Annotated in this window: 59 protein-coding genes, 1 pseudogene and 3 riboswitches (1 of these 63 cut by a window edge); of the genes and pseudogenes, 1 reads left to right on the top strand and 59 read right to left on the bottom strand. The window is 39.0% G+C overall.

Annotation, left to right across the window (positions count from 1 at the left end; genetic code table 11):
• From K0R93_RS02930 to K0R93_RS02825, 25 genes are all read right to left on the bottom strand, one after another.
• Nucleotides 1–359, bottom strand: the beginning of a protein-coding gene (locus K0R93_RS02930) for an NAD-dependent 4,6-dehydratase LegB (protein WP_300297316.1). The gene continues 622 nt to the left of window position 1, outside the view; the window shows 359 of its 981 coding nt (coding positions 1–359); its start codon is at nucleotides 357–359; its stop codon lies beyond the left edge, outside the window.
• A 44-nt stretch (nucleotides 360–403) separates the two neighbouring features.
• Nucleotides 404–1,690, bottom strand: coding sequence for a flippase (locus tag K0R93_RS02925; protein WP_300297313.1), 1,287 nt, complete (start codon nucleotides 1,688–1,690; stop codon nucleotides 404–406).
• Nucleotides 1,687–3,138: a hypothetical protein gene (locus K0R93_RS02920; protein WP_300297310.1), complete on the bottom strand. Its 1,452-nt coding sequence runs from the start codon at nucleotides 3,136–3,138 to the stop codon at nucleotides 1,687–1,689. Before K0R93_RS02920 ends, K0R93_RS02925 begins: the two co-directional genes overlap by 4 nt.
• Before the next feature lie 34 nt (nucleotides 3,139–3,172).
• A complete protein-coding gene (locus tag K0R93_RS02915) occupies nucleotides 3,173–4,342 on the bottom strand; it encodes an O-antigen ligase family protein (protein WP_300297307.1) in 1,170 nt (389 codons plus the stop codon).
• A 79-nt stretch (nucleotides 4,343–4,421) separates the two neighbouring features.
• On the bottom strand, nucleotides 4,422–4,589 hold the full coding sequence (locus K0R93_RS19275; protein WP_442870168.1) for a hypothetical protein: 168 nt from the start codon (nucleotides 4,587–4,589) through the stop codon (nucleotides 4,422–4,424).
• Nucleotides 4,590–4,693: 104 nt separating this feature from the next.
• Nucleotides 4,694–4,867 (bottom strand): hypothetical protein, encoded by a 174-nt coding sequence (locus K0R93_RS19270; protein WP_442870172.1) that lies wholly within the window; start codon nucleotides 4,865–4,867, stop codon nucleotides 4,694–4,696.
• A gap of 54 nt (nucleotides 4,868–4,921) precedes the next feature.
• A complete protein-coding gene (locus K0R93_RS19265; protein WP_442870167.1) occupies nucleotides 4,922–5,236 on the bottom strand; it encodes a hypothetical protein in 315 nt (104 codons plus the stop codon).
• 14 nt (nucleotides 5,237–5,250) lie between these two features.
• Nucleotides 5,251–5,463, bottom strand: coding sequence for a hypothetical protein (locus K0R93_RS19260; protein WP_442870166.1), 213 nt, complete (start codon nucleotides 5,461–5,463; stop codon nucleotides 5,251–5,253).
• A 144-nt stretch (nucleotides 5,464–5,607) separates the two neighbouring features.
• A complete protein-coding gene (locus K0R93_RS02905) occupies nucleotides 5,608–6,756 on the bottom strand; it encodes a glycosyltransferase family 4 protein (protein WP_300297304.1) in 1,149 nt (382 codons plus the stop codon).
• A gap of 1 nt (nucleotide 6,757) precedes the next feature.
• A complete protein-coding gene (gene wecB, locus K0R93_RS02900; protein WP_300297301.1) occupies nucleotides 6,758–7,882 on the bottom strand; it encodes a non-hydrolyzing UDP-N-acetylglucosamine 2-epimerase in 1,125 nt (374 codons plus the stop codon).
• 3 nt (nucleotides 7,883–7,885) lie between these two features.
• Nucleotides 7,886–8,995: a capsular polysaccharide biosynthesis protein CapF gene (locus tag K0R93_RS02895; RefSeq protein WP_300297298.1), complete on the bottom strand. Its 1,110-nt coding sequence runs from the start codon at nucleotides 8,993–8,995 to the stop codon at nucleotides 7,886–7,888.
• A gap of 21 nt (nucleotides 8,996–9,016) precedes the next feature.
• The gene (locus K0R93_RS02890) at nucleotides 9,017–10,072 is read right to left on the bottom strand and encodes a polysaccharide biosynthesis protein (protein WP_300297295.1); all 1,056 of its coding nucleotides are present in this window, start codon (nucleotides 10,070–10,072) and stop codon (nucleotides 9,017–9,019) included.
• A gap of 15 nt (nucleotides 10,073–10,087) precedes the next feature.
• On the bottom strand, nucleotides 10,088–11,302 hold the full coding sequence (locus tag K0R93_RS02885; RefSeq protein ID WP_300297292.1) for a glycosyltransferase family 4 protein: 1,215 nt from the start codon (nucleotides 11,300–11,302) through the stop codon (nucleotides 10,088–10,090).
• Nucleotides 11,299–11,931 (bottom strand): acetyltransferase, encoded by a 633-nt coding sequence (locus K0R93_RS02880; RefSeq protein ID WP_300297289.1) that lies wholly within the window; start codon nucleotides 11,929–11,931, stop codon nucleotides 11,299–11,301. The genes K0R93_RS02885 and K0R93_RS02880 overlap by 4 nt, the downstream gene beginning before the upstream one ends.
• A 39-nt stretch (nucleotides 11,932–11,970) precedes the next feature.
• Nucleotides 11,971–12,627 carry a sugar transferase gene (locus K0R93_RS02875; RefSeq protein ID WP_300297286.1) on the bottom strand — a complete coding sequence of 219 codons (657 nt, stop codon included), beginning with the start codon at nucleotides 12,625–12,627 and terminating at the stop codon, nucleotides 11,971–11,973.
• A gap of 20 nt (nucleotides 12,628–12,647) precedes the next feature.
• The gene (locus tag K0R93_RS02870; RefSeq protein ID WP_300297283.1) at nucleotides 12,648–13,763 is read right to left on the bottom strand and encodes a DegT/DnrJ/EryC1/StrS family aminotransferase; all 1,116 of its coding nucleotides are present in this window, start codon (nucleotides 13,761–13,763) and stop codon (nucleotides 12,648–12,650) included.
• Between the two features lie 359 nt (nucleotides 13,764–14,122).
• Nucleotides 14,123–17,059: an O-antigen ligase family protein gene (locus tag K0R93_RS02865; protein WP_300297280.1), complete on the bottom strand. Its 2,937-nt coding sequence runs from the start codon at nucleotides 17,057–17,059 to the stop codon at nucleotides 14,123–14,125.
• 56 nt (nucleotides 17,060–17,115) lie between these two features.
• Nucleotides 17,116–18,402, bottom strand: a complete 1,287-nt coding sequence (locus K0R93_RS02860; protein ID WP_300297277.1) for a GumC family protein — start codon at nucleotides 18,400–18,402, stop codon at nucleotides 17,116–17,118.
• Nucleotides 18,403–18,617: 215 nt separating this feature from the next.
• Complete coding sequence (gene fabZ / locus K0R93_RS02855; protein ID WP_300297274.1) at nucleotides 18,618–19,049, bottom strand: 3-hydroxyacyl-ACP dehydratase FabZ; 432 nt, start codon at nucleotides 19,047–19,049, stop codon at nucleotides 18,618–18,620.
• Between the two features lie 428 nt (nucleotides 19,050–19,477).
• On the bottom strand, nucleotides 19,478–19,843 hold the full coding sequence (locus K0R93_RS02850) for a rod-binding protein (RefSeq protein WP_300297272.1): 366 nt from the start codon (nucleotides 19,841–19,843) through the stop codon (nucleotides 19,478–19,480).
• 55 nt (nucleotides 19,844–19,898) lie between these two features.
• Nucleotides 19,899–20,261, bottom strand: coding sequence for a four helix bundle protein (locus tag K0R93_RS02845; RefSeq protein WP_300297269.1), 363 nt, complete (start codon nucleotides 20,259–20,261; stop codon nucleotides 19,899–19,901).
• 60 nt (nucleotides 20,262–20,321) lie between these two features.
• On the bottom strand, nucleotides 20,322–21,113 hold the full coding sequence (gene flgG / locus K0R93_RS02840; protein ID WP_300297267.1) for a flagellar basal-body rod protein FlgG: 792 nt from the start codon (nucleotides 21,111–21,113) through the stop codon (nucleotides 20,322–20,324).
• 111 nt (nucleotides 21,114–21,224) lie between these two features.
• On the bottom strand, nucleotides 21,225–21,590 hold the full coding sequence (locus K0R93_RS02835; protein WP_300297265.1) for a four helix bundle protein: 366 nt from the start codon (nucleotides 21,588–21,590) through the stop codon (nucleotides 21,225–21,227).
• A 61-nt stretch (nucleotides 21,591–21,651) separates the two neighbouring features.
• The gene (locus tag K0R93_RS02830; RefSeq protein WP_300297262.1) at nucleotides 21,652–22,725 is read right to left on the bottom strand and encodes a flagellar hook-basal body protein; all 1,074 of its coding nucleotides are present in this window, start codon (nucleotides 22,723–22,725) and stop codon (nucleotides 21,652–21,654) included.
• Between the two features lie 443 nt (nucleotides 22,726–23,168).
• Complete coding sequence (locus K0R93_RS02825; RefSeq protein WP_300297260.1) at nucleotides 23,169–24,200, bottom strand: rod shape-determining protein; 1,032 nt, start codon at nucleotides 24,198–24,200, stop codon at nucleotides 23,169–23,171.
• A 368-nt stretch (nucleotides 24,201–24,568) separates the two neighbouring features.
• Between K0R93_RS02825 and spoIIID the strand changes: the two genes are divergently transcribed.
• Nucleotides 24,569–24,817, top strand: coding sequence for a sporulation transcriptional regulator SpoIIID (gene spoIIID, locus K0R93_RS02820; RefSeq protein WP_184310895.1), 249 nt, complete (start codon nucleotides 24,569–24,571; stop codon nucleotides 24,815–24,817).
• A gap of 235 nt (nucleotides 24,818–25,052) precedes the next feature.
• On the opposite strand, the gene K0R93_RS02815 is transcribed toward spoIIID, so the two are convergent.
• From K0R93_RS02815 to prfA, 34 genes and pseudogenes are all read right to left on the bottom strand, one after another.
• A complete protein-coding gene (locus K0R93_RS02815; protein WP_300297257.1) occupies nucleotides 25,053–25,895 on the bottom strand; it encodes a M23 family metallopeptidase in 843 nt (280 codons plus the stop codon).
• Between the two features lie 255 nt (nucleotides 25,896–26,150).
• Entirely contained in the window at nucleotides 26,151–27,134 is a 984-nt protein-coding gene (gene spoIID / locus K0R93_RS02810; RefSeq protein ID WP_300297254.1) for a stage II sporulation protein D, read from the bottom strand.
• Nucleotides 27,135–27,427: 293 nt separating this feature from the next.
• Complete coding sequence (gene murA, locus K0R93_RS02805; protein WP_300297251.1) at nucleotides 27,428–28,681, bottom strand: UDP-N-acetylglucosamine 1-carboxyvinyltransferase; 1,254 nt, start codon at nucleotides 28,679–28,681, stop codon at nucleotides 27,428–27,430.
• Nucleotides 28,682–28,791: 110 nt separating this feature from the next.
• A complete protein-coding gene (locus K0R93_RS02800) occupies nucleotides 28,792–29,544 on the bottom strand; it encodes a YwmB family TATA-box binding protein (RefSeq protein ID WP_300297399.1) in 753 nt (250 codons plus the stop codon).
• A 523-nt stretch (nucleotides 29,545–30,067) separates the two neighbouring features.
• Nucleotides 30,068–30,628 carry a YueI family protein gene (locus K0R93_RS02795; RefSeq protein WP_300297248.1) on the bottom strand — a complete coding sequence of 187 codons (561 nt, stop codon included), beginning with the start codon at nucleotides 30,626–30,628 and terminating at the stop codon, nucleotides 30,068–30,070.
• 116 nt (nucleotides 30,629–30,744) lie between these two features.
• A complete protein-coding gene (locus K0R93_RS02790) occupies nucleotides 30,745–31,542 on the bottom strand; it encodes a transglutaminase-like domain-containing protein (protein ID WP_300297246.1) in 798 nt (265 codons plus the stop codon).
• A gap of 15 nt (nucleotides 31,543–31,557) precedes the next feature.
• A riboswitch (cyclic di-GMP riboswitch) is annotated at nucleotides 31,558–31,642 on the bottom strand.
• Between the two features lie 144 nt (nucleotides 31,643–31,786).
• Nucleotides 31,787–32,479, bottom strand: coding sequence for a class D sortase (locus K0R93_RS02785; protein ID WP_300297244.1), 693 nt, complete (start codon nucleotides 32,477–32,479; stop codon nucleotides 31,787–31,789).
• Nucleotides 32,480–32,554: 75 nt separating this feature from the next.
• On the bottom strand, nucleotides 32,555–33,574 hold the full coding sequence (locus K0R93_RS02780) for a hypothetical protein (RefSeq protein WP_300297242.1): 1,020 nt from the start codon (nucleotides 33,572–33,574) through the stop codon (nucleotides 32,555–32,557).
• A gap of 90 nt (nucleotides 33,575–33,664) precedes the next feature.
• Nucleotides 33,665–33,755: riboswitch (cyclic di-GMP riboswitch) on the bottom strand.
• Nucleotides 33,756–33,898: 143 nt separating this feature from the next.
• Nucleotides 33,899–35,065 (bottom strand): LPXTG cell wall anchor domain-containing protein, encoded by a 1,167-nt coding sequence (locus tag K0R93_RS02775; RefSeq protein ID WP_300297239.1) that lies wholly within the window; start codon nucleotides 35,063–35,065, stop codon nucleotides 33,899–33,901.
• Between the two features lie 68 nt (nucleotides 35,066–35,133).
• A riboswitch (cyclic di-GMP riboswitch) is annotated at nucleotides 35,134–35,225 on the bottom strand.
• A gap of 183 nt (nucleotides 35,226–35,408) precedes the next feature.
• Nucleotides 35,409–35,813: a F0F1 ATP synthase subunit epsilon gene (locus tag K0R93_RS02770; RefSeq protein WP_300297236.1), complete on the bottom strand. Its 405-nt coding sequence runs from the start codon at nucleotides 35,811–35,813 to the stop codon at nucleotides 35,409–35,411.
• A gap of 13 nt (nucleotides 35,814–35,826) precedes the next feature.
• Entirely contained in the window at nucleotides 35,827–37,221 is a 1,395-nt protein-coding gene (gene atpD / locus K0R93_RS02765) for a F0F1 ATP synthase subunit beta (protein ID WP_300297234.1), read from the bottom strand.
• 36 nt (nucleotides 37,222–37,257) lie between these two features.
• Nucleotides 37,258–38,106, bottom strand: coding sequence for an ATP synthase F1 subunit gamma (gene atpG / locus K0R93_RS02760; RefSeq protein ID WP_300297231.1), 849 nt, complete (start codon nucleotides 38,104–38,106; stop codon nucleotides 37,258–37,260).
• Nucleotides 38,107–38,353: 247 nt separating this feature from the next.
• Nucleotides 38,354–39,868: a F0F1 ATP synthase subunit alpha gene (gene atpA, locus K0R93_RS02755; protein ID WP_300297229.1), complete on the bottom strand. Its 1,515-nt coding sequence runs from the start codon at nucleotides 39,866–39,868 to the stop codon at nucleotides 38,354–38,356.
• A gap of 19 nt (nucleotides 39,869–39,887) precedes the next feature.
• Nucleotides 39,888–40,430 carry a F0F1 ATP synthase subunit delta gene (locus tag K0R93_RS02750; RefSeq protein WP_300297226.1) on the bottom strand — a complete coding sequence of 181 codons (543 nt, stop codon included), beginning with the start codon at nucleotides 40,428–40,430 and terminating at the stop codon, nucleotides 39,888–39,890.
• Nucleotides 40,418–40,930, bottom strand: coding sequence for a F0F1 ATP synthase subunit B (gene atpF, locus K0R93_RS02745; RefSeq protein ID WP_300297223.1), 513 nt, complete (start codon nucleotides 40,928–40,930; stop codon nucleotides 40,418–40,420). The genes K0R93_RS02750 and atpF overlap by 13 nt, the downstream gene beginning before the upstream one ends.
• Before the next feature lie 76 nt (nucleotides 40,931–41,006).
• Nucleotides 41,007–41,273 carry an ATP synthase F0 subunit C gene (gene atpE, locus K0R93_RS02740; RefSeq protein WP_184310881.1) on the bottom strand — a complete coding sequence of 89 codons (267 nt, stop codon included), beginning with the start codon at nucleotides 41,271–41,273 and terminating at the stop codon, nucleotides 41,007–41,009.
• 152 nt (nucleotides 41,274–41,425) lie between these two features.
• Nucleotides 41,426–41,635, bottom strand: a complete 210-nt coding sequence (gene atpE, locus K0R93_RS19255; RefSeq protein ID WP_442870171.1) for an ATP synthase F0 subunit C — start codon at nucleotides 41,633–41,635, stop codon at nucleotides 41,426–41,428.
• 51 nt (nucleotides 41,636–41,686) lie between these two features.
• Nucleotides 41,687–41,938 (bottom strand): annotated as a pseudogene (locus K0R93_RS19250) (ATP synthase Fo subunit C); the annotation flags it as partial.
• Nucleotides 41,939–42,030: 92 nt separating this feature from the next.
• Nucleotides 42,031–42,729 (bottom strand): F0F1 ATP synthase subunit A, encoded by a 699-nt coding sequence (gene atpB / locus K0R93_RS02730; protein ID WP_300297215.1) that lies wholly within the window; start codon nucleotides 42,727–42,729, stop codon nucleotides 42,031–42,033.
• Complete coding sequence (locus tag K0R93_RS02725) at nucleotides 42,729–43,136, bottom strand: ATP synthase subunit I (RefSeq protein WP_300297213.1); 408 nt, start codon at nucleotides 43,134–43,136, stop codon at nucleotides 42,729–42,731. Before K0R93_RS02725 ends, atpB begins: the two co-directional genes overlap by 1 nt.
• A gap of 41 nt (nucleotides 43,137–43,177) precedes the next feature.
• On the bottom strand, nucleotides 43,178–43,399 hold the full coding sequence (locus K0R93_RS02720) for an AtpZ/AtpI family protein (protein WP_300297211.1): 222 nt from the start codon (nucleotides 43,397–43,399) through the stop codon (nucleotides 43,178–43,180).
• 344 nt (nucleotides 43,400–43,743) lie between these two features.
• Nucleotides 43,744–44,559, bottom strand: coding sequence for a 3-keto-5-aminohexanoate cleavage protein (locus K0R93_RS02715; protein WP_300297208.1), 816 nt, complete (start codon nucleotides 44,557–44,559; stop codon nucleotides 43,744–43,746).
• 189 nt (nucleotides 44,560–44,748) lie between these two features.
• A complete protein-coding gene (locus tag K0R93_RS02710; protein WP_300297205.1) occupies nucleotides 44,749–46,107 on the bottom strand; it encodes an aspartate aminotransferase family protein in 1,359 nt (452 codons plus the stop codon).
• Between the two features lie 276 nt (nucleotides 46,108–46,383).
• Nucleotides 46,384–46,722 carry a DUF3870 domain-containing protein gene (locus K0R93_RS02705; protein WP_300297202.1) on the bottom strand — a complete coding sequence of 113 codons (339 nt, stop codon included), beginning with the start codon at nucleotides 46,720–46,722 and terminating at the stop codon, nucleotides 46,384–46,386.
• 251 nt (nucleotides 46,723–46,973) lie between these two features.
• Nucleotides 46,974–48,101, bottom strand: a complete 1,128-nt coding sequence (gene wecB / locus K0R93_RS02700; protein ID WP_300297200.1) for a non-hydrolyzing UDP-N-acetylglucosamine 2-epimerase — start codon at nucleotides 48,099–48,101, stop codon at nucleotides 46,974–46,976.
• Nucleotides 48,102–48,331: 230 nt separating this feature from the next.
• A complete protein-coding gene (locus tag K0R93_RS02695) occupies nucleotides 48,332–49,387 on the bottom strand; it encodes a glycosyltransferase family 4 protein (RefSeq protein WP_442870170.1) in 1,056 nt (351 codons plus the stop codon).
• 91 nt (nucleotides 49,388–49,478) lie between these two features.
• The gene (locus K0R93_RS02690) at nucleotides 49,479–49,925 is read right to left on the bottom strand and encodes a deoxycytidylate deaminase (protein WP_300297194.1); all 447 of its coding nucleotides are present in this window, start codon (nucleotides 49,923–49,925) and stop codon (nucleotides 49,479–49,481) included.
• Between the two features lie 446 nt (nucleotides 49,926–50,371).
• Nucleotides 50,372–51,001 carry a uracil phosphoribosyltransferase gene (gene upp, locus K0R93_RS02685; protein WP_300297191.1) on the bottom strand — a complete coding sequence of 210 codons (630 nt, stop codon included), beginning with the start codon at nucleotides 50,999–51,001 and terminating at the stop codon, nucleotides 50,372–50,374.
• Nucleotides 51,002–51,091: 90 nt separating this feature from the next.
• Nucleotides 51,092–51,541, bottom strand: a complete 450-nt coding sequence (gene rpiB, locus K0R93_RS02680) for a ribose 5-phosphate isomerase B (protein ID WP_300297188.1) — start codon at nucleotides 51,539–51,541, stop codon at nucleotides 51,092–51,094.
• Between the two features lie 167 nt (nucleotides 51,542–51,708).
• Complete coding sequence (locus K0R93_RS02675) at nucleotides 51,709–52,407, bottom strand: low molecular weight protein arginine phosphatase (RefSeq protein ID WP_300297185.1); 699 nt, start codon at nucleotides 52,405–52,407, stop codon at nucleotides 51,709–51,711.
• 249 nt (nucleotides 52,408–52,656) lie between these two features.
• Complete coding sequence (locus K0R93_RS02670; protein WP_330684986.1) at nucleotides 52,657–53,745, bottom strand: L-threonylcarbamoyladenylate synthase; 1,089 nt, start codon at nucleotides 53,743–53,745, stop codon at nucleotides 52,657–52,659.
• 224 nt (nucleotides 53,746–53,969) lie between these two features.
• The gene (locus K0R93_RS02665; RefSeq protein WP_300297182.1) at nucleotides 53,970–54,710 is read right to left on the bottom strand and encodes a ZIP family metal transporter; all 741 of its coding nucleotides are present in this window, start codon (nucleotides 54,708–54,710) and stop codon (nucleotides 53,970–53,972) included.
• A 225-nt stretch (nucleotides 54,711–54,935) separates the two neighbouring features.
• Nucleotides 54,936–56,102 carry a cation:proton antiporter gene (locus tag K0R93_RS02660; RefSeq protein ID WP_300297179.1) on the bottom strand — a complete coding sequence of 389 codons (1,167 nt, stop codon included), beginning with the start codon at nucleotides 56,100–56,102 and terminating at the stop codon, nucleotides 54,936–54,938.
• Nucleotides 56,103–56,535: 433 nt separating this feature from the next.
• A complete protein-coding gene (gene prfA / locus K0R93_RS02655; protein ID WP_300297177.1) occupies nucleotides 56,536–57,603 on the bottom strand; it encodes a peptide chain release factor 1 in 1,068 nt (355 codons plus the stop codon).
• Nucleotides 57,604–57,671: the final 68 nt, after the last annotated feature.

Raw genomic sequence — 57,671 nt, 5'->3', positions numbered from 1 at the left:
AAAAGTCTTGAAGTATCCAATTCTCTGGCTGCTTGAAGGACATTAAGAGTACCTTTTATATTTGTGTCTACATAAGTGTCTGGAGAATGATAACTAAATGGTATAGCAATCAATGCCGCAAGGTGGTAGACTTCATCCATGCTTTTCATCGCTTCTCTCACACCATTCGGATCTCTAACATCTCCAGTAAAAACTTCTACTTCTTTCATTATATTTTTAGGAAGTGTATCTAGCCATCCCCATGTATTAAATGAGTTGTAATATGCAAAAGCTTTAACTTTATGACCCTGTTCAACTAATTCTTCTGTTAAATGGCTTCCGATGAAACCATCTGCCCCAGTGACCAAAATTTTACTCATGTTATCCTCCCTTGATCCATTTTATTTAGTATCTATTTAGTCAATCAATCATTTGAATGCTTTAAATTCCAAGGCATTTTATAAATTTTTGCCGAAAGTATCCACGTAAAAATAAACTTAATGAAATAAATAATTGTAGTAGCTTGTGCTGCTCCAATTGCACCATACTTGCTAATCAACACATAATTTAACACAATGTTAAGAAGCGCAGATATAAATGTTACTCCTGCAAGATATGATGTCTTTTGAGCATAAAACATATAATTTGTTACCATTAAATACATTCCATTGAAAGCATAACCTATAGCTATCCAAGTGGCATATATGCTAGATTGACTAAATTTCTTTCCAACGAAATAGTTTAAAAACGTAGGTGCAATTATGGATAGCGAAATTGCCATTAAAATTATAATAATGTAATAGGTATATGTTAATTTAACAATTTTTCTTTTAGACGACATGATATTTTCTTTTAACTTAGCATATAACCATGGAATATACGCTTGATTAAAAGATGTTGCTAGAAGATTAATGATCATTCCAATTTGATATCCAACTGTATAAACTCCTGTAGTCTCAATCCCTACCATATTTGTTATAAACACACGATCTGTCATGGTCATTATTACCCCCCCTAATGCATGGGGAATTAAAGGAATGCCAAAACTCAAAGCGTGTTTTATATATGAGCGATTATAACTAAATTCCAACCACTTGTTCTTTGATAATGTAATCAATCCTACTATTGTGAAAATTAAAAACGTCATTAGGTTCGCATAGATTCTTCCTTTCCATGTCAATCCAATAAAAACTACTAGTATTATACTTAATAACATATCCAAAGCTGTTTGTGATATCTGGTATATCCCATATTGAACAGGCTTAACTTGAACCTGCCATAACGTTAATACAATTCTAGTTATAAATTGAGCAAAAGAAATTACAATTACCATCCACAGCATTTTAACCGGAACAGAAGCAATCTTTGCAATTAATTCTGAAAAAAAATAGAAAACAATTGATACCAATGCAGTGCTAAACATTAAAATATATAAACAATTCGCAATATATTCTTTAATATCTACTGTGTCTTTCTCATAGTATATTCTTCCAATTGCACCGTGTATACTTAATCCAGTAAAAGGTGCAATGATACTTACTAACACACCAAACATTGAAACGACACCATAGTCTTCAGGTGTCAAATATCGCGTCAAAATAGGTAAAAGAAAAAACGGCATTGCACTATTTATCACACTGGTCATGGTATAAATTCCAGCGGATCGTAACAATTTAGGATCTATTACACTCCTTATATTTCTAAGTCTCATTCTTCATCTCTCATTTTTATTATTTTGTCGATTTCATTAATAATATTGTTCATACTGTTTTGTGACCAAAAATATGACACATCATAATCACATTTTTGACCTTTAGAATTCTCACAGATACTTAATATTTCATCTGCGCTATCAACTAAATAAGTTCCTGCTTTTTCATATAATGCCATCATAGTTTCATAACCGTGCAGTCTTACAATAATTGTTATTAGCTCATGTCCTAATCCTTCAAATAATGCAGTAGAACATACGCCAATTTGGATATCAGATTTAGCAAAATAATAGTGCATATCATGATCATTGTTATCAACAATTTGAAAATCATCATTAACAAGCCAAGGATACTCATTTTTCCATCTTGAATATTCTCCCGGATGCAGCTTATATATTATTTTATACTCATCTTTATCCATAATACGAGATAACTCTACTGCTCTTTTGCTCAACTCTTTGCCTATTGTTCCTTGTGATATGAAAAGGATTGTTGTTTTTTTCTCTTTTATAATGTTTTTCTTAAAATCTTTTACTTTCTTCTCGTAATATGGCCATCCTACAACTTTAAACCTATCTTCTCTAATGGGAAATCTTGTATCATCCTTCCAAAGCTGTCCATATGAAAATATATAATCTGGAAAAGTCGATAAATCCATCTTTTTTTCAAAGTTATAGGCTTCATGATATTTACCCATTGTTCCATGTTGAAGTTCAATCGTAGGAATGTTTAATAACTTAGCAACTGAATTTATTGCTTTTCTTCTTCGCTCATATCCATTCACTTCAATAATCAATTTTGGTTTTATCTTTATTAATAATTTGCTATATATCTTACATGAAATATCATGCATCAGAATACTTTTTTCTACAATGTCAATAAATTCTTTCTGATTAATTTCAATATCGAAATATTTATTAATTTTAATTACTAAATGCACAAGATATTCTACATGTGAATCATTTAAATTATGCTTCTTCATTAACAGATTAATATAATACAAAAAATAAAACTTAAGATCTAAAGCATCTGCATACTTTAAGTTTTGAGTCTTAACTGGAACTTTATGCTCACCAGAATCAGCAATTTCTAAAACACAATATGAGTAATTTATTCTCTCAATTATTTTATCTGTATACAAACAATTGTAGTATTTACCGTCATATACTCTTCTTGGATGATTTATAAAAAGGATCTCTTTATTTCCTACTAAATAAGGATTTCTAGTTATTGAGTTTAGTATAAGGCTTATCAAAATAGTAATCTTTTTAGTATTTTGTTTATCTCTGAATTTTGTATGAGCTATGCCTATATTTTCTTTGTTATATAAAATTAAATTATAAACTCTTTCTCTTATGATGGACCAAAACTTAACACCTTTGATTCTAGCATCATAAAGTGCTTCATCTTGTTCAAATCTTAAAAATTGATCGATCAACATGTGCATTTGTTCCCTCATTTCATATGTTTAAGTATCGTTATTAAACATAATTTTTTGAATAATTAATTTGACTCCATATTAATAAATATATAATGTTATAAGGAAGTAAAAAACTAGAATAAGCTATCATTAAAATAACAGCCATGCTAATCATCGAGAAAGCAAAATCATTTTTATTAATCACTGCTACTTTTGCTTTTCGATAGAAATATATTATAAGAAAAAAAACAGAAATTCCAAATTGCGCTAAATACTTCATAATCATAGTTTCTGTCTGACCTATAGTTGAAACCATATCACTATGCACTCCAATTATCGGACTCTCTTTATATAAATCAAAATATTGCTGCCAAATATTTTGTCTATTCAAAGTGCTTTGTAATTCTTCAATATTTTGCAGTGAACTCGTACTTCTAAAAATTAAGCTATTTAATAATTTGTTTTCAAAATTTAGTTTTAACAGAATGTTTGGAAAAATAAAAATCATTAATAATAAAACTACTGGTATTATCGTCATAACTTTTGTAAATACATATCCTTTAATTACAATTGCTTTACGAATAATAAATGTTGCCATAATAATTAATAAAATTAATACACTTGTCCTTGATCCGCTTAAAACAAGAAAATAAAGTGTTATTGCAATAAAAAATAATCTCGACTTCTGATTGCTATTATTATAGTAATTGGCGAATAATACAACCAATGAAAACATCCCCGTCGCAGGTGGAGTTCGATACGGAAATATGGATATTCTCCACCATAGCCCTTGATGTAAATTCCTAAAAGTTTGACCTGGGAGATACCCAAAGTCATTAATTCCAAGATGATAATAAATAACTCCCGCGATAATAGTTAGAATAAATAGTCTATTTAATAAACACAAATCAACAGTATAGTCAGAGTTAAAAATAATAATTAAAGGTAAAGTCCATATTGTAATATCAATAATTGATTCAATATCAATCTTGATAATACTAAATACTATAGCTGTTAATACAAACAGAATCAATAGTAGAGATTCAACCCGAATCTTTTTTTTAATTATACGGTCAAAATTCATAATGATAAACAAGGCTACAGGAACTACAAGTAAATAATACTTGATTCCAGAGTTGGTGTAACTAGCTGGATTATAATCAACAAATACTGATAAAAACCAGTAGTATACAATTAAATACTTGAATAACTTATGTCTTGTCACATTCATATAACATTCACCCTTAACGACGTTAGTATTAAACAATCATTTTGTTTTAAAAAACAGTTATTATTGTTGATTTTTCACACTAATCTTTACTAAATGAACCTCTAGTATATATTTTGTCCACAACATCTTTACTCTCATCAGATAATCTATTTGCTACGATCATATCAGAGATTTTCTTGAATTCGTCAAAATCTTTGATAACCCTTGAATGATAGATCTCATCTTCATGTAGTGCTTGCTCATACACTACGACCTCGCTTTAATGCGCTTCATAGCACCTTGAATTGCGGACTGACGGAAGTTGTCGGAATCCATCTTCATGGTAAGTCTATAAATTCCGATAATCTTTGGTTACCTTTTTATTATCATATCAGCAATATAATCTTTTCTTGTTCTGTTTGCATCTACAAAAGCTGTCACAATATTCTGGGGTATGTCTTGATAATTTGCCAGAAGTTGCTTCGTATCCTTTGGTAAGCAATATCCACCATAACTAAATGAAGGGTTATTGTAGTGATCACCTATACGAGGATCAAGGCCAACACCTCCAATAATCTGCTGCGTATTGAGCCCTCTTACTTAAGCATAAGAATTAAGTTCATTAAAAAAAGCGACTCTCATGGCAAGATAAGTATTAGCAAATAATTTAATCGCTTCTGTAGCATCTGTATAAAGAATTGGAATATCTTTCTTGATCTCCCCTTGAGCTAGGAGTTCACCAAACACTTTTGCTCTTTCAGATTGCTCTCCTACAACAATCCTAGACGGATAAAGACTATCATAAAGCACTTTTCCTTCCCTCAAGAACTCAGGTGAGAAGATGATTTTTTCTGTATCAAATTTTTCTTTTATTGATTCAGTATATCCCACTGGAACAGTTGATTTAATAATCATTCCAGCATCAGGATTTATTGAAAGAACATTTGCGATAACTGCCTCACCAGTTTTTGTATTAAAGTAGTTTTCTCTGGATCGTAATTTGTAGGCGTTGAAATGACAGCATATTCTGTATCTTTGGAAGCTTCGAAATCATCAGTTGTTGCTGTTAGATTTACATCCTTTGTTGCTGGGTACTCCTGCATCTCTGGATCAATTATCGGAGACTTCTTATTGTTAATCATGTCTATTTTTTCTTAGATGATGTCGAGCGCAATTACCTCATTATGCTGAGCTAAGAGTATTGCATTGGCCAGATCAACATAACCTGTCCCTGCTATGGTTATTTTCATTAATCTCACCTCTTGATTTAGTTTTTCAGATACTTCTTATAAGTCAAATAGACTGATATATGCATTAATATTTTCTGAATTTGTTGAATTTAGTTTTCCATATTCAAAAGCTCGGCTTGAGATTTCTTTATACTTATCTCCATTTATATTTACCAAATATTGCAATATTTGTACATATTTTTTTGCATTAGATATTTCTACATCCCAACCCACGCCTATTTTCTCCAAATTTCTCCACGGAGTCTGATCACTAACTATTACTGGACAACCTCCAATCATTGCTTCCGAAATTACATGTCCAAAATTCTCTCCTAAAGTAGGAAATAAAAAGATATGATGTTTCTTGAAAACTTTTATAATCTCTTCATGCTTAACAACACCTTGATATTCCACTCTAATGTTTGATGGAAGAGAAGCAATTGACCTTTTACATTTTTCCCAGTATTCTTTATCCTCAATTGGACCGTAAATATTAAAAATGACTTCTCCTTTTATTTCACGAAAAAAATCTAATGCTTGGTTTAAATTCTTTTTGGGGTGAATCCTGGATACAAAAACTACTTTTAATTCTCCTTCTACCTTTTTCAGATTCTTTTCATAAGTTAATTTTTTGTAGTTAGCAGTTAAATTATTTGCTACAACTATATTAATCTCATTTTTGAATATTGATCGGATATGCTCTTTTTCAAGACCAGCTGTTGAGTGCCAACATAGGTTACTGTACAGACCTATCATTTTTACTGTTTTTATAAAAAGTTTCTTTTTTATGCTTTTTAATCCAAGTGCGCCAGGAGAAAATTGCCCTCTCGGAGCAACGATGATTTTATTAACATTTATTTCATTTATCTTGTTTAATATAAGAGGTATCGTTGTAAATTTATAATCAAAAAAGCTATTTAAATACATGATTTTACACTTTGAGCTGTCAATAATCTTCTTCGCTTTTTGAAAGCCTAATGTTGAAATATCAGTATAATACACATTAGCTTTTCCTACCAGAACCCATTGATCAACAGTAATATTTTCAAATGGCTTGTCATCTCCAAGATCTCTGTCAGCTGCGACAATATAGAAATCAAATTTATCAGACAAATTATCAACAATGTTTTTAATTGACTGTATAGGGCCTCCGCCTTTTATACTTGGTAAATAGTAACCCGCCATTATTAGGACTTTTTTTTTCATCCTATTTCCCCCAAACAACTCTATTTACGTAATCTGTATAAGATAAAATAATCCTCAACACTTTATCCGACACATTATGCATACCATAATCTGCTACCAATCTCAGAGAATTTTTCTCTTGAGTTTCTAATACTTCCAGTCCTTGAAGAATTCTATCCTTCTTAAGCCCCACCATCATTACTGATGTTTCCTCCATTGCTTCTGGCCTTTCATGGGATTGCCTAATATTCAGTGCTCTAAATCCAAGAATTGATGACTCTTCACTAATAGTACCACTATCACTTAATACCACCTTAGCATACTTCTGAAGCTTCACATAGTCATTAAATCCAAGTGGCTTCATTGTAATTACTAGAGGGTTAAACTCAATACCTTTCGCTTCAATCATTCTTCTCGTTCTAGGATGGGTACTCACAATTAATGGCATCTGATATTTTTCTGCAATCGTATTTAAGCTATCTACTAGATCCATAAAGTTTTGCTCAGAACTAATATTCTCTTCTCTATGAGCTGAAATAACAAAGTACTTTTCCTCTTCTAACTCTAGTCTTTCCAATACATCTGATTTCTCAATATCGTCTTTTCTTGAATGAAGAACTTCGAACATCGGACTACCAGTTTTAATGACTCTATCTGCTGGAAGACCTTCTTTTAACAGATACTCTCTAGCAATATCACTATAGGTTAAGTTAATGTCTGCTGTATGGTCTACAATCTTTCTGTTTGTCTCTTCAGGTACTCTCTGGTCAAAGCATCTATTCCCTGCTTCCATATGGAAGATGGGGATATGTCTTCTCTTAGCTGCAATGGCACATAGACAGCTGTTCGTATCTCCTAGTACAAGAAGCGCATCAGGTTTTACTTCTTCTAATATAGGATCAATCTTAATAAGAATATTTCCTATTGTTTCTACTGCTTTACCTGTTGCAGCGTTCAGGAAGTAATCTGGCTTCTTCAAATTGAAGTCTTTAAAAAACACTTCATTGAGCTCATAATCATAGTTCTGGCCTGTGTGGACAAGTATATGCTCAATTGCTTTTGATTTATCTAATTTATTAATAACAGCTGATAGTCTAATAATCTCTGGTCTTGTACCTATGACCGTCATGACTTTTAGCTTCTTCATCAGTTATACCTCCAAAAAGTAAGTATCGGGTTTTTCAGGATCAAATGGCTCATTAGCCCACATAATAGTTACCATATCTGTATTTCCTAAATTTTGAATGTTATGCGTGTAGCCTATTGGAATATCTACTACTTCCATCTTATCTCCACTTACAAAATACTCTATTATTTCATCGCAGTCTATTTTCCTAAAGCGAATGACCCCTTTTCCGCTGACAACTAAAAACTTCTCATTTTTTGTATGATGCCAATGATTACCTTTTGTAATACCTGGCTTTGATATATTTACAGAAACTTGGCCTCTATCTGGAGTTTTTATAAATTCTGTAAATGAGCCTCTTTGATCCACATTCATTTTAAGATCATAGCCAAATTGATCTTCTGGTAAATAACTTAAATATGTGCTGTAGAGTTTTTTTATAAAAGCATTAGACATATCAGGAACCGACTGTTCTTCTCTGCTTTTCTTGAAAGAGTATATTAGGTCTGCTATTTTACCCAAAGTAATAGCATATACGACGGGTACTTCACAGAATGAATTTACTTTATTTTCATTACCTTCTAGAGCATTAATAAGCTCATCAACCACATCATCTATATAAACAAGATTCATCACTACACTTGGATCATTCACTTGAATAGGTAAGTCATGTGCGATATTATGACAGAACGTGGCAACGGCACTATTGTAATTTGGCCTGCACCACTTTCCAAAAACATTAGGAAATCTATATACAAGTACCTCAGTTCCTGTTTCTTTACCATGTGCAAATAGAAGTTCTTCCCCTGCCCTTTTACTTTTGCCATATGGATTGTCCAGTTCTGCTTGAATAGAAGATGCAATCATGACTGGACAAGTGTTATTATGCTTCTTAAATGTATCTAATAGTATTGAAGTAAAGCCAACGTTACCTTCCGTAAACTCCGACTGCTCTTTAGGGCGGTTTACACCCGCTAGGTGAAATACATAGTTAGCTTCCTTACAGTATTTGTCAAGTAAAGCTAGGTCTGTTTCTTTGTCATATTCAAAAATGTTTTTATACCCTCTATTTCTTAATTCAGCTATGAGATTCTTCCCTATGAACCCTCTTGCACCAGTTACTAGAATATTCATCAATCAATCAGCCTTTCTGTTTTACTCAGATACAACAGTTGTCATCGCTGCCTCATTTTTATCTACTGTATATCCTAATTCTTTTCTAACGTAATCAAGTGTTAATAATTTTTCCTTAATCTGTCTAACATTTAACCTTTCTGTATTATCGGAATTGTACTCTTTGTCGCAAGATAGATCGTGATCACCCTTGGTATAATATTTATCATAGTTAAGCTCTCTTTTATCAGCTGGAACTCTAAAAAATCCTCCCATATCATGTGCTACTATATACTCTTCTTTAGTAAGCAGTGTTTCATATCTTTTTTCACCATGCCGCGTACCGATAATTTTTATATCATTATCTACATTAAATAACTCCTTAATTGCTTGAGCCAGGTCCCCTATAGTTGATGCAGGTGATTTTTGAACCATGATATCTCCTGCTTCTGCATTTTGGAATGCAAAAACAACAAGCTCAACAGCCTCTTCGAGACTCATTAAGAATCTTGTCATATTAGGATCTGTAACGGTTAGAGGTTGTCCGTTCTTAATCTGATCTATAAATAATGGAATTACTGATCCTCTAGATGCCATTACATTTCCATATCTCGTACCACAGATAAGCGTTCTTTCAGGATCAACAGTCTTTGCTTTTGCTACGAACACTTTTTCCATCATCGCCTTTGAGATGCCCATCGCATTAATTGGATAAGCAGCCTTATCAGTAGATAGACAGATAACCTTCTTAACTCCCATCTCAATAGCACCAGATAATACATTATCTGTTCCTAACACATTTGTTTTAACTGCTTCAAGTGGAAAGAACTCACAGGAAGGTACTTGTTTAAGGGCTGCTGCATGGAAAATATAATCTACACCATGCATTGCATTCTTAACACTTGCAAGATCTCTAACATCCCCAATATAAAACTTCAATTTATCATTCTTGTAGAGTTTTCTCATATCATCCTGTTTTTTCTCATCACGAGAAAAAATTCTAATTTCTTTAATGTCTATATCTAAGAATCTTTTCATTACTGCATTCCCAAAAGATCCTGTTCCACCTGTGATTAGTAAAGTCTTTCCATTAAACATCTGATTACCTCTCTTCTATTTTTTCAAATGTTTTATAATTATCTCATATGCATTCTTTGCGCTATAATAATTTTCTAGATATTTTCTTGCATTCTTACCTAGCTTTAGTTTTAATTCTACATCACATAATTTATTAACTAGTTGATTAAATTTATCAACATCAACACTTTCACACCAATATCCAAAACTGCCACTCTCTATCACTTTTCCAATGTCTGTATTTATATCAGTCGCAGCTAAAACAGGCATGGATGACTGCATATACGAAAGAAGCCTAGACGGAAAATTTGGTATGGTAAATCTACTATCTAAAAATATTAAGCCTACATCACAAGAATTTGCTAAGAGTTCGTAATCATTTCTTGGTAATTGGCTCCTCAACATAGCATTCTTGGGCTTTTCTCTTTCAAAGAAATACTGCAGCTTTACAAACTCAGTTCCTGAACCAACAATGAAAAAATATGAATTCTCATTATATTCATTAGCTCTTACACAATCAATCAAAAAATTTATCCCTTGTGGCTTCCCTAAGTTGCCTCCATATATAAAAATAGTTTTATCAATCGGCAAATTGTATTTCTCTCTAATTTGCTTTTTTTCGTGTTCAGAAATATCAATATCTATTGGTTCAATGCTATTAGGACATACTTCCACAGTCTCATTAGGTATTGATGGATTATGTTTTAAAAGAAACTCCACATTTGCATTCGACATGCATCCTATATAATCAGAAATTTTATATAATCTCTCTTCTTTATTCCTAAAAAACTTATAGATTAAGCTCTTAACCCCTGAAGTTTTGAACATACCCAAATCCACTGCATTCTGAGGAAATATATCTTTAAGAAGTAAATACGTTTTAGCATTATCTCTTTTTTTAATGAACTCGACTGATTTTTGTAGTGTAATAGGTGGTGTTGAGTATAAAACTAAATCAAATTTCACATCATCAAAGTACTTTTTTATTCCTATCTTAAACTTTGACTCAAGCGTTAATGTCGAGATTCCCTTTTCTATTAGATTTGTTTTTTGTGTATTTCCAATTTGAAGTTTTAATATTTTCACTTTGCCATTATCAATCAATCTTGTTGGCTCATTTTTTCTTTTTTCTGTTGGAGAAATAATATATAAATCGTGATCATCTTTGACAAATTCACGCATTAAATCTGTATATATGCCATTTTCATTAATTGTTGAAAAATCTAATAATGTTAGAAATAATACATTCATCTAACAACTCTCCTCACCGGAACCCCAACATATGTCCCAGATTCAGTAATATCCTTAACCACTACAGCACCTGCACCTACTTTACAACCACTGCAGAGGTTCACGTTATTGCTTACAACACTTCCAATTCCAATCCAGCTTCCCTTGCCTATTTTCACTGTTCCAGCCAAATTAACCCCAGGAGATATATGCACATAATCTTCAATGACATTGTCATGATCCAAGCTAGAACTTGTATTGATTATGCAACCCTTACCGATTTTGCTTGAGCTGTTGATTACAACTCCCGCCATCACAGCAGTGCCAATACCTATTTCAACATCAGTACCAATAACTGCACTAGGATGTATTAAACTAACTACAGACATTCCCTCATCCATCAATTTCTCTTGTACCTTTTCTCTCGTTGCATTATTTCCAATAGCAACAAAGAAATCAGCTTTATCTATATATATATAAGCATCTGTAGTATTACCGATGACTTTTAACCCCATAGATGCCTTAATTGACTCGTCATCATCGAAGAATGCGATACTTTGCCACTTATTCATTTTTATTGCGATGTCAGCGACGACCTTTCCGTGTCCACTTGCACCAATAATGATCAATATATCTTTCACGAACAGCACATTCCTCTCTGAAGTAATAAATGTATGATTCCGTTTCTTTTAACTGTCTACCTTGCTTCCTCTAAACGGCTCCATCGTAACCGATGTATCTGAATTGATGCCTTCCTTAACAAAAACCTTCTTTATAGTAAGAAGGATAATCTTCCAATCGCCAATAAAACTAACATTATCTACATACTCAACATCTAGATTAAACTTATCTTCCCAGCTAATAGAATTACGTCCATTGATCTGTGCATGTCCAGAAAGACCGGGTCTTACTTCGTGTCTTCTCTTTTGATGCTCGTTGTATAGTTCCAAATACTGAATCAATAACGGCCTTGGCCCTACAATACTCATATCACCCTTAAGAATATTGAACAGCTCAGGCAGTTCATCTAATGATGTGGATCTCAGCATCCTACCAAACTTTGTTAATCTATCACTGTCTGGAAGCTGCTCACCATTCTCGTCCTTCTCATCCGTCATAGTCCTAAACTTATACATGGTGAATATCTTCTCATTAAGCCCTGGCCTTTTCTGTTTAAAAAGTACAGGGCTACCCAGCTTCAACCTTACAAGAGCCGCAACGATTATAAGCACCGGACTTAAAACGATAATTGTCATCAAAGACAAAATGAAGTCCATTGGTCGTTTAAGAAATCTTGTGTATATGCTTTTTTTAACTTTAACGTCTTCCTTTACTTCACTCTGCATCTATTAGCACCTACTTCTTATTAAGACCACAGTCCCTTTATAATTCCACAAATTCTCTCAAGATCTTCATCCGTCATCTTGGTATCACTCGGCAAGCACACACCATTCTCAAACAGCTTCTCACTCACATCGCCGCCAACATAATCATACTCAGCAAAGAATGGCTGGATGTGCATTGGCTTCCACACAGGTCTTGATTCGATATTCTCTTTCTCAAGTGCTTCCATAACATCAAGAGGTCTAACCTTACCTTTTAATGTCATTACACTTAACCAGTAATTAGGCTCGTTCCAGTCATTAATAGGCATAAACTCTAAATCCTCTAACTGACCAAGTTCTCTCTTATAAAACTCAAAGATATATTTCTTCTTAGCTACTCTCTGACCTAATACTTTTAATTGCCCTCTACCAATCCCAGCAACGACATTGCTCATACGGTAATTGAACCCTAATTCGCTATGCTGGTAGTGCCTTGCTGCATCTCTAGATTGGGTAGACCAGAATCTAACTTTTTTAATCTTCTCTTCATTATCAGAGACAAGCATGCCTCCACCTGAAGTAGTAATAATCTTGTTCCCATTAAACGAGAACACGCCAAACTCTCCAAAGGTTCCAGTATGTTTTCCTTTATAATAGGCACCTAAAGACTCAGCTGCGTCCTCAATGACTGTCACATCATATTTGCTGCAAATCTCCATGATCCTATCCATATCAGCTGAAAGACCATATAAATGCACAACTAAAACAGCCTTCACCTTATCACCGTACTTCTCGAAGGCCGCCTCTAATGCTTTAGGATCCATATTCCACGTTTTATGATCACTGTCAATAAAGACCGGGGTAGCATTCTGATAGATGATCGGATTGGCTGTAGCAGAAAAAGTAAGGGTAGGGCAGAATACGACATCTCCCTCACCAACACCAGCAGCTTTAAGCGCTAGATGAATGGCTCCTGTTCCAGAAGACATCGCTGCGGCATGTTTTGAACCTACTTTTGCAGCAAGTTCCTTTTCAAACTCATTCACGTTCGGTCCAAGTGGAGCGATCCAGTTAGAATCAAACGCTTCTTGTACATATTGCATTTCATAACCTTCATCACTCATATGAGGTGAAGCAAGCCAAATTTTATTAAACATTTCAGTCGTACCCCCTCATTTTAACAATAGTTAAACAGTTGATGAACCATCGTTCAACTATCGTTAAGCATATATTATCCTTCCATAGTAACCACATCTAATTAACTGAAAAATCCAAACAATTGATATTTATAATGATTCCTTACTATTTTGAATGTCTTTTATAAATTGGACTTCCTACGCTGTCAATGTGTCTCATTAGTTCTTAAATTGAAATGTCTTTATAATATACTATGTCAAAAAGTATGAAACAAGATAATTTTCATTTAAGTCATCACTTAGTCTTGTTACTATTTTTCTATCAATACTTTCTCCTATTATGACTAAGCCAACAAGTTAATAGGCTTTGCCAACTATCTTTATTCCACTACTCTCATCAAGCTCATCAATCTTATATTCACGACTCCATGATCATTTCCACGATGAACGATCCCTATCCTTTGTTTTTCTCCTGCCATTCCATCAGGTGCAATAAACTCAAACTTTTGGGTTGTAAACTCACTGCTTTGTTTCAGATTATCCAACCTAGCAATGAGTTGTTCTTTCCCACTGGAATAGTCATAAACATATAGGTCTAGGTTTTCATCTTTTAACGTACTGGTGTACTCTATTTCTAAGACATGCTTTTCGTTGGATTGAATTGTCACATTATCCACCCAGAGCATTCCATAGTCTGCTCCCCCATTGATGAAAGAAATGTACTCTTTATATTGTTGAATTTCTGCTTTTCCCTTTTCGCTATTTGTGACCCAACTATTATCAGGAATATGGTTGCGGTCTATATCCAGTTGAAATCGATTATACAACTCAACGTCATTAACCCTTCCAAGTTTTTCAGGATTTTTTTGATGTTCTACCACATAGCCTAGTTTTTGAGAGCTCTGTACTAGCTGAGAACTTGCTTTTAGTGGTTGTAATGAGTTTTTTGCTGTAATTTCTAACTGATTTTTTATATTTGGTACTCTTCTTACGATGCTTTCCAATTCTTGATAGTTTTGATCCTCTATCATCCTATTGATGACTTTTAAATAACTTTCAGATTTATATAGATAGTTGTCCACATTCATAGGCTGTACACTGGTCATCTGATCCAGATAATCCAGCCCTTTTAGATAATCTCCAGTATTAAAGCTTAGTTCAGCAGATTTTTCAAGAATCTTAGCACTGTAGGGTTCTAAATGAGATGCTTCTTCTATTAACTCTTGTATCTTTGCAAAGAATGTTTCATTCTTCTCAGTCATCCTATAGATCGTAGCCAAATCTAAAGGATAAGCTGCTGAAAATGGATCAAATTTCTTGGCTTTTTCAAAATAAGATATGGCTGCTGGTCCATCTGATTGATTAACTGCTACTACACCATCTCTTGCAAAGCCTTGCGCCATATTGAGGGAGAAGCTTCCCAATGTAAAGATAACCGTCAATGCCACTGCTACATAGGAATAAAGCTTGGGTTGAAAAGCTTTTTTTCCTTTGAAAGCTTTATCTTGAGGGAGCATAGCCAATAAGCTCCACAACAGAATTGACATAGCTCCCAGGGATAGATCAAAGTCCATCACACTATGGACAAGTATGGCTAAAGAGCCCATGGCAATACTAAGAAAATTTGTCTGTAGTGTACTATCTTCTGTTTTCCTTATGTTCTTAAATAGGTGATAGCCTATAGTTCCTAAAAAAGCTAAAAATATAAGCATCCCAATGGTTCCAATCTCAAGCAACAGCTGCAGGAAAAAGTTGTGGGCTTGGGTAGACCAATACATATAGGATTGATATTTGAAGTATAATGTTGCCCAGGCGCCACCCCCTGCTCCAAATAGGGGATAGTCCTTTAGGATCTTAAAGGCATCCTTATAGAAGGAGAATCTAGCCTCCATGCTATTCTCTCCAGCGGTGATGCTGTTAATTCTTCCAATGATGCTTTCAGGTATGAACTTGTAGCTTAGTTTTAAGTCCTTTACCTTTTCCCCAGTGGTAGCATCATATATTGCAGCCTCATCAAAAACTGCTTCAGTTTCTGTATATCGATTTAAAAATCGAACTCTAATAGATTGCGTTGTATCTAGGGTGGCAAAAGGAAGTATTACTTTTTCACTTTTTATAACATTCTGCGTTGTAAGGGCCTCTGCTTCTCCCTTATCATTGATGCTATAAATATCTATTTTCCCAGCGTAATCCTTGCTCTGAAGATTTTTAATGATTGCATTTACTTCTAATCGATACTCTTTATTCTTTAATACATTCTGTATTTCCCTTGTGAGAATTTTGGAAGTATCTACTTGGCTGTCCATATTGGATAAAACCAGTGGTTGGATAGTATTCAGTACAATGGTCCCTATTGTCGCCAATGCTACAATTAGAACGATACCTGCAGTCATCATCTTTTTATAAGAAATCTTTTCGAAACTAAGATTTAATTTGCCCGATCCATAAATCAAGACCGCTGTGAGCCCCATAGACCCAATTAAGATCAACCACTGGACAAAGCTACTAGAACTTGCTATTCCTCTGATGAAGAGTATCGATAGTAAAAGGGCTGGCAGGGCAGTAATAATGCTATAGTACAACATCTTCAACTTATTGCCTTTTGGAAGAACTATAAGGTATATGAAATAAATGATTGGTGACATAAGCCACATTCCCCGTGAAAAGGTAGGGATATAGGTAAAGAAATATAGGTTGGCTAGGCTTCCATAGAAATATTTTTCTTTATCACTTTTACTGGTTTGCAACAATCCTAATGCAAGGATAAACAATGCAAAGAGATAGGCTGCCAAGGCATTGGGGTATTGGAAGGTAGAGTTGATCCTGCCACCCACAAAGGCACCTTTATAACTAAAGGTGCCGATAGCACTGCCAACCCCGATGATTGCAACCACTGCACCACTTAGTAAAAGCACATTTAATATCCTGATTTTCGTTTGTGGGTATTCCATACTGAATTTCTTCACCATGAAAAATATGGCGATATAGTTTGCATATTTTAGAAACTCTGCTATGGCTAGTCGTGTATTGACCCCATAAAATATGGAGATACCATACATGAATAAAACTCCGAGAGCCAATACATCTGTTATAGAATCTATGAGTTGAAAAGTGCTAGATTTAAATTTTGTAATCATCCAAATGGTAAATAAAGAAAAGGTTAATATATGGGTAATCAAAAGTTCTTTTTGGAAAAAAAGTCCCCTAAAGAAAGGCGGGTAAAAGAGCAGTATGCATAAGGAAATAAATATTAGATATTGTCCAGGAGACAATATGCTATATAAATCTTCTATTTTTTTCTTTGTTTTGGTAGTCATAGGTGGCCTCCATTATGGGGAACAGGCATGCCTGTTCCCTACAAGATATCTTTTTTCTAATTTTCAGCCTTTACAGGTGCTGAACTTTTCCAGTAGTCTTTAAAAAATGCGATGAATACAGCTAGCATAATGCCTAATACCCCTGCAATGGCCATATTTAATGCTTTTCTAGGTCCAACAGGCTGCATTGGTTCTACAGCTGGTGAAACAATAATGATAGTTGCATCTCCAATGGCAGATGACTTAGCGATTCTCGTTTCTTCGTATTTCTCTTGGAAAGAATCATAGGTATTCTGTGCAAATTCAACTTTCTGACTAATGATTCTATCTTCATATTGCTTTTCAGCTAATTCTACTTGAAGGACTTCTAATTCCTTTTGGGTATTCAAGATTTGTTTTTCCAAATTACTCTTCAATGCAGTATTTGTTGCTAGCTCAATCTTCAATAAATCCGCTTGCTTCTTCAGCTCAATATAGGCGTCATTGATTTCTTCTGACTGTACTTTCACGGTGTATAATTCTTTTGTTGTTTTTCCTGTGTTCTCTCCTGCAATCTGAGATAGATAAGGTTCATCAGATAGGGATTTATTCAGAGTGATTTTATCTGATGTGTTCTTTAGAGCTTGCTCAGCTGCTTTAAGGGCTGAGTTATTTTTTTGAATCTCGAGCTCCGTGTTTATGATATCGGTTTTATATTGGGTTACCAATGCTAGCTTCGATTGAAGCTCACTCTCTAATTCTCCCTTTCCTCTTGGCTGGGACAGATAATTCTTATATTCTAATAGGGCTGCTTCTAAATTGTCCTTTTCAACTTCCATCTGCTGCATAATGAAGTTTGATGATTTTGTTGCCTGCTCTTTTGCCATATCGGATACAAAGTTTGTAAATTTCTTTGCAAGGGTATTGGCTATATTTGTGGCAACCTTTTTATCGTGATATTGGACAGTTATTGTTATCAAGTTTGTATCTTTGATTGTACTTAATGAGATCATGTTTTTTAAGCTTCTTCTCGTGATATTTATCTCCCCAAGCTTTAGCTCATCGATGGTTTGTTGTAGGATTTGTGGGTTACTCAATTGTTCCTTATAGGTTTCGATGGTCATTTCTGGGTATTGGGACATGGTATCTAGTAGAGCTTGTATGCCTTCATTCTGTCCTGTTACTTGTGGTGTATTTCTATTAATCCCAGAAGCCATCAAGATAGCTTTTGATTCATACACTGGATCTAGCACGAAGAAACTCACTATATAGGCTGTAACCAGAGCGATTAGTGTGATTCCGATAATTAGTTTTTTCTGTCTTAATAATATTTCTATGAGTTCTCGTAAAGAGATTTCTTCCATTTTGATTCCTACCCTTCTGTTATCTTGTGTTTTGTTGCGGAACAGGCATGTCTGTCCCCTACATTTATGGCTATACTCTAATATCTATGCTATATAAATTAATCTTTTCGTCTGTCATGCTAAGGGAAGCCCCACTCCTTTAGATTCTTCACTGCGTTCAGAATGACAGAAAGAATATCAGAAGCATATTTTAATGAAATATCATATTATTATTGCTATTTCTGGTCAACTAATGCAAAGGTAAGGATGCCTTTACAGGCAATTTCTTCGCCCACATATGCCACAGCTTGTGCTTTTCCGATGTTTCTTTTGAGGGCAATCATTTCTACTTCCATTCTTAAGGTATCTCCAGGTACTACTTGTCTTTTGAAGCGTAATTCATCGATTCCAGCGAAAACACCCAGTTTACCTTTATTTTCTTCTAAAGACATCATGGCTACAGCTCCTACCTGTGCCATGGCTTCAACAATGAGTACTCCAGGCATAATCGGGTTTCCTGGGAAGTGTCCTTGGAAGAAGGGTTCATTGATAGTTACATTCTTTATTCCTACAGCTCTTTTACCAGCTTCTACTTCTTCGATTCTATCAACTAACAGAAATGGATATCTATGGGGGATGATCTTTTGGATTTCAACATTATTTAACATATTTATCTCTCCTTATTTTTCAGCTCATAGCACATTGCCTATAGCTAATGACTAATAGCACATATTTTAAAATATATGTAATACAAAATTCTTAGTATCTTGAATATCGTTAACCGGCACATTTTTACAAAAATAGTTTTGATAAAATATTCTCTTTAATTTTACCCCTATTATACACAATTTTCAACAAAATATGGTTTTTTGTTAAATCATACACTTTATAGAACATTTTACAAAATAAAAGAGCTAGATTTCTCCAACTCTTGTCTATTCAACATATTTCTCTATGATTCCTTTTTATTTTCCAAAATTTATTTAAAATGTAACAATTCATTTTGGCGCTGCTCGCTTCTCGCTACTGGCCCGTCTTATTGGCTACTCGCTTCTCGCTGCTCGCCATTCGCTAAAGATTATAGTTCATCTTAGAACTAATCCTCTATTTTGATATTTCTCGAGAGTTGTTTGTACATTTGTTGGGCGAGGCCGACACCTTGACCTTTTCCGATGGTTTTTGCTATTTCCTCGTCCAGCATGCCTTCAAATGTCTCTCGTCCAAAGCTCTTCTCAATGAATCCGTCACTTAGAACTGTGGCACGCATGTTTTTAAACATCATGTTTACGAAGACGGATTCAAGGTCTTTGCAGGCTTGCATCAGTTTTTGGGCATCTTGTTTTTTGTCTTTGGTATCATCTTGTGCCTTTGCCAACATGCTCTTGAACGGCTCTGTCTGGGATTCAGCTTTCTTCATATTAATTTGATTTAAATCGATGGGTGTTGTTGGTGTTATTCGCATGGGGAACACTCCTTGTAGTTTCTAGTTACTAGTTTCTAGTTGCTAGTAAAAAAACCTATTTATTGCTTTCAAGCATGCTTTTAATTAAACCAGTAAGCATTCTAGCTACTTCTCTCAAAGCCACGTTCAGTTCAGTATATTCTGCTTCATCAATATATCCTATATCTCTACATAATAATAGCTGATACTCTACTTCACACGTAGATCTCCTAGCAATATCTAAAAACCTAATAAACTCTTTTCCATACAGACTTCCGCTTCCCTCTGCAATATTCATCGGTACAGAGGAAGAAGCTCTTCTAATCTGCGAAGTTAGTCCATAACGTTCTTCACTTGGAAAGTTATTTGTTATCTTATATATCTCCAAAGTTAAGCTATGAGCCTTTTTCCACACCTCTAGGTTTCTATAATCACTCATCATATTCTCCTTAATAAGGTTATAGACTAGTAACTTGTAACCAGCAACTAGTAACTCAACTTACCTTCTCAAGTTATTCGCTTGCTCTAGCATTTGGTCTGCAGTTTGAATTGACTTCGAGTTAATTTCGTATGCTCTTTGAGCGGTGATGAGTTTGATCATTTCTTCGACGATTTGTACGTTGGAGGTTTCTAGGAAACCTTGGATGATACTTCCTGCTTCGCCTTCGAAGGCTTCGATGGCTTCACCAGATGCTGCTGTTGGTGCATATAGGTTTTTCCCTAGGGATTCTAGACCTGCTGGGTTTACGAAACGTGCCAAAGTTAATTGACCAAATTCTTCGATATCTTCTTCGCCTTTTCTTTTTATCGTAATCATGCCTAGATCGGATACATTGATCTCTTCGATATCGGAACCAAGTTCCACATCGGCACCATCAGCTTGAACATAATAACCTTCTGAGGTTACTAGTCTTGCCTCATCATCCTCTACACTTAACTTAAAACTGCCGTCTTTTGTATAGAATAGGTTGTCGTTTTCATCTCGCACCACAAAGAACCCATCTCCATCGATGGCAAAGTCTAGGTTGTTATTTGTTTGCTCTAAGTTCCCTCTTGTAAAGGATCTTGTGGTCGCCATAGGCATTACCCCGTGACCGATCTCTAGGTTTACAGGCTTACCTTGTCCTTGATCTAAGTTAGTTTTGCTTAATGTCTCATATAGAAGATCCTTAAATTCAATTCTTTGTTTTTTAAACCCTGTTGTATTTACATTGGCTAGGTTATTCGCAATGGTATCTACATTTAATTGCTGTGCCTTCATTCCCGATGCAGCTGTCCATAGAGCGCGCATTTGTGTTCCTCCTCTGATTGAGTTTTTATGTGACAATGTATTTAATGTTCTCACTGAGATTTTTCTTTTCCCTTGTTAGCCGTTAGCGGTTAGCAGTTAGCTAAAAGATATTTATTTCTTAGGGAAATTGCTTAGTGAAGTTATCAAGTTATTAAGCATAGCTAATATCTTGTGATTCTGTTTCAACAAATCTGTGTACTCATTTATATCTAGATACTGTAATTCATGTGATAATAGCAACCAATATTCCAGCTCTGTAGCTGAACCTTTGGCTATTCTAAGAAAGTTAATAAACTCTTTATTATTAGATCTGCCTTGTCCTTCTGCAATATTTGCAGGTATTGAGGATGCGGCTTTTCGAATCTGACTAGTTAATCCATATTTTTCTTCGGATGGGAAACGCATAGTGAGTTTATAAATATGTAGAGTAAGGTTATGTGATTTTTCCCATACACCTAATTCTTTAAATTTACTCATATCTATCAACCACCTTTTGGTTTTAAGCTGCTAACCGCTAACGGCTAACTGCTAACCACAATTATACTTTACCTATATCATTCACTGTTCTTTGTAAAGTATCGTCGTAGGCTTTGATCATTCTTTGGTTGGATTCGTAGTTTCGGAATAGGGTGATCATTTCTACCATTTCTTTTACGGAGTCGACGTTGGAGCTCTCTAGGAAGCCTTGCAGTACTTGTCCGGTGAAAGGTTGAGTTTCTAGTTCCATACCTTCTTCTAGACGGTAAAGGTTGTTTCCGTCTTTTCTTAGGTCTTTCACGTTGGTAATCTCAATCATATCCAACCAATCGATGGTTTCTCCGTCTACCAGGATGTCTCCTCTTTCTGATACAGCCAGTTCTGCGCCTTCGATCAGAATAGTTCCCTGTGATCCCAGTACGGGATAACCTTCATTGGTTACTAGTTCACCTGCAGTATTTAACTTAAAAGAACCGTCTCTGGTGTAGCGGACACCTTCTGGTGTTTCCACTTGGAAGAAGCCTCTTCCTTTGATGGCCAGATCCATCTTATTGTCTGTTTCGTATAGCTGTCCTTGGTGATGGTTTGTTTCTATCTTATCTAGTCTTACCCCTGAGTTTAATGTACCAATAATCCCTGGTGGTGCTATCATAACAAGGTTATCTACAATATTCCCATTTACCTGTACTTGGCCTCTATCGTTTACTTCTAGTTGTCCATCCCCTACAAAGATAGGGCCCCTATTGCCTAGCACTTGGTAGCCTGCAGAGGTATCTACGTTTCCGTCCTGATCTCGATAATATGTACTCAGATAGCCTTCTTCGTTAACTGCAAAGTTGAGGGCCTTTTCGTAGCTTATACCCAATGGCGTCTTGGTTCGAAAGAATCCACCTTCGGTTTTCATCTCATAAGTGTTGCCGTTTTGTGCAACCTCAACGCCTTTGAAGAAGTCTGTATCCATCATGTCTCTAGATCCTGCTATTTTTTTAATCAGTACTTCGGGAAAGGTTTCAGATACTACAAGGTCCTTCTTATAGCCTGTAGTATTGATATTGGCAATGTTGTTGGTTACAACATCTAGTTTTTTATTGTTTGTTGTCATGGCAGAAGTAGCTGTATAGAGCCCTCTTAACATGAAGCTTCAACCCCTTTACGGTTAGTCCATAGTCTATTTATATTTTTCGGCATATTTTGACGAAATGTTTAGGATGTTTTTTGTGGAATATATAGGTTTTTAGTCCTATAGTTTACGGGCGATCGCGTATGTCCCGTACATTGATATTCCGATGTGTGTCTTTTTCGGAACGACAGAGGCGTCGTTCCCTACATGTTCACCGCCGAGTCCTGGGTCACCGGGCGATTCGTGAATCGCCCCTACAAGTGCTGGGAAGGGTCTTGGGTCTGCTGGCGAACATTGTTCGCCCCTACATATAATAATAAGGGAGACGAAAGTCTCCCCTAAAAATATTTTTTATAGATATTAAAATATCTGAACGACGAGGCGTCGTTCCCTACAGCAACATTTGCATAATTTCCTTTATACTACTAACTACTAACCACTAACGACTAACACCAAAGCTATCTCAATCTACTAAAAGTCTTACTACTGGTCATGCTCTTTTCTAGTATTTGAAGAGATTCTAGAGACATACCTGTACCCTTGGCTACGCAAGAGACTGCATCTTCTGCGATGTAGGTAGGTATTCCTGTTCTCTTTTCAATCAACATATTTAATCCGTGAAGTAATGCTCCGCCCCCAGTCATGACGATGCCTCGATCACTAATATCTGCTGCAAGCTCTGGTGGTGTTTTTTCAAGCACAGAATGGACCGCGTCGGCGATGGCCGTTACTGGCTCTTCTAATGCCTCTTGCATTTCTTCAGAGGTGACACTGATTGTCTTCGGAAGACCTGATACCAAGTCTCTTCCTCTACAATCCATCTTCTGATTTTGACTTCTTGGATAAGCTGTTCCGATGTTTACCTTTAAGTCTTCTGCAGTTCTTTCTCCAATCAATAGATTGTGTCGTTTCCTCATATAGCGGACGATAGCCTCATCAAACTTATCTCCAGCTACTTTAATGGATTCACTGACAACGATACCGCCTAAAGAGATTACCGCAATATCCGCAGTACCTCCGCCGATATCTACGATCATATTACCATCTGGTTTGGAAATATCAATCCCTGCACCTATGGCAGCTGCAATGGGTTCTTCAATCAAATAGGTTGTTCCACCACCAGCTTCCGTAGTGGCATCGATTACTGCTCTTTTTTCTACTTCTGTTACGCCACTTGGAACGCATACGATAATTTTCGGTTTGAAAAATCGTCTTCTTCCACAGGTCTTGCTAATAAAGTATCTCAACATTCTTTCTGTTACTTCATAATCTGAGATCACACCATCTTTCAACGGTCTGATTGCGACGATATTCCCAGGTGTTCTTCCAAGCATTTTCCTTGCTTCTACCCCTACAGCCAATAGTTGATTTGTATTCTTATCAATAGCAACTACCGAAGGCTCCTGCAGTACAATGCCTTTCCCTTTAATGTACACAAGTACACTGGCCGTACCAAGGTCAATTCCAATTTCAGCTCCAAAACCAAACATTTGCTATCACCTTCCATTTAGCCCACGTTTTCACTGGCTATTTTTTGTTCTTCTCTATTTTTTCCAATCATGTATACTAACAGGTTTCTTCTAGACTCATTCTAATTCCCTCGTTCTTCGATACACGGTACAAAAAGGTCCATAGAGGTCTTCACATGAAAACTGAATTATTCGGTTTCTATGACACAAATCTTATGGAAAAACAAATTTATATCTAACCAGTATTTGTATTCGCGATAAATTACATAATTCCTTTTTCTTTTTATAACTTTTTTAAAGTATATTCTGGAAGTTGACATTTTCTGTTCTACAGAGAATAGCTCGTGCATATTATTTAACAAAGGAATCATCAAGGAGGGGGTTAACCTGTGAAAGATTACATAGAAGAAAGGGCACTAGAGATCGCTGAATATATAATAAACAAGAAAGCAACCGTACGACAAACAGCTAAAGTTTTCGGAGTAAGCAAAAGTACAGTCCATAAAGATGTTACGGAACGACTTCCCAAGATAAACCCTCTAGTAGCAAATCAAGTGAAAGGGATACTTGATAACAACAAGGCGGAAAGACACATCAGAGGCGGAAAAGCCACAAAATTGAAGTACAGAAGCGTATAAAGGAACGGTACACGGTGCTCGGTACGCGGTGTCACCCGTGATAACGCTATCGAGAGTTCCGTTTAACATAGTAAACACAAGAGTACATAATGACAAAACAGGGCTTAGGCCCTGTTTTCTATTTGCTGTATATAATCTACATATAATTCTAACTCCGTTCTTACGGAACAGACATGTCTGTTCCCTACAAGAAATATTTTTCAACCACTAACTACTAACCACTATCCACTAACCCCTACTTCTTCGGCAAATATTTGCTTGGATCTACAGGCATACCATCTACCAAGACTTCAAAGTGTAAATGGGGTTCTTCCATGCTTTCAAATAGTGCTGTTTTTCCTACGCCCCCAATAGCTTGTCCCTTTTCTATCTGATCTCCGATCTTTACCATTTCACTGGTACTTAGGTTTGCATATCTAGTGATCATATCTCCCTCGTGGGCGATGGCAACTACTATCCCTAATCTAGAGTCAGTAACTACTTCAATTATTTCTCCTGATAGGGCTGCTACAACGGGGGTATTCTCTGGTGCAACGATATCTAGTCCATGATGGGTAGTATATTGATCAAGCGTTTTTGAGTATACCAATGTATCTGTTGCATAATTCATCCCTACCGTTCCCATGACAGGCATTTTCATAGAACTGGCCTTGCTGCTCTGGGCTGGCTTAGCTGTACTCTCAACCTTTGGCTTTGCCTCGGCCTTTTTCACTTCTACAGGCTTTTCAGCGGATGGCTTTTCTATTTTGCGCGCTTCTGCTGCCATGGCAGGAGCCGTATCCTCAGGATCTTCTTCTAACGTGATGACAGGTGGCTGGGAATTCTCCGCTGCCTCCTGATTTAATGGTGGATCAGACATATCTTTTTTCTCTGGCAGCCATGGCTTGTTCAAATTATCCACCGCTAAACGATCAATGTTACTCTTCGCTACCCAAACTGCTGAAGTGGCTACAATGCAAATACAGAGAAACAGTATTACATAAAACCCTTCCTTATCTAGAAATTTATAAATGCCGTTTTCTTTTTTGTTAAATATACTTTTATTTGTTTTTTGTGTAAACCATTTTTTCATACCCATATATGACACCTCCATTTCCTATTGTTACCACCTGGAAGGAATTCATACATGGGCGGATGGGAAAATTTTAAGGTGGAAGGTATTGGGTAGTGGGTGACGGGTATTGGCTGCTCACATTTTGGCTACTCGCTACTCACATTTTGTCCACTCGCCTCTCGCTACTGGCTACTCGCTAAAACCATCTATTGTGTTTCTTTATGGATTTTAAGGCCTTTAAGCGAGAAGCGAAGGGCGAGCAGCGAGTAGCCCAACGCTCTATCTCATCTTCATCACTTCAGTTCCTACATAGTAATGCTTCAAAATCTCTTCAAAGTTATAGCCATTCAAAGCCATGCCATTGGCGCCATATTGACTCATACCTACGCCGTGTCCATTGCCGAATGTAGTGATTTCTATATTCTTGTTGTCTATGGTCATTTTGAAATTGGCGGATTTGAGGCCCAATAGATCTCTAACTTCTCTACCTGTTACAGCTTTGTTTCCCACTTGCATTTTCAGTATTCTACCACCTGCACTTCGTTCTAGGATTTTTAGTGCAGTTTTTAGATTAGATGTGTTGATGTCACTGTCATTATATTTTGATTTAAATTTCGATATAAAGCTTTGAACTGTTACAACCTGTACATCGGAATAATGTGGTGTGTTTTCCTCATAGGGACTCTCTACACTCCTTAGATAAGGCACTGCTGATGCAAATACATCTTCTGAATTTTCTGTTCTTCCACCGCTGGACGAATGGAACAACGGCTCTCCGATGGGCTCACCTTTATATGTTAGTATAAGTCCTTGGGTCTCTTCTACGGCTTCCTCTATTTTAGGCCAGTAATCCCGCATCCAATACTTGGGTTTTACCTCCCTTAGCTTATCCTTCGATAACCATACTTGACAGTGGACATCATCACACAACGCTGCCCCTGGATGTGCTGACTGTCCTCCATCTTTGAATTTCAGCATTCTCGAGACAGCATAGCTTCTTGCAGCCACCGCTTGGGCCTTTAAGGCTTCCATTTCAAAGCTCGCAGGCATCTCACCTGATATCACACCTTTTACGTACTCTTCCAAATCCATCTCAACAATCTCTTTGGTTTTGTTGATATATACCTTTACCATCTGACTGTTCTCAACAATTTGTTCCTTTTCGATCTCAGGTCCCGAGATATCGCAGCTTGATATCAATACCATGGGTATTATTATAATCGTTACCAGTACACTTGCTAACAGCATCAAAATACTTCTCATATGTTATCCTCCCCCTTGTCCCTTTTAATGCTGAACATAAATTGACCTTACATTGTATGTTGGGGGAGAGGAGAATATGACAGGGAGTTATTCGCTACTCGCTGCTCGCTACTGGCTACTCGGTTAAAAGCTTTTGAAAAACTTTTAAGAATTACCCTAGACGTCTTATGCGAAAAGCGAGTGGCGAGTAGCGAGTAGCCGCCTTTTCTTCTTTTTTCTCCATATTTCCCGGGAAATTGGCGGCATATAAAAAAATGTGCCAGGAAACGACACATTTTTATTGTTTTACAAGTTTATTCAGTTCTTTGGATTTTGGCACCCAAAGCTCTTAGCTTTTCTTCGATCTCTACATATCCACGGTCCACATGGTAAATGTCACTGATTTCTGTAGGTCCGTCGGCAACCATACCTGCAAGGATCAAAGCTGCACCTGCCCTTAAATCTGTAGCCTTTACTTGGGCGCCTTGTAACCTATCGACGCCTTGAACTACTGCACTTCTGCCCTCTATCTTGATATTGGCGCCCATGCGCTTCAATTCATCTACATGCATAAAACGATTCTCAAATACTGTTTCTATAACCACGCTAGTGCCCTGAGCTACTGTAAGCAAAGACATGAATTGTGCTTGCATATCCGTTGGAAATCCAGGGTATGGTAGTGTTTTGATATCTGTAGACAAGGATTTTCCATTGGCTCTTACACGGATATTGTCATCAAATTCATCTATGGTCATGCCGCATTCCCGTAATTTCGCCGTAATAGGTTTAAGATGATCCGGCAATGCGTTTAAAACAGTTACATCTCCACCTGTTATGGCAGCAGCAATCATGAACGTCCCTGCTTCAATTCGATCAGGTATGACGGTATGTCTTGATCCACCCAATTCCTTTACACCTTGGATCTTGATGGTATCTGTACCAGCACCTTTGATTTTTGCCCCTATGCTGTTCAAGAAGTTTGCTAAATCTACGATTTCTGGTTCTTCTGCTACATTTTCTATGATGGTTGTCCCTTCTGCCATGGTTGCTGCCATCATGATATTCTCTGTGGCTCCCACACTAGGGAAATCTAAATATACTTTGCTTCCAATTAAACGATCTGCCGATGCTTCCACATATCCATGTCCTAGTTCTATTTTTGCCCCTAAGGCTTGAAAGCCTTTTAAGTGAAGGTCAATCGGTCTTGTTCCAATGGCGCACCCACCAGGCAGGGCGATTCTTGCTTTTCCTTTTCGAGCTAGCAAAGGTCCCATTACCAAAAATGAAGCTCTCATTTTTCTGATTAATTCATAAGGTGCTTCTATATCATGAAGCTTTGATGCATTTATCTCAATAATTCCTTTATGATTGCTATTTACTTTAGCTCCTAGAGCTCCTAACACATCGCAAATAACTTCTACATCTTTTAGCCCAGGTATATCCTCTAATACGCAATTCTCCTGAGCTAGCAGGGATGCAGCAATGATCGGCAATACTGAATTCTTAGCTCCACTTACTTTTACGGTCCCCTTTAGCGGAGCGCTTTTCTCGACAATGATTTTTGCCACATTGGGTCCTCCTTTGTTTCGATTATTACTGCCGCATTCTAATATACACCTTTTTTCTGTAAACTTCTACATTTATTTTCATTTTCCTCTAGGAAAAAAGTAGTATATTATTAATAGGCAATAGAAATCAATGGATTCCCAATCCATAAATAGGTTTTATCCTCATAAGCGTTATATCTCAGGGCAATATTGAGGTTAACTTTTTTTCCTCCGTATTGAATCCACTGGGGAATCATTTTGCTGTAGCCCACGATACTAATAATATTGTTCTCTCGGATACCTTCTATTTCTTTGGCCTCTACCTGTGCCATCACGCTGTCGGCAATATGGATTTGATCTTCTTTTGCCATCTGACCTTGAAAGGTGCCAGATATCCAGGAAGACAACGCCACATCTCCATGTTTCTCCAATACACCCTTTAATTCATTCCCTATTCCTTGGATTGAGGTTAGTTTTTCATTCCCCTGCAAATCAACAATAATGTTGCTTTCTTTTCCTGCTTCAGACTGGGACGATTGGACCATAATTGTAATATCTTGTCCGTCTTTATACTTTCCATTAACCCAGGTCTGTACATTTTCTGATGATTGATTACTCTCCATCACTGCCTTTTTAACACCCAGCCTTCTGGATAAATCCCAGCATAGGCTTTCTGCCTCTTGTATATCCTTGGATTCACCAAGTATACCTACATGGGCATTGACATTGTACTCCACCAGTTGTGCGCCCGATGCTTCTAAAACTTCTTTTAGTTCTACCTCCTTCATCCCAGCCTTTGACTGATAAAAAGGAACTAGTACCAAATACATCATAATTAATAAATAAAGACCAGTTTTCCTTCTCGTTAACAATTTACGATCCATCACAATCTACAACTCCCCTAAGTAGTTTTCCCTAATTTTCGGTACGCGGTGCTCGGTACACGGTCTCAAGGAATCTATTTCAGATTCTAAAGAAATATCTACTTTATAAATGTAGTAAATATGTTAAAGGGGGACGAAAACATATTTTCTACTTACTCTCTTCCCTTGTTATTAAAAGTATTGACCGTACAAAAAGGGAATATACATTTTTAGGTCTTAAATTTTCGTAATCAGTTTCATTTAAAAATGTGTCTTACTCTAGAGATTGGCTCATTTTTTCGGTACGCGATTCGCGGTGACCGGAAAACCTTCAACACACGGTACACGGTGCTCGGTGACCGGTGTTCGGAAAAAACTTAAAAAACTAAAGAACTCTAAGTATTAATACTTACTCATTACTTGTATATAAATCTATTCTTTATGAGTTAATGCGAATTTATGTCTAGAAAGCTACTCCGTGACACCGCGTACCGCGCACCGTATACCGATCCACTCCCGCCGTGCACCGTTTCTATCCCACCGCCTAATACAACGGCCCCAAATCTTCCTCTCCACCTTCACATACACCGCATTTGGTGCCGATCATTTTGTCTAGTAGTCCTATTTCTTCGAAACGATTTTCGAATTGAGGATACTGCTTTTTTAGTTCCTCCATATGTTTTTTGCACAGTTTGTTGCTTCTAGCATGATAAAATGTATCTGATAAAAGAGCTGAAGCATCCAGCAAAACATTCTCTTCATCCACAGCATCATTACTCACCAGTACCATGGCAATATCCCCTTTTAAATCAGGGCGGTTGATACTCCGGTAGTCTTTTCCAGTCCGCTGACAGATCGTCATAAGCTTACCAGCAATTTCTTGATTCACTTGCCCTTTTACAATTAAAGCATCCACCCTATGGTCTTTCATTTTTTCCTCTACGAGCTGCAAAGCATCATCACGTTGTATTTGTTCACTGGTTAGTGCCAGCACAATCTTCTCTCTGAATTCACCCAGCCAGTTTCGTCTTTCGGCTGTTTTGAGTTCAGGTATCCCTGATAATGCAAAATCTATATATCTGTCCAATTGATTTTTTTCATCCATTTTATCATCTCCTTGATGCTTTCTATCTGTTATGAAATATCTTCTTACCTCAGTATACCCATTTTCGTGGCTACTAATGAACTAAAATAAAACCGCTCATATTGAGCGGTTCATTTTTAGTATTCGTATGTTTTTTCATAATCTGTACTGTTCTTGCTGATTGTATACTTAAGCTTGTTCTCTTTCATTTGTGCATCATAGGTTGTATCAACGATCATCCATTTTCCATTTACATACACTTCATTCCATGCATGGTAGCCTTGTGCATTTTTTGTATATCCTTTGATTAACTTTGTAGGAATGTCTATACTGCGAAGCATACCTGCAAACATTGAAGAATAATCATAGCAGATACCAAGGTTCGTTTCAAATGTGTTTTCGATATTGGGTAGGTAATCGTAGTTTAAGTTCTTAATCTTATCATAATCATAACGAACATTCTCAACAACATATTTATGGATTGCAGCAATCTTTTCCTCATCTGTAGTAATATCCTTTGTCAGTTCCTTTGCTTTTTCTATTGCCTTCATAGAATCGTTCCATTCGATTAGCTGTATGGAATTAAGAAATACCTTTTGCTCATTCTCCATCTTTACATCAAGATTTGTCACTGCTACAGTTTTATAGGAGTTACCGCTGACATTTTCTAATATGCTCACTTTATAGCTACCATCATTTAATTGAAGAGGAAAGCTTTCTGTTTGGTCATCACCTTTAAGATTGTATGTATATCTAGCTTGTCCTTTTTCAACAACCAACTTGACCTTTTTCTCTCCTACGCCATAGTTTACACCGATGACGCCCATGCTGCTTTTGGAATTATCGAACATTGCAACATAAGTCTTCTCTGCTGCATATCCAAGGTTTGTAAATAATATAATAAATGCAGTTATAAAAACGAGCATTTTTTTCATAATAAAAACTCCTCTTTCGGTGGCTCGGCTGCCATTCAATTTCTTGAAAGGCCCTATGGCTTTGCGTCCCACCCTTTCGGATGGTTTGCCTTTATCGTTGAAAAGTTCTCAACAGATACATCTTTATTTATTTAACATCATCTTACCATTCTTTACATAAATCGTCAAGATATTCTGAAAACATTATTTTTCATACTCATTTCTACCCTTAATCATCCTAATCAATCAGATGCTTTAAAACTTCCTAAGGCATTTTCGCATGAATGATTAGTCGATGGGTTGAGGTATATAAGGGGTGGCAGGTAATGAGTGTAAGTATTCTATCTTTCTTATTTCGTTTCAGAACAGAAATATCCGTAGGTTCTACAATTACTTTCTCATAGACAATATATTTCAGTGTTTTCCCATCTATAAGGATTTCAATTTCATCATTTACATCTACCTCATCTAGTCGATTGAAAAACCTGCCAAAGGTATGGCTTCGGTGACCTGCAATTGATGCATTTCCCACTTCTCCTATTTTGGATGTCTCTACCATATGACCTAATCCGATTTTGAGGTTTTTCTGACTGGCACCAGAGAATAGGGGCTGTTTGAGATTAATCTTTGGAATCATCATCACCCCGATAGGTGTTACTTTCTCTTTTCCAACTTGTTCTCCTTCATTGGGTGATGGACTCGCATCATTATCTGGAGCAGGATTACTGTTTTCATTGGTTCTCCTATCGATATTTATATCTTCATCCACATATACCGCAGATTCTCTTGCTTCATCATCGCCGTCGGGGTTCTCTATCTCTGAAATAAAAACGTCATTCAGTGTCTGATAACCTTCTAAAGCTTTTTGCTGCCAATACCAGGTATACAACCGATCCATCAAGGGATAAGCTGCCGTAAGAATACCAACAAAAATGAGAAACATAGAAATTCGTTTCATCAAAATCACCTACCTAAAGTAAAATACCAAAAATAAAGCCGAGAGATTATTCCCTCAGCTTTATTATATCATACATTATTTCTTTTTTCTTCCAATCATAACACCAACTGTTGTCAGGATACTTCCCAGTCCGTAGAACATTTCTGGTGGTAGCTCTCCGGTCTTCGGAAGGGCTGCAATACCCAGAGGTATTTCTTCATCTAACAAGGTAGTCATTTCTCCTTGTGCTGGTGGATTTTCTACTGGTATGAGATTTACTGGGCCCTGCGGAATTGCTTCATCCATGATAACTTCCAGGTTGGTTCCTATATCGCCTCCGCTAGGTTGCTCATTTCCTCCGCCAGGCTGCTCATTTCCTCCGCCAGGTTGCTCATTTCCTCCGCCAGGTTGCTCATTTCCTCCGCCGGGTTGCTCGTTTCCTCCGCCAGGTTGCTCATTTCCTCCGCCAGGTTGCTCATTTCCTCCGCCGGGTTGCTCATTTCCTCCGCCAGGTTGCTCGTTTCCTCCGCCGGGTTGCTCATTTCCTCCACCAGGTTGCTCATTTCCTCCGCCAGGTTGCTCGTTTCCTCCGCCGGGTTGCTCATTTCCTCCGCCAGGTTGCTCGTTTCCTCCGCCAGGTTGCTCGTTTCCTCCGCCAGGTTGCTCGTTTCCTCCGCCAGGTTGCTCGCCTCCTCCGCCAGGTTGCTCGTTTCCTCCGCCAGGTTGGTCGCCTCCTCCATCGGTTTGATCACCCACTCTATGACCTGGTGCTAAATCATCCCCATGCCGAGTGTCTTGGTTATTATGTCCATGGTTGTCTTTATCAACATGTCCTGGAGGCGTATTTCCTATGTGCCCCGGTGGAAGTGCTTCACCATTCTGTCCAGGTGCATTCTCATTTGCATTTGACTTATTCTCTTTTGTTGCTTTGTCCTTATCATTTCCTTGTCCCAATGCATAATACAACAGGCTATAATTCCCAATACTTTCCCCATCTATCAGATAGGTTTGTCCAACCTCAGCTGAGGATAAAATCGTTGTGCTTGGCACAGCAATCGCTGTTGCCATCAAACCAACACAAAGATATCGACATGAACTTCTTACAAACCTCTTCATTCTTTCCCCTCTTCCCTTTTCTCTTTTATACCGATTTTCATTTTTTACATATGTTTTTGATAAATAAAAAAACTGCCATAACTTTTATTTCATGGCAGTTGGTCAATCATAGCATACAAGGATATGCTTTAGATACCTTACTTTGCGTCCCACCCTTTCAGATGGTTTGCCTTTATCATTGGTAATATTTAGATATATATGTACATGTTACCATATACACTTTTTCTCGTCAATTATTTTTATCAGAATCATTTGACTTATTCATTTTTTCAGATAAATAATATAAGAGTTGAAGGATCGTTCCTTCAACTCTTAATTTTTGTCCTACTTATTTTTTGTTTTCTTTCTACTTATAACTCCTGTTAAGGTAATCAATCCGCCTAATCCATAGAATAATTCTGGGGGTAGTTCTCCTGTTTTAGGTAGTGAAGCAATACCTAATGGTATTTCTTCATCGACAATATCGATAGGTGTTTCTTCGATGACCTCTGTTGTAGCTTCAGGAATCTGATTTGTTTCTATGGTATCTATATCCACTGGAGCCAATGGAATTTCTTCATCGATAATATCTACTATATCGTCATCATCGTCATCATCATCGGGTGGATCAATTGGATCTGGGTCTGGGTCTGGATCTGGATCTGGATCTGGGTCTGGATCTGGATCTGGGTCTGGATCTGGGTCAGGGTCTGGATCTGGGTCTGGATCTGGATCTGGGTCTGGATCTGGGTCAGGGTCTGGATCTGGGTCTGGATCGGGATCTGGATCTGGGTCTGGATCTGGATCTGGGTCTGGGTCTGGGTCTGGGTCTGGATCTGGGTCTGGATCTGGGTCTGGATCTGGATCTGGGTCTGGGTCTGGGTCTGGATCTGGGTCTGGATCTGGGTCTGGGTCTGGATCAGGGTCTGGATCAGGGTCTGGGTCTGGGTCTGGATCTGGGTCTGGGTCTGGGTCTGGGTCTGGATCAGGGTCTGGGTCTGTTACGATTTCATAATAGAAGGATATATGACTGATTTCTGGTTGGTTATCTTTTTTTCCTACGCCTGGTGCCCTTAGGTCACTATCTGCTGTAGTACCTGGCTCATATTCGTATAGATATCCTCCGTTTCCTCCCTTTACAAATACATATTTAACATCCATATTTGATTCAAAACTTGCGAAGATATCACCATCATAAAAATCTACGATTACTTCAAAATCTCCTGATGTATATGTTCCATCACTAGGTGGATCAATTTTGTACTTTTCATAACCTGAAATAGCTGGGTCATTACCTTCGATTTCAGTAGGTATGATGCCATTTCCTGATTCGGGCACTGTATCCTCAAGCAAATACACTTCTTCTATGACTGTCTTTAATGTCTCGTCCCCTTGTTCAAAGTCCTCTATTGCTTCTGCGAAAGCTATTGTATTCATGTTTGGCGTAGCATAGAAGGTTACAAGTGCAATAATAATCATGTACATCGATGCTTTGTTTCTGAACCCTTTCATAATCTCACCTCTTTCGATTATTTTTAAAATTTTATATGTAAAAAACAACGACCGACTGCCATCATTTGCATGGCAGTCGGTCGATCTTAGTACATCTAGGATATACCTTAGATACCTGGCTTTGCGTCCCATCCTTTCGGATGGTTTGCTATTTGCATATTGGAAAGATATTTATTTAATAATGATTGTTGGTTATTCATATTATACCTACTAAACTTTGGTTCAAACATTTTTATTAAATATTCCGACATATCATTCTATGATTTTACAAAAGTTAGCTGCTCAAGTGTGGTAAAAATAAAAAATAAACCCTCGAACACATTCCTGTTCGAGGGTTTAAAATCTAATCTCTTCTTGCCACTCTCAATCTGTTGAGGGCACGCTCCAATGCTGCTTGGGCACGGATCATATCAAGTTCAGATGATTTCATCTTCAGTCTATCTTCTGCTCTTTCTGCAGCTTTTTTTGCTCTTTCCACATCAATCTCTTCTGGCCACTCAGCAGAGTCGGTGATGATCGTTGTCTTGTCCTGTCTAACTTGGACAAAACCACCAGCACAAGTCGCCTCTAACTGCTCACCATTTTTCTTTATCTTGATAGTGCCTACAGCCAAGGGACTCACAAGAGACATATGGTTTTTCAGGATTCCTAGATCACCCGCAGTCGTTCTCACGACTACCATATCTACGTCATCCTCGTAAAACTTTCTATCTGGGGTTACAATTTCCAGTTGAAAGGCTGAAGCCATGTCTCCACCTCCATTAGCTTTCTTTCTTCGCTCTATCTACTACTTCATCAATAGTACCAGCATATAAGAAAGCTGATTCTGGTATATCATCATGCTTGCCTTCAAGGATTTCTTTAAATCCTCTGATTGTTTCCTTTAATGGAACATACTTACCTGGCGAGCCTGTAAACTGCTCTGCCACGTGGAAAGGCTGAGACAAGAATCTTTGCATCTTTCTTGCGCGGGAAACAGTCAACTTATCCTCATCAGATAACTCATCCATACCTAGGATGGCAATGATATCTTGTAATTCCTTATATCTCTGAAGTACTTCCTGTACATCACGGGCAACTCTATAGTGCTCTTCCCCAACAATGTTAGGATCTAGGATTCTAGATGTTGAATCCAGTGGGTCTACCGCTGGATAGATACCTAGCTCAGAAATCGCTCTGGAAAGTACTGTTGTTGCATCCAAGTGAGCAAAGGTTGTAGCTGGAGCAGGGTCAGTTAAGTCATCGGCTGGCACATAAACTGCCTGTACAGATGTGATAGATCCCTTCTTGGTAGAAGTGATTCTCTCCTGTAAAGCACCCATCTCCGTTGCCAATGTAGGCTGATAACCAACGGCACTTGGCATACGTCCTAACAGCGCCGATACCTCTGAACCCGCTTGGGTAAATCTAAAGATATTATCAATGAACAGAAGTACGTCCTGTCCTTCTTTGTCTCTGAAATATTCTGCCATCGTAAGTCCTGAAAGGGCCACACGCATTCTCGCTCCCGGCGGCTCATTCATCTGTCCGAATACCATGGTTGTTTTGTCAATAACGCCTGAATCGATCATTTCATGATAAAGGTCGTTACCTTCTCTCGTTCTCTCACCAACACCCGCAAATACAGATAATCCACCGTGCTCTTTTGCGATGTTGTTGATTAACTCCTGAATCAATACGGTTTTTCCTACGCCGGCACCACCGAACAAACCTACTTTACCACCCTTTGCGTAAGGTGCGATCAAGTCGATAACTTTGATACCTGTTTCAAAGATTTGCGTAGATGTCTCTTGATCTTCGAATGCAGGAGCTGGTCTATGAATTGGTGACGTTTCCTTTGTAGGAACAGCACCTTTTTGATCGATAGGTTCTCCTAATACGTTAAACAATCTACCTAGGGTAGCCTTACCTACAGGAACAGAGATGGCAGCACCTGTATCTACTGCATCCATTCCTCGAACCAATCCGTCTGTTGAGGACATGGAGATGCATCGAACCGTATCATCTCCAATGTGCTGAGCAACTTCTGCAACTATTTTTCTTTCACCAGCCGTTACTTCGATTGCATTTTGCAGCCTTGGAAGATTATCTGAGCTAAATTTTATATCCAAAACCGGACCAATGATTTGGGCCACTTTTCCGATATTCTGCGCCATTCGCTTTCACATCCTTTCGTTTTGCTGATCACTGCGCTATTTTAAGGCTTCTGCGCCGCCTACAATTTCAGCGATCTCTTGGGTGATGGCCGCTTGACGCGCTCTGTTATAGCTTAATGTCAAGTTACCAATCATATCTTCCGCACTATTCGTAGCATTTTCCATGGCTACCTTTGTAGCACCTTGATAGGATGCTGCAGATTCCACCAAAGCACCATAGATCGTACTCTCGATATACTTTGGAATCAAATAATCCAACACCTCTTCTGGAGAGGGTTCATAGGATACGTATTCAAACTTCTTATTTGCATCCTTTTCCTTTTTCTCACCAGCTAGAGGAAGTAGTCTGATCACTTCAGGCTTTTGAGAAATTGTACTTACAAACTGTGTATATACCAGATTTACTTCATCAATCATGCCCTTTTCATATAGCTGCATGATTAAGCTGCCAATTTGCTTGGCGTCTGAATAACTAGGATTTTCTGAGATTTGTACAAATTCTCCATCGAAATCATAGCTTCTTTTTTTGAAGTAACTCCTTGCCTTCTTGCCAACTGTAATCACTGACACAGCCTCTTTTTCCTGCATATGAGATACAGCTGCCTTGATCGCATTGGTATTGTAGCCTCCTGCAAGGCCTCTATCAGCAGTAATGACGATATAACATGTCTTTTTTATCTCTCGCTGACTGACATAAGGATGTTTGACACCTCCGGAACTGGAGAAAATATCCTGTACCGTGGCTTTGATTGTATCGAAATAGGGTCTGGTCTTCTCTACTCGCTCCCGGGCACGCCTAAGCTTTGCAGAAGAAACCATCTCCATTGCCTTTGTAATTTGTTTTGTGCTGTTTACACTTTTGATTCTACGCTTTATATCGCGCATTCCCATTCCTGCCACTTCGTTGCTCACCTCCATGCTTAAAGGCAGGTACGCGGTGTCCGGTTCGCGGTGTCCGTTAAAACCGTAAAACCAAGACCTCTCGCCATACCCTAAGCGGTCGTTTTGAACCCAGTAAGCCTAGCATCTATAATACACTGGGTCGTATTCAAGAATTAGTTGTTGCCGTGACACCGCGCACCGTGTACCGTGTACCGAGCACTTGCACCATGTACCGAGACACCGTGTCTTCCTATATCTCCAACTTGAATTGTCCTTTGAATTCTTCGATTGCAGTTTTTAGTTTGGCTTCCATTTCGTCAGACATTACGCCTGTGCTCTTGATGGAAGCACCAATTTCTGCATATTTGCCATCCATAAAGTTTAAGAATTCTTCTTCAAATCGCTTTACAGCTACCACAGGAATATCTGCCAAGTATTTGTTAATTACTGCATAGATAACCATTACTTGATGCTCTACTTTTACAGGAGCATACTGTGGCTGCTTTAGGATTTCAAGAATTCTTTCCCCTTGGGCCAATCTTTCTTGGGTATCCTTGTCTAGTTCTGAACCGAACTGGGCAAATGCTGCCAATTCTCTATATTGAGCCAATTCAAGCTTGATTTTACCTGCAACCTTTTTCATCGCCTTGATCTGAGCATCTCCACCAACACGGGATACAGAGATACCCGCATTCACCGCTGGACGCTGACCCGCAAAGAACAATTCCGTCTCTAGGAATATCTGTCCATCGGTAATGGAGATTACGTTTGTCGGGATGTATGCAGATACGTCCCCTGCCTGGGTTTCAATCAATGGCAGCGCTGTAATGGAACCCCCGCCTAGGGCGTCACTCAGCTTTGCTGCACGCTCCAATAGTCTACTGTGAAGGTAGAATACATCTCCTGGATAGGCTTCACGTCCCGGTGGACGACGAAGTAACAGAGACATGGCACGATATGCCACGGCATGCTTGGATAGGTCATCATAGATGATGAGTACATCCTTGCCTTGATACATGAACTCTTCGGCCATGGCAACACCCGCATATGGTGCGATGTACTGCAGCGGTGCCAACTCACTGGCTGTGGCAGAAACGATGATGGTATAATCCATGGCACCTCTATCTTCTAGGGTCTTCATGATACCAGCAACCGTGGACTTCTTTTGTCCGATAGCCACATAGATACAGATTACATTCTCTGTCTTTTGGTTTAAGATTGTATCGATAGCAATGGCTGTTTTACCTGTTTGTCTATCTCCGATGATCAGCTCTCTCTGACCTCTACCGATTGGAATCATGGCATCGATAGCCTTGATACCTGTTTGAAGCGGCTGGTGTACTGACTTTCTATCGATTACACCCGGTGCATTGGCTTCGATTGGTCTATATTTATCTGATTTGATGGGACCTTTTCCGTCGATAGGCTGACCTAATGAATTTACAACACGTCCAATCAATGCATCGCCTACAGGTACTTCCACAATTCTTTCTGTACGCTTTACAATGTCACCTTCCTTGATGTTGTCATCAGATCCTAAAAGTACGCATCCAACGTTGTCTTCTTCAAGGTTTAGTGTCATTCCGTATACACCGCCTGGGAATTCCAATAATTCTCCGGCCATACACTTTTCTAATCCATGTATTCTGGCGATACCGTCACCTACCTGGATGACCGTACCGATATCTGTAACTTGAAGTTTATTCTCATATCTCTTAATCTGCTCTTTAATAATAGAGCTGATTTCTTCAGGTCTGAGATTCATTGTCTTTCACCCCTATCACCTAAACTATTATTTGCGCAAGGCTTTCCTTCATTTTGCTTAGACGACCCTGCACTGTGCCATCTATTACCTTATCGCCCATTCTGATCAGCATTCCGCCGATGATGGTTGGATCCATTTCATTTCTAAGGCTAATCTTCTTGCCTGTCATCTTCGAAAGCTTCATTTCCAGCGCAGTCTTATCTTCATTCTTCAATGGCACCGTTGTAACGGCCACAGCTTCCAGTATATTTTGGTGCTCATTGGCCAGCTTGTGATAGCCCTTTACAATCGCCTCAAAGGCGTTGGTTCTTCTCTTGTCAGAAAGAATTTTTAAGAAATTCATGATTTCGGCGCTCAGCTTTCCTTGGAAAACAGCTTCTATAATCTGCTTTTTTTCATCACTGCTGATCCTTGGTGTTTTGTAGAGTTCGTAAAAATCAGTATGATTTTTAAAGCTTTCCATGACAAAGTCTAACTCTTCCCCGTACTGATTCAACTGGTTCAGCTCCAGGGCAACACTAAACAAAGCCCCTGCATAGGTTTTTGCAACTAATTCGACCATGTTGTTTCCCCTACCTCATCGATAAAGTCTTTGATGAGCTTGTCATGTCCCTTCTCATCAAGATCCTTACCTATAATTTTACCAGCAGCCATCACTGCTAGGGCAGCCAACTCTTCCTTCATCATGTTCGCAGCCTTTTGCTTTTCTCTTTGGATATCTGCTTCGGCTCTGTCCTTTATTTTCATTGCTTCTTGCTGGGCTTGGGCTACAATTTCATCGGCCCTGGTCTCAGCTCTTTTGGAAGCATCCTTGATGAGTTCTCTTCCCTCTGCTTGGGCACCCTCAAGTCTTCTTTGGTACTCCAGCTTTAGTTGCTCTGCTTCCGCATTTTTGTCTTCTGCCTCTTTGATCGATTCAACGATAGCATTTTGTCTGCCTGCCATCATTTCTGAAACAGGCTTAAACAATAATTTTCTTAATATCAAAAATAGTATAAGTGTATTTGCCAGCTGAAACACTAAGGTCCAGCTTATTTCTACTAATCCTGCTTTTAATTCCATCTGGATACTGCCTCCTTTCCCAAGGGATAATCATGAGCAGGAGATGGGCTTTACCATCTCCACCTCTTCTATCGAATTATAGAAGTCCTACTAATGGATTTGCGAATAGAAGAATTAATGCTATGATCAATCCGTAAATACCTGTTGTCTCTGCTACGGCAGCTCCAAGTAACATAGTTCTTACGATATCACCCTGTGCTTCTGGCTGTCTTCCTACCCCTTCAGCACCTTTACCTGCTGCGTATCCCTGACCGATACCAGGTCCGATACCTGCGATCATTGCCAAACCAGCTCCGATAGCTGAACATGCTAATATTAACGCTTTTCCTGTAATTGGTTCCATAATAATTTTCCTCCTTTTACTATTCAACAGTTTTCTTTTTCCAATAAATTCTTTTTTTAGCATACCAATCTATGATTGTCATTATGCATCACTGCATGTTTCACATATAGAACAGGGTTTTATTTTGAAAAACCGCCGTTCCTCCATTATATTTATAATAATTTCACTAATGGATTTGCGAACATGAGAACCAAAGATATTATTAGAGCATAGATACCAGTTGTTTGCGCTACTGCTTGACCAAGGAACATGGCTCTTATGATGTTGGATTGATACTCAGGCCTTCTTCCGGTAGCCTCCGTACCCTTACCAGCAGCATAACCCTGGCCTATACCAGGTCCTATTCCTGCAATCATGGAAATTCCAGCACCTAATGCCGATGCAACAAGGATGATTACTGCACCCTCCTGCGTAACAATAGGATTACCAAACAGTAGAATTAATGAAACAACTAGTGCCAATATACCCGAAGTCTCTGCAACGGCAGCTCCTAATAGCATTACCAGAGTGGCTTGTTTTGAAGCCTTTGGATTAATGCTCACTGCCTCTGCCCCTTTTCCGGCTGCATATCCTTGACCTATCCCTGGTCCGATCCCAGCAATCATAGCCATTCCAGCACCGATTGCCGAAGCTGCAAGGATCAGAGCTTTACGGTCAAATGTCATCAGCCAATCAAGGAACTTTACAATAAAGTTGGCGTCTTCCATATTCATTTGTCCCCCTTTAGCTTATTGCATCCTCCTTCTTGCAGAATTTACTAATCCATTGCCCCTGAAACGAATACCATCGTCAGCATGGCGAAAATAAAGGATTGTAAAACACCTGCAAACACGTCAAAGTACAAGTGTAACACCGCTGGAATTCCGGTTTGTAAAACAGGAATTGAGATTCCTAAGTTTGTACTTAGGCCTCCTAGGGCACCATAAAGCAAGTTCATGATGATAAGCCCTCCAACAATGTTACCGAAGAGACGGAATGATAGTGAAATAGGCGTTGCAAGTTCACCAATAATGTTCAGTGGGAGCATTACCGGGAAAGGTTGTAAGAAACCCTTTAAATAAGTGCCAACTCCTTTTCGCTTCATACCGAAGAAATGGATCATGAAAAATGTTAATAGGGCCAAGGCCATGGTGGTGTTTACATCGGCTGTCGGTGGTCTAAAACCAAACAAGCCTGCAAGGTTTGCGCATATGAGGTACATCATCATAGTACCGATATAAGGTGCAAATGCCTTTTTGTCTTCTCCCATGGTCTGAGCAGTGAGTTTGTATACCATGTCTACTAATAGTTCGATCACATTTTGTAGTCCCTTGGGCACTTTGTCAAACCGTCTAGTTGCAACAAGTGCAAAAATGGTTAGGACCGCCATAATGATCCAAGTAGTAGTTACAGTTTCCGTAACCGGAATGCCTCCTGGCAACTCAAATATGACTCTTGGGCCAAATCCTCCTTCCACTATTCTTCCTCCTTTCTTTTAAAGATTCTTTTTGAAAATAATATAGTAAATAGGTTTGTACCAATAATGACAAACTTAATGGTGAACAAACCTAGTACTGCCCCCAATACATTTAAATAATTCGCTTTGATACAAACAAAGATCACCACTGCATTGATGAAAAAACGAATAAAGTATTTAGAACTTGTATACACCTGGGCATGCCCTGGATTCATGGTTACCGCCTTTTCCAAGGTTAACGCCAGATTTCTAAAGTTCAATATGCTGATCAGCGTGCCAAAAATCAAAGCATAAATAAAAGGCCTCGGCTCTTGGAAAGACATAAAAGCAGCAGCAGCAATCAATATCATGATGATAAGTGTGTACTTAACAATCTTTACCTGTATGTCCCATGTATATCCTAGCATAAGCTCGAAGCACTTCCTTCTGTAGGGTTATAACTCTATATTTATTTCTTTTGAATGGAATTCATGACAATTTTGTATACACTGACAAAGGAAGCACCAACACCAGCAATGGTACAAATAATCAGGAAACGGTTTCCCGTACTAGCGTACTGATCCATTTTATTGCCTATATATACACCCGTGAAAATAGGGATCGACATTGCCAATCCTATATATGTTAAAAGAGAAAGGTTTTTTAGGAAGTTCAAATTTTTATTTTCCATGAGAATTCCCTTCTTTCTCATTATAGCATTACTATCTAAATATACAACCAATTACGAATATTTATGAAGATTTTTTTGATAATAAATTAACGATTTTATCAGAACACACCTATAGAAATTTCGACTTTTTTTTCAAATTTCCTTCTTTTCTATTACGTAAATTTAAAAAATACCAAGCACAGTCATTGTTCCTTGCAATGACTGTGTTTAGTATTTCACCATTATGTGGAATTATTCAATCCGCTCCTAGCTTTTCGCTACTGGCTACTAGCTAAAGACTTCTGGGATGTTCTGTAAGATTTTAAGCGAGAGGCCAGTGGCGAGCAGCGAGTAGCCAACAGCCCTTACATGATCCCCAAAATCCTCTTCGCTTCCTCCACCGATGCGATTTCTCGTCCCACTGCCTTGGCAATCTTAATGATACGCTCCACCAATAATGGGTTAGTGGCTGGAATCCCTCTTTCCAGTTCTAATACATCCTCTAATCCCGTTCTCACGTGACCACCCATGAGGATCGCCATGGTCAGCATGGTGACTTGGGATCGCCCAATGCCAGACACTGTCCAAGTAGAACCCTGTGGCAGGCTCTCCACCATGAAAAGGAGGTTTTTGGTTGTTCCTTCAATCGATCCAGGTACATTCATTACCAGGTTGAAATGCAAGGGTCCTTTCAATACGCCTTTCTTCAGAAGTTGTTTTGCATTGGAGATCATTGCTACATCGAAGGCTTCAATCTCGGGCTTGATTCCATGGGCATACATCTTGACAGCCAAAGCATTGATTAGATCTGGTGCGTTAGCATTTACAGCACTGGGAAAGTTCGATGACCCCGTAGACAAACTTGCCATATGAGCATTGAGATCCAGCATTTGGCCTCTCCACGCCACGGTGTTATCTCCACCTCTGGCTCCAGTGGATACTTGCTTGATTATATCCACCCTTTCCTGATCCAGCCGATCCAGCACTTCCTTGAACAATGTTCTATCACTGGTAGGCTGCCCTTGTGCATCCCTCACATGGATGTGGGCAACAGCTGCCCCTCTTTCGTGACATGCCTTTATATCCTTTACGATTTCATCCACTGTTATAGGTACACTGGGATTCATTGCCTTCGTCGGCACATTCCCTGTGGGTGCGATGGTTATTATTAGTTTATCCATGGATTAATTCCCCCTTTTTGATATGAAAACTTCGGTGCGCGGTACACGGTACGTGGTGTCACGGAGTTATTTTCGCCTCTCGCTACTCGCTGCTGGCTATTCGCTTTTTAAAAACCTATTACAAATTAATGTCCACCCGCAAAGGGTTTTGCCCTGGTCTCGCTCTTAAACTTAACCTTAGCCTCAACCTTAACCTATATCCCTAATCGTTCTTCTAATCCCTCTCTCTAACCCTTCAAACAACTCGTCAACCTGTTCTTTGGTGATGTTTAGTGGTGGGGCGATGAGAATGTGATCTCCGTGGGTACCATCTACAGCACCGCCGCCTGGATATGGGACGATACCTTCCTCCATACAGTTTACCGTGAGCTTTCCTCTGACATTCTGCTGGGCTTCAAAAGGTTCTTTTGTCTTCTGATTTTTGACTAGCTCTATACCTATCATCAAGCCTTTGCCCCGGATGTCCCCTATGATTGGATACTGATACAAACTACGAAGCTTCTCTAAGAGGTATTCTCCTTGGAGCTCTGCGTTTTTCACCACATGATCCCGCTCCAGTATTTCTATTACCTTAGCTGCAATGCCACAAGACAAAGGATTCCCTGCATAGGTATGCCCATGGATAAATTGGCCCGAGCCTTCTACCATAATCCTATTGAACACCTTTTGGGAGGCGATGGCAGCCCCAATCGGTGTATAGCCACAGCTCATTCCCTTAGCAGCAGTAATGATGTCCGGCACTATACCATAATGATTTACACCAAACTTTTTTCCAGTCCTTCCAAAACCAGCCATTACCTCATCTACAATCAGCAGTATGTCATATTGATCGCAGATTTCTCGTACCATTTCAAAGTATATCTTGGTTGAATGAATTCCTGGGCAAGCTGCCCCTACTACTGGCTCTGTGATAAAGGCTGCAATTTTTTCTGCGCCTTGTTTTAATATCTCAGCCTCAAGTGCCTCCGCAGCTTTTACACTGGTCTCCTCTAGGGTTTCACATCCCCAGGGATTTCGATAATGATAAAACTGTGGAATCTTTGGGAAATCCAGCAGCATAGGTTCGTAGATTCTTCTTCTTTCAGGGATGCCTGTCATGGAAAGGGCACCCATGGTATTGCCATGGAAAGCATGCCATTTTGAAATCACCTTCCATTTCGTTGACCCTTTTCCATCCCTTTCGATAAAGTACTGTCTTGCCATCTTGATGGCTGTTTCTGTAGCCTCTGAGCCGCCAGAAACAAAATACACATGATTCAAATCCCCCGGTGTCCAGTCAGCTACCTTCGCTGCACATTCTTCAATGGTATCCACGGTCCATCTTGATAAATGGGTAAAGGCAATCTTTTTCATCTGTTCTTCAGTATAGGCTGCTATTTCTTCATTTCCATGACCAATGTTGGCTACAGCCGAACCTGAACATGCATCGATATACTGCTTTCCGTTTACATCATATAGATAGATGCCCTCTCCCCGGTCTATCTTTGGATAGTGCCAGTTCTGATTTCGATAAAAAACATTATTCTTTGGCGCTTTGTTTTGACTCATGTTGATGTGTACCTCCTTTAAGTTGTAATTTTACAATCGTTTTCTATTTTCTCATTAAGATCTTGCATCTCTGGTTAGCAGTTAGCGGTTAGCCGTATTTGGGGTAGGTGCTCTGTAGTCTGGATAGGGTTGGTTTTGCTGCTAACCGCTAACTGCTAACAAAATAAGAAATCCAGCACAAAAACAGCTTAAGGTTTTCCCTTAAATGTTTCGTACTGGATTTTACTCACTTAGTCATTGTGGGTTGCACAATCACTGCAAGGAAAGCAGTCTTTTTTAGATATTCATTTCATTTCGCCAAGTCATATAACGATCATAGGTGGCCTTAAGGGCTACACAGATGGCCTTTTGAGACAAGCCATGAAATCGATACTTTACCTTTTCAATCAGGGCATCGATTCCCTCTGTGTGAAGATTATGACCGACAAGAACTTGTTTTAGAAAACTCCTAGCTTCTTCTGTAATCAAAGTACAAGAAGAATCCTCAATGATACCTGTATCTTTATGAATAATCAACCCCACGCCCACGACCTTATGAAGGTTAGCCGCCGGCATCTCCCCTGGCAGCTTTGCATAGGAGATAAAATACACTGTATCATCACTATATGTTCTCATAGGGTTACCCCCTTAAGTCAGGTTCACGGTTTACGGTGTCACGGACTTTGAATATGTCATTAATTTACACTTCTATTTTATTATCTTTGAAAAGCTATTTCAATAGATTTGCATAAATTTTCTAGATATTCGTAGGGAACGGCCCCTGTGCCGTTCCATTGGTTCGAATCCCTATCATTGACGGACCGCCACAGAGGGCGCTCCCTACATTTTATCTCACATAGAAACATTTTTCATCCCATCATAAAATATCAACATTCTTCCTTAAAATACTCTAAGATCGCCTCTACAGTCCTTTTGGCGGCGGTGCCATCGCCGTAGGGATTTACAGCATTGGCCATTTGGTCGTAGGCTTCTTTGTCGTGGATCAATTCTTCCATGAGCGCTACAATTCTTTCCTTCTCAACGCCAGCGATTTTTACGGTCCCTGCCTCCACTGCCTCGGGGCGCTCCGTTTCTGTTCTTAAGACCAAAACAGGCTTACCTAGGGCAGGTGCCTCTTCCTGAATGCCTCCTGAATCCGTTAACAACATATAGGCTCTTCCTTGCAGATTCGCAAAAGGTTCATAATCCAAAGGCTCTATGATATGTACGTTCTTTACACTTCCTAAAATCTCAGCAGCTAGATTTCTCACTTGGGGATTTAAATGGATTGGGAATACAATTTCAATATCCTCATTCTTCTCCGCCACTTCTCTGATGGCAGAAAAGATATTCACCATAGGATCACCTAGGTTTTCTCTTCTATGGGCTGTCATAAGAATAACTTTCTTATTCTTATAATCCAACTGATTTAACAAATCATTTTCAAAATGATAATCTTCTTTAATCACCTGCAATAGCGCATCGATAACCGTATTTCCCGTCAATACGATATTCTCTTCCTTGATTCCCTCGGACAAAAGATTTCTTTTATTCCCTTGGGTAGGTGCAAAGTGGAGATGGGTCAATCTCCCTGTCAGCATGCGGTTGGCTTCCTCTGGATAAGGAGAATAGATATTCCCGCTTCGTAATCCTGCTTCCACATGCCCTACCTTCACCTGCTGATAAAAAGATGCTAACGCCCCTGCAAAGGTTGTCGTCGTATCCCCATGAACCAACACCATGTGGGGTTTTACTTCTTTGATTACTTCTTCAAGCCCCAACAACACGCGAGAAGTTATCTCACTTAGGGTTTGTCCTGCCTTCATGATATTCAAATCATAATCAGGCTTGATCTCAAACAAATCCAATACTTGGTCCAGCATTTCTCGGTGCTGGGCTGTGACGCATACAATGGATTCAATCTCCTCATGCTTCTCCAGCTCTTTCACCACAGGTGCCATCTTAATGGCCTCGGGCCTTGTCCCAAAAATGGACATGATTTTTATTTTCTTCATATTTTACACCTCACTGTTTTTGCTGCTCGCTATTCGCTACTCGCCGCTCACTTTTAAAATCAAACCTATAGAAAGTACTAATCGTCTTACTTACGACTATATCAAAAGAGTATGCTAAAAAGATTACATACATAGACTAACTCAAAAGGTTTTAGCGAGTAGCCAGTAGCTAGCAGCGAGAAGCGGATTCGCTTTTCCCTAAAAAACAACCAGGAATAGGCTTCCTGGTATTATTCTTTCAATGTACTTTTTTGTTTCTGGAATCTTGGAATACCAATGGTCATATACATCATGCCACTGGCCACAAGTAAAATAGCCAATGCATCGATCATCTTACTGCTGGACATAAAGCCTGCACTTAGCCCCAATGTAGCACTAATCGTATACAGTACCAATACCGTTCTCTTCTGTCCCATGCCTGTAGAAAGCAGTCTATGATGCAAATGTCCCTTATCTGGTTCCATAATCGGTTTACCATTCAAGGCTCTTCTTAAAATTGCAAAAGCAGTATCAAAAATGGGAAGACCTAATGCCAATACTGGTACAAACGTGGCTAAAGCTGTTGCCCCCTTGATCGCACCATAAATAGAAATTGCAGAAAGCATATATCCTAAAAATAGAGACCCTGTATCTCCCATGAAAATTTTGGCAGGGTTAAAGTTATAGGGCAAAAATCCTAAACATGCCCCAGCGATGGCCAAGGTCATAATCGCAGCACTGGAGCCTCCATTGGCTTCAACAACCCAAGGAATCCAGTGAAGATCATTGATATGGGCTACATAGGATAGAGAAAGAGCCGCAATCATAGACACGCCTGCTGCCAATCCATCCAATCCGTCGATGAGGTTTACCGTATTGGTAATACCCACAATCCAAAAGATTGTTACAGGTATACTTAGAAAACTCAAATAAATAGCCGTATCTTCCATAAAAGGAATATTGAATTTACCAATTCGGAGACCGCTGTATACCAAGATGATGGCACAAACAATCTGACCTGCTAACTTGGTTTTTGCGGATAAAGGCTTGATATCATCCACAATCCCCATGGCCACAATCAAGGTACCTCCAATCAGCATGCCTGCAATTGCCTTACTCATTGGCAACATAAATAGTACACTGACCACAAATCCTAGGTAGATCGCTAATCCGCCTAATCTTGGAATTGGGGTTTTATGTACACGTCGATCATCCTTTGGCACATCAATAGCCCCTATCTTAAAGGCTAACTTTCTTGCCAATGGTGTCATCGCCAAAGAAACGACCAAAGCTATTAAAAATACCATTACGTATTTATTCACAAATAACACTCCTTATTAGACATAAGTTTACAGTGTAATTGTACATGAAAGCCATACGAAAATCAATGTCTACCCACTAAATGTTATCAAATTGTATTAATTCTATACCTGCATCTTTCAACATTTCCATAGAAAGAGCATCCGGATAATTTCCTTTGAAAACAATTCGAGTAATCCCTGCATTGATCGCCATCTTTGCACATAAGACACAGGGCTGCAAAGATGCATAAAGGGTAGACCCTTCAATACTCACACCATGGTAAGCAGCCTGAATAATTGCATTCTGCTCCGCATGTAAACCTCTACATAATTCATGCCTTTCTCCCGAAGGAATGCCTAGCTTTTCTCTCATGCATCCTATATCAAGACAATGGGGTGTCCCAGATGGCGCACCGTTATAGCCTGTAGATAGGATTCGTTTATTCTTCACTATCACTGCCCCTACCTGTCTTCTTCTGCAAGTAGAGCGGGTCTTGGCATGCTCTGCCATTTCCATGAAATATTGATCCCAATCTGGACGCATCCTTCGTATCCCCCTTAACCGCTTCTCGTCGCTCGCTTTTCGCTAATGGCTAGAACCTTTCTTTCCCTACATTGATTACATCCATATAACTATAGACGCTAATACTTACTCATTTGTTGCATTTTTCATAGAAATCGTGTAACGATTTCTATGAAAATATCTAGTTCTTTTACTTGCTACTCTACCACCAATCGCCCTATTATCGTACCCAACAGCGAGTAGCCAGTAGCGAGCAGCGAATAGCCCTTTCCTACAAACATACTTCTACATTCCTATGCCAGATTCCTGCAAGTTATTTCAAAATGGGACATGATCAAGATGTACTACTTTTTTCCATTTCGCGAATCAATCATCTCCCTCAAAAACAGCATTTTATCTATCCTATGCATCACCTATGAAAAATGTGAAAAGGGATGAACCCTTAAGGCTCACCCCTTTTATATTCTTTATTTCGTTCCGAACAATCGGTCGCCTGCGTCCCCTAAGCCAGGTACGATATAGGCATGGTCATTTAACTTCTCATCAACAGCAGCAACATAAATTTCTACATCAGGATGAGCCTCTGAAATCACCTTAATGCCTTCTGGTGAAGCGATCAAGCACATAAATCTAATGCTTGTTGCACCACGGTCTTTGATGAATTGAATTGCCGCTTTGGCAGAACCGCCGGTAGCCAACATTGGATCTAAAACAATCAAATCTCTCTCATGAACATCGGCTGGAAGCTTGCAGTAATATTCTACTGGTTCTAAAGTTTCAGGATCTCTATACAAACCAATATGTCCAACCTTCGCCGCTGGAATTAAATTTAACATACCGTCTACCATTCCAAGACCAGCTCTTAAAATTGGTACAATCCCTAGCTTTCTACCTGCTAGCACCTTCGTCTTTGTCTTACAAATAGGTGTCTCGATCTCGATTTCCTGTAGTGGCAGACTTCTTGTTGCTTCATAACCCATCAGCATGGCAATCTCTTTTATTGCTTCTCTAAACTCCTTTGAACCTGTTTCCTTATCTCGAATCAATGTCAACTTATGCTGAATCAATGGATGGTCCATCACAAATACATTTTTCATTTTCTCGCTCCTCCCATAATAGAGGTTAGAGGTTAGAAGTTAGAAGTTAGATGTACAAACCATCTAATTACTTCTTTACTCACTAGACGCCTAACCTTTGTACTTTGCTTCAATATCACCGATTTGATTTACTCTGTTCTCATGTCTTCCGCCTGCGAATTCAGTTTCTAGCCATACTTCTACGATCTTTAGGGCTAGTCCTACCCCAACAACCCGCTCTCCTAAAGCAAGTATATTGGCATTGTTGTGTTCTCTGGACATCTGAGCAGAAAAGGTATCTGTTACCACTGCACATCGGATGCCAGGTACTTTATTGGCGGAAATAGATATTCCAATTCCAGTACCACAGCAAAGAATTCCCCGCTCGCATGCACCTTCAACCACGGCCTCTGCAACCTTCATCCCAAACGCTGGATAGTCCACAGATTCAGATGAATTGGTTCCAAAATCCTGGTATGCAATGCCTCTTTCCTCAAGATATTTCTTAATCTCTTCCTTTAACTTAAAGCCACCGTGGTCACTGCCAAGGGCAATTTTCATATGTATACACCTCCCGTTAGTTGTTAGCGGTTAGCCGTTAGCAGTTAGCCAAAACTCTAAATCTTCAGTAATCTTCTAACTTCTAACATCTAACTTCTAACCTCGAACCTTATAGCCTACAACATTTTAACACTTGAGCATTTAAAATTCAACTGATATTGACGATATTATTGATGTGTTATTTTTTGGATAATTACTTTTAAAGCTTCCTCAATTTCTTTTGCACACTCTCTATAGATCCAAGAGGGTTGACCAAAGGGATCTAGTATATCCACTGAAGGCAGCATGTCCTGTAGATACGTAACTTCCCGCTGTTCATTCTCGACAGTCTTTGCCATTTCACTCTCTAATTCCTTGATTCGATCATCAATGGCCTGGAGACGGTCCATCAGCTCTTTCCTTTGATTCCTTAGGACAATAATCTCATCCTCATACTCTTTATAGAAATCTACCTTTTTCTTTCGAATGATTCCTTGCAGCTTTTCGATTTCTGTCATGATTTCCTTGTCGTCCCCCAACCTTCCAGCATACTCTTTCAAAGTAAATGTCTTGTGGGCAGCATCAGGTGCCATACTCAATACTTGTGATTTATGGTTTCTCGTCATGGTCAAAATCACATCAGCTTGATCGATCAATGGTTTCGACAAAGGTGTGGATCGATGCTTGTGTAAATCAATATTCTTTTCCTGCATCACTTGAATGGCATGCTTTGAAGCCCCTTGCCCCTTAGCCGCTGCTGTTCCCGCAGAAATAACTTTTATTCCAGCTGTTGCTTCACCGACATCCTCCAACATCTTCCGCATCATACTTTCGGCCATGCTGCTTCTGCATGTATTGCCTGTACAGACAAATAGAATTGTTTTCATTATCATTCACCTCGCTTTGAATATCATATTTCCTATGATTTCATGATCAGTGTATTAATTCGTTTGCTTAATCTAGCTTCATTCTTGTTAGCAGTTAGCGGTTAGCCGTATTTAGGTCTATCTTTGAAGAAGTACAAATTATTATGCGGTTTCATTGCATTAGCTACTGCTGTCTTTCATATTCTTTAGTGACCATATAGATCGCCCCAGATCTGCTAACCTGCTAACGGCCAACCGCTAACCTATCAACTAAACTCTCTCCACACTATTCCCCGCCGCCTTCAATAATCTATTCATAACGGCATCCCCTAAGCCTTTTCGTTCTATGGCTTCAGCCAATATGATATCTACTCCTATTTCATCGAATTCTCGAAGCACTCTAAACAAATTATTCGTAATCGTCTCTAATCTTTCTCTGCTTCCTACCGATAGAATTTGGGCATTATCATATTTATCTTTTGTCTCATCAGTTGCCATTATTCCTACTTTCATACCAGTTTTTTGTTTTTCCTGCTGTATTTGCTGAATCTTGTTTACAACAGCTTGCAACTCCCCTTCCACCACAACGACATTTGCCTTTGGTGCATAATGGGTGTATTTCATACCCGGGGACTTGGGGATTAGATGCTTTTCATCCCCTGCAGTGATGGCTCTGTCCACCACAACTTCACCAAGCACTGACGCTAAAGCTTCTTTGGTTACGCCACCTGGACGAAGAATCATAGGAACCTCACCCGTTATGTCTAACACAGTGGATTCTACACCTACTTCACAGTTGCCACCACTGATGATAGCATCTACCCTTCCCAGCAGATCCTCCACTACATGACTTGCCAGCGTAGGACTGGGCTTTCCTGATAGGTTGGCACTTGGTGCAGCCACTGGTACACCAGCCATAGCAATCAAATTCCTTGCAATAGGATGGGCAGGCATTCGAATAGCTACCGTATCCAGTCCTCCTGTAATCATAGAAGGTACAATATTGGACTTAGGGAAGACCAAGGTTAATGGACCTGGCCAAAATTTTTCCATTAAAACATGGACATGATCAGGAATATCCATAACCAATGGCTTTACATCCTCAATATTTGCTATGTGAACGATCAATGGATTGTCTGATGGCCGTCCCTTGGCCTCAAATATCTTCTTTACAGCAGCTTCATCTAAGGCATTGGCACCCAGGCCATAAACTGTTTCCGTAGGAAAAGCCACGGTTCCTCCATCTCTTAAAATATTTCCCGCCATGGCAAGCTTGTCCATGTCTATGTCATTAGGATTTATCTCCAAAATTTGTGTATGTATCAAAGTATTCACCTCTGTTTTTTTATCGCTATTCACTACTCGCCGCTGGCTTCTCGCTAAAGAAATTTAGGGCGAGTCTCTGTATGTACTATCCATTATTATACACCAAAACAGAGTGACTTAAATCCTTTTTTCAATCAGTGATGGCTAATATTACACAAGGTGTATTCCTATACCCCGGGCAGGATGACCCTGCCCCTACCAAAGAAATTCTTGAACCCTCGTAGGGGTGGGGTTTCCCCACCCGATTGTTGCTATTCCTACAATTTCACCGCCACAATCATTCCTATGATAAACCCCAGAATCACACCATAGCTGGAGATTCGGCTTTCATTTAGGCCATGGGCTTTGGGGATCAACTCTCCACAGGTGATATACAGCATGGTTCCACCTGCGAATGCTAGACAAAAAGCAATTAGTCCCTGGGAGATTTCTCCCAGGAGCACACCAACAAATGCACCTAAGCCCATGGGAATACCCACCATGATGGTATAAAGAAAAGCCTTCCATCTTGGTATCCCGCCCACACACATGGGTGTAGCCATGGAAATACCTTCAGGAATGTTATGCAAAGCAATCACGATAGAGATTCCTATCCCCAATTCTTTCGTGGCCATAAATCCCGATCCAATGGCTAAGCCCTCTGGTAAATTATGCAGCGCTACGCCTACCCCTAACAAAAATCCTGTTTTCACAAAGCTTTCTTTTGATAAAAGCAGTCCATGGCCGTGGTCATCGGAGATTTTCGTATCAAGAAAAACAATTAGTATCACTCCTGCCACAATTCCTAAAACACCAATGGATATATGACCAAGTTCAAAAGCCTCAGGCAGCAAGTCAAAGCATACAATGGCCAACATCAGACCGCTAGAGCATCCTAGGATAAAACTGAGAAACTTTCTACTGGGGTTCCTTAGAAAAAAAGCAATCAAACCGCCCAATCCAGTCCCCATCATTCCCACCGCAAAACCAATCAATGTGGTTTTTGATATGATAGACATATGTCTTTACCTCCTGTAGGGTTAGTGGTTATCTGAAGTCAATGGACGATTCTTGAATCGCCCCTACAGATCTCACCCTTAATCTTATCCTTAATATATATTCTATTTCTACCTGCAATAATACAAAAAGCCTTTGGTTTCCCAAAGGCTCAAACTTAACAAATATTCTTTTATTCACCGTAGGGAACAGGCATGCCTGTTCCGCAAGACCTACAGGTATACATACTAACTGTTTTGCACAGCCAACCCCTTCTTTTCCTCCTTAAAGGCCATCTTCAATAGTGATGGCGTCATCAAGGTGGTCACAATCACCAACAATATAACAGAGGTAAATTCATCACTGCCAATGATCTTCATCTGCAGCCCTAAGTTTGCAATAATGATTGCCACTTCTGCCCTTGGTATCATCCCGATACCGATCTGTAAAGAATGCCGATTGCTAAAGCCCGTTAGCTTGGCACCCAAACCGCAGCCAACAATTTTTCCAATAATTCCTAGCACCAGCAAGAGTACACCAAAACCTAAAGCATGACCAAGAGAACTTAAATGTACACCTAGTCCAATCCCTACGAAAAAGATGGGGGTAAAGAAAGAATATGCCACCAACTGAATATCATAGGATATCTTACGGTGATAGGGTGTCATGGATAAAATCACGCCTGCAAAATAAGCCCCTGTGATGGCTGCCACGCCCAGCTCCTCTGATACGAAAGCCAATACAAAGCAACATACAACAGCATACGTAACAATCTTGTCATTAAGGTTTATGGCTTTATTTATGCGCCGGAGCATTTTTACCAAAATCGTTCCGACCACAAAAGTAATAAAAAAGAATAAGGCAATTTTTATCAGCACGACCAGTACATTACTCCCTGCGCTAGGCTTCACCATACCAATCATAACCGTTAATAAAATAATTCCTACGATATCATCTATAATCGCAGCCCCTAAAATGCCTACACCCTGCTTCGTCCGTAGATGCCCTAGTTCGCGAAGGGTTTGCACCGATATACTTACGCTGGTGGCCGTTGAAACGATACCAAGAAAAATACTGCTAATCATCTCTCCCGTGATCAGGTAAGCAGCCCCCGACACCATCACTAGAGGAAATACTACACCGCCCAGGGCGATGGCTGAAGAAGAACTCTTGGATGCTTTCAACTCTTCCACATCCGTTTCTAGACCTGCGATAAACATCAAAAATACAACACCAATTTCAGAAATATGATGAATAAGCTCCGTCTCTTTAATTATTCCCAATCCCAATATAATGCCCACTAAAATCTGCCCTAACACCGCTGGCTGTTTTAACTTCGTGCTAACCCAGCCCCCCAGGTTGGCTCCCAATAATAAGATTGCTATTTGTAACAAGAAAAACATTTTAGATTCCATAAAATCGTCCCCCTTTTCTAAGATTATGTCTAGGACAATGTTTATGTGTATCCTTTATATTTTACTGCCATCTTCGCACCTTCTCCTAAATACGACGTATACGAAAAGTCTTATTATAGTTTATCACCGTCATCCATTTTTTTCAAGTGGCGAAACTCGGTGTAAAATCTTCGGTACGCGGGATCCGGTACATGGTGTCACGGATACGATCCTTTCGATGTACGAGCCCTATACAAGGTACGCGATAAAAAATGCTGAGCAACTATTTGCTAGTCGCTCAGCATTTTATTCTATGACGATATGTTTTAACCCCATCGACCCCACAGCATTTCTTCCTCCCCGAACACCGGACACCGCGTACCGAGGTTAAGATGCTGCCCTACTACGACTGAACACTCCTGATAAGACACCAACTCCAAACGGGTATCCTATCCTACACCACTTGCTTCATTCTTTCTGCTTGGTCTGATGTAATCAATGCATCAAGAATTTCATCGATATCTCCATCTAGGAAATAGTCAAGTTTATACAGGGTTAAATTGATTCTATGCTCTGATACCCTGCCTTGAGGATAGTTATAGGTCCTGATTCTTTCACTTCGGTCTCCAGTACCTACTTGGCTTCTTCTAGCCTCTGCTACCTCTGCATTTTGCTCTTCCAGCATTTTATCATACAATCTAGCCTTTAAGATTTTAAACGCCTTTTCCTTATTCTTTAGCTGAGACTTTTCATCCTGACATGAAACCACCATGCCCGTTGGTATATGCGTTAATCTTACCGCTGAGTCTGTGGTGTTAACGCTCTGTCCACCATTACCAGAAGATCTAAATACATCTACACGCACTTCGTTTGGATTGATGTCAATTGCCACATCATCTACCTCTGGAAGCACTGCCACCGTTGCAGTTGATGTATGAATTCTTCCGCCAGATTCTGTAGCTGGTATTCTTTGTACCCTATGAACACCGCTCTCGTACTTCAGACGAGAATAAGCACCGCTTCCTTTGATCATGAAAATAACTTCCTTGATTCCACCTACACCAGTTTCATTTAAGCTCATCATTTCCACTTTCCAGCGTCTTCTTTCTGCATATCTGGTATACATTCTCAATAATTCACCGGCAAAAAGACCAGCTTCATCACCACCAGCCCCTGCCCGTATTTCCACGATAACGTTCTTTTCATCATTAGGATCCTTTGGAAGGAGCAATAGCTTTAACTCATTCTCAATCGTTTCAATAGAATCTTCCAGATCCCCTAGCTCCATCTTTGCCATTTCTCTTAGTTCTTCATCATTACTTTCTTCTAGGATACTCTTTGCCTCTGCAATGCCTGTTTTTGTATCCTTGTATTCTCTGTACTTATTTACAATAGGCTCTATATCTGAAAGCTCTTTGATGTACTTCTGCCATTCACTTTGATTGTTGATTACCTCAGGATCTGCAGTTTTTCTGCTGAGGTCATCGTATTTTTCTTGAAGAAAATCTAATTTATCAAACATCCGTCTCACCTCATAAAATATATTCCATCTGATTATTTTATCACATCTATGTTTCCATCGCAAGTTTT

It is taken from the genome of Anaerosolibacter sp. (genome assembly GCF_029240175.1).
GTDB lineage: Bacteria > Bacillota > Clostridia > Peptostreptococcales > Thermotaleaceae > Anaerosolibacter.
This window is presented reverse-complemented; position numbering and strand designations above follow the sequence as displayed.

What these genes read in the sequence shown, in the direction of transcription:
- K0R93_RS02925 (WP_300297313.1), bottom strand. Translation starts at nt 1,690, where the DNA reads ATGAGACTTAGAAATATAAGGAGTGTAATAGATCCTAAATTGTTACGA.
- K0R93_RS02920 (WP_300297310.1), bottom strand. Translation starts at nt 3,138, where the DNA reads ATGCACATGTTGATCGATCAATTTTTAAGATTTGAACAAGATGAAGCA.
- K0R93_RS02915 (WP_300297307.1), bottom strand. Translation starts at nt 4,342, where the DNA reads ATGAATGTGACAAGACATAAGTTATTCAAGTATTTAATTGTATACTAC.
- K0R93_RS19265 (WP_442870167.1), bottom strand. Translation starts at nt 5,236, where the DNA reads ATGATTATTAAATCAACTGTTCCAGTGGGATATACTGAATCAATAAAA.
- K0R93_RS19260 (WP_442870166.1), bottom strand. Translation starts at nt 5,463, where the DNA reads ATGATTAACAATAAGAAGTCTCCGATAATTGATCCAGAGATGCAGGAG.
- K0R93_RS02905 (WP_300297304.1), bottom strand. Translation starts at nt 6,756, where the DNA reads ATGAAAAAAAAAGTCCTAATAATGGCGGGTTACTATTTACCAAGTATA.
- wecB (WP_300297301.1), bottom strand. Translation starts at nt 7,882, where the DNA reads ATGAAGAAGCTAAAAGTCATGACGGTCATAGGTACAAGACCAGAGATT.
- K0R93_RS02895 (WP_300297298.1), bottom strand. Translation starts at nt 8,995, where the DNA reads ATGAATATTCTAGTAACTGGTGCAAGAGGGTTCATAGGGAAGAATCTC.
- K0R93_RS02890 (WP_300297295.1), bottom strand. Translation starts at nt 10,072, where the DNA reads ATGTTTAATGGAAAGACTTTACTAATCACAGGTGGAACAGGATCTTTT.
- K0R93_RS02885 (WP_300297292.1), bottom strand. Translation starts at nt 11,302, where the DNA reads ATGAATGTATTATTTCTAACATTATTAGATTTTTCAACAATTAATGAA.
- K0R93_RS02875 (WP_300297286.1), bottom strand. Translation starts at nt 12,627, where the DNA reads ATGCAGAGTGAAGTAAAGGAAGACGTTAAAGTTAAAAAAAGCATATAC.
- K0R93_RS02870 (WP_300297283.1), bottom strand. Translation starts at nt 13,763, where the DNA reads ATGTTTAATAAAATTTGGCTTGCTTCACCTCATATGAGTGATGAAGGT.
- K0R93_RS02865 (WP_300297280.1), bottom strand. Translation starts at nt 17,059, where the DNA reads ATGACTACCAAAACAAAGAAAAAAATAGAAGATTTATATAGCATATTG.
- K0R93_RS02860 (WP_300297277.1), bottom strand. Translation starts at nt 18,402, where the DNA reads ATGGAAGAAATCTCTTTACGAGAACTCATAGAAATATTATTAAGACAG.
- fabZ (WP_300297274.1), bottom strand. Translation starts at nt 19,049, where the DNA reads ATGTTAAATAATGTTGAAATCCAAAAGATCATCCCCCATAGATATCCA.
- K0R93_RS02850 (WP_300297272.1), bottom strand. Translation starts at nt 19,843, where the DNA reads ATGCGAATAACACCAACAACACCCATCGATTTAAATCAAATTAATATG.
- K0R93_RS02845 (WP_300297269.1), bottom strand. Translation starts at nt 20,261, where the DNA reads ATGAGTGATTATAGAAACCTAGAGGTGTGGAAAAAGGCTCATAGCTTA.
- flgG (WP_300297267.1), bottom strand. Translation starts at nt 21,113, where the DNA reads ATGCGCGCTCTATGGACAGCTGCATCGGGAATGAAGGCACAGCAATTA.
- K0R93_RS02835 (WP_300297265.1), bottom strand. Translation starts at nt 21,590, where the DNA reads ATGAGTAAATTTAAAGAATTAGGTGTATGGGAAAAATCACATAACCTT.
- K0R93_RS02830 (WP_300297262.1), bottom strand. Translation starts at nt 22,725, where the DNA reads ATGTTAAGAGGGCTCTATACAGCTACTTCTGCCATGACAACAAACAAT.
- K0R93_RS02825 (WP_300297260.1), bottom strand. Translation starts at nt 24,200, where the DNA reads ATGTTTGGTTTTGGAGCTGAAATTGGAATTGACCTTGGTACGGCCAGT.
- K0R93_RS02815 (WP_300297257.1), bottom strand. Translation starts at nt 25,895, where the DNA reads ATGGGTATGAAAAAATGGTTTACACAAAAAACAAATAAAAGTATATTT.
- spoIID (WP_300297254.1), bottom strand. Translation starts at nt 27,134, where the DNA reads ATGAGAAGTATTTTGATGCTGTTAGCAAGTGTACTGGTAACGATTATA.
- K0R93_RS02800 (WP_300297399.1), bottom strand. Translation starts at nt 29,544, where the DNA reads ATGGATCGTAAATTGTTAACGAGAAGGAAAACTGGTCTTTATTTATTA.
- K0R93_RS02795 (WP_300297248.1), bottom strand. Translation starts at nt 30,628, where the DNA reads ATGGATGAAAAAAATCAATTGGACAGATATATAGATTTTGCATTATCA.
- K0R93_RS02790 (WP_300297246.1), bottom strand. Translation starts at nt 31,542, where the DNA reads ATGAAAAAAATGCTCGTTTTTATAACTGCATTTATTATATTATTTACA.
- K0R93_RS02785 (WP_300297244.1), bottom strand. Translation starts at nt 32,479, where the DNA reads ATGAAACGAATTTCTATGTTTCTCATTTTTGTTGGTATTCTTACGGCA.
- K0R93_RS02780 (WP_300297242.1), bottom strand. Translation starts at nt 33,574, where the DNA reads ATGAAGAGGTTTGTAAGAAGTTCATGTCGATATCTTTGTGTTGGTTTG.
- K0R93_RS02775 (WP_300297239.1), bottom strand. Translation starts at nt 35,065, where the DNA reads ATGAAAGGGTTCAGAAACAAAGCATCGATGTACATGATTATTATTGCA.
- K0R93_RS02770 (WP_300297236.1), bottom strand. Translation starts at nt 35,813, where the DNA reads ATGGCTTCAGCCTTTCAACTGGAAATTGTAACCCCAGATAGAAAGTTT.
- atpD (WP_300297234.1), bottom strand. Translation starts at nt 37,221, where the DNA reads ATGGCGCAGAATATCGGAAAAGTGGCCCAAATCATTGGTCCGGTTTTG.
- atpG (WP_300297231.1), bottom strand. Translation starts at nt 38,106, where the DNA reads ATGCGCGATATAAAGCGTAGAATCAAAAGTGTAAACAGCACAAAACAA.
- atpA (WP_300297229.1), bottom strand. Translation starts at nt 39,868, where the DNA reads ATGAATCTCAGACCTGAAGAAATCAGCTCTATTATTAAAGAGCAGATT.
- K0R93_RS02750 (WP_300297226.1), bottom strand. Translation starts at nt 40,430, where the DNA reads ATGGTCGAATTAGTTGCAAAAACCTATGCAGGGGCTTTGTTTAGTGTT.
- atpF (WP_300297223.1), bottom strand. Translation starts at nt 40,930, where the DNA reads ATGGAATTAAAAGCAGGATTAGTAGAAATAAGCTGGACCTTAGTGTTT.
- atpE (WP_184310881.1), bottom strand. Translation starts at nt 41,273, where the DNA reads ATGGAACCAATTACAGGAAAAGCGTTAATATTAGCATGTTCAGCTATC.
- K0R93_RS02725 (WP_300297213.1), bottom strand. Translation starts at nt 43,136, where the DNA reads ATGCTAGGATATACATGGGACATACAGGTAAAGATTGTTAAGTACACA.
- K0R93_RS02720 (WP_300297211.1), bottom strand. Translation starts at nt 43,399, where the DNA reads ATGGAAAATAAAAATTTGAACTTCCTAAAAAACCTTTCTCTTTTAACA.
- K0R93_RS02715 (WP_300297208.1), bottom strand. Translation starts at nt 44,559, where the DNA reads ATGGATAAACTAATAATAACCATCGCACCCACAGGGAATGTGCCGACG.
- K0R93_RS02710 (WP_300297205.1), bottom strand. Translation starts at nt 46,107, where the DNA reads ATGAGTCAAAACAAAGCGCCAAAGAATAATGTTTTTTATCGAAATCAG.
- K0R93_RS02705 (WP_300297202.1), bottom strand. Translation starts at nt 46,722, where the DNA reads ATGAGAACATATAGTGATGATACAGTGTATTTTATCTCCTATGCAAAG.
- wecB (WP_300297200.1), bottom strand. Translation starts at nt 48,101, where the DNA reads ATGAAGAAAATAAAAATCATGTCCATTTTTGGGACAAGGCCCGAGGCC.
- K0R93_RS02695 (WP_442870170.1), bottom strand. Translation starts at nt 49,387, where the DNA reads ATGGTATTTTTAATAGCTTTGGTCGTTTCTTTGGCGATGACACCATTG.
- K0R93_RS02690 (WP_300297194.1), bottom strand. Translation starts at nt 49,925, where the DNA reads ATGCGTCCAGATTGGGATCAATATTTCATGGAAATGGCAGAGCATGCC.
- upp (WP_300297191.1), bottom strand. Translation starts at nt 51,001, where the DNA reads ATGAAAAATGTATTTGTGATGGACCATCCATTGATTCAGCATAAGTTG.
- rpiB (WP_300297188.1), bottom strand. Translation starts at nt 51,541, where the DNA reads ATGAAAATTGCCCTTGGCAGTGACCACGGTGGCTTTAAGTTAAAGGAA.
- K0R93_RS02675 (WP_300297185.1), bottom strand. Translation starts at nt 52,407, where the DNA reads ATGAAAACAATTCTATTTGTCTGTACAGGCAATACATGCAGAAGCAGC.
- K0R93_RS02665 (WP_300297182.1), bottom strand. Translation starts at nt 54,710, where the DNA reads ATGTCTATCATATCAAAAACCACATTGATTGGTTTTGCGGTGGGAATG.
- K0R93_RS02660 (WP_300297179.1), bottom strand. Translation starts at nt 56,102, where the DNA reads ATGGAATCTAAAATGTTTTTCTTGTTACAAATAGCAATCTTATTATTG.
- prfA (WP_300297177.1), bottom strand. Translation starts at nt 57,603, where the DNA reads ATGTTTGATAAATTAGATTTTCTTCAAGAAAAATACGATGACCTCAGC.